At 69.7% G+C, this 40,831-nt stretch carries 41 protein-coding genes and 3 pseudogenes; 24 read left to right on the top strand and 20 right to left on the bottom strand.

The window, feature by feature from the left end:
* Positions 1–281 (top strand): annotated as a pseudogene (locus tag DMB66_RS02670) (4,5-DOPA dioxygenase extradiol); the annotation flags it as partial.
* A 51-nt stretch (positions 282–332) separates the two neighbouring features.
* Here the strand turns inward: DMB66_RS02670 and DMB66_RS02665 are convergent.
* Positions 333–761, bottom strand: a complete 429-nt coding sequence (locus DMB66_RS02665) for a hypothetical protein (RefSeq protein WP_125802385.1) — start codon at positions 759–761, stop codon at positions 333–335.
* Positions 762–802: 41 nt separating this feature from the next.
* On the opposite strand from DMB66_RS02665, the gene DMB66_RS02660 reads away from it, so the two are divergent.
* The 6 genes from DMB66_RS02660 (at position 803) to aceE (ending at position 8,406) form a co-directional block, all read left to right on the top strand.
* A complete protein-coding gene (locus DMB66_RS02660) occupies positions 803–1,390 on the top strand; it encodes a DUF2249 domain-containing protein (protein WP_125802384.1) in 588 nt (195 codons plus the stop codon).
* Positions 1,391–1,419: 29 nt separating this feature from the next.
* A complete protein-coding gene (locus DMB66_RS02655) occupies positions 1,420–2,067 on the top strand; it encodes a metalloregulator ArsR/SmtB family transcription factor (protein ID WP_125802383.1) in 648 nt (215 codons plus the stop codon).
* 1,032 nt (positions 2,068–3,099) lie between these two features.
* A complete protein-coding gene (locus tag DMB66_RS02650) occupies positions 3,100–3,909 on the top strand; it encodes a CBS domain-containing protein (protein WP_158647124.1) in 810 nt (269 codons plus the stop codon).
* 32 nt (positions 3,910–3,941) lie between these two features.
* The gene (locus tag DMB66_RS02645) at positions 3,942–4,121 is read left to right on the top strand and encodes a hypothetical protein (protein ID WP_125802381.1); all 180 of its coding nucleotides are present in this window, start codon (positions 3,942–3,944) and stop codon (positions 4,119–4,121) included.
* A gap of 187 nt (positions 4,122–4,308) precedes the next feature.
* Positions 4,309–5,442 carry a hypothetical protein gene (locus tag DMB66_RS02640; protein ID WP_125802380.1) on the top strand — a complete coding sequence of 378 codons (1,134 nt, stop codon included), beginning with the start codon at positions 4,309–4,311 and terminating at the stop codon, positions 5,440–5,442.
* A 213-nt stretch (positions 5,443–5,655) separates the two neighbouring features.
* Complete coding sequence (aceE, locus tag DMB66_RS02635; RefSeq protein WP_125802379.1) at positions 5,656–8,406, top strand: pyruvate dehydrogenase (acetyl-transferring), homodimeric type; 2,751 nt, start codon at positions 5,656–5,658, stop codon at positions 8,404–8,406.
* Between the two features lie 477 nt (positions 8,407–8,883).
* On the opposite strand, the pseudogene DMB66_RS02630 reads toward aceE, so the two are convergent.
* The 4 genes and pseudogenes from DMB66_RS02630 to DMB66_RS02615 form a co-directional block, all read right to left on the bottom strand.
* Positions 8,884–10,669 (bottom strand): annotated as a pseudogene (locus tag DMB66_RS02630) (glycoside hydrolase family 15 protein).
* Positions 10,670–10,718: 49 nt separating this feature from the next.
* Positions 10,719–11,195 (bottom strand): hypothetical protein, encoded by a 477-nt coding sequence (locus DMB66_RS02625; RefSeq protein WP_125802378.1) that lies wholly within the window; start codon positions 11,193–11,195, stop codon positions 10,719–10,721.
* Position 11,196: 1 nt separating this feature from the next.
* On the bottom strand, positions 11,197–12,303 hold the full coding sequence (tal, locus tag DMB66_RS02620) for a transaldolase (RefSeq protein ID WP_125802377.1): 1,107 nt from the start codon (positions 12,301–12,303) through the stop codon (positions 11,197–11,199).
* 59 nt (positions 12,304–12,362) lie between these two features.
* Positions 12,363–12,806 carry a hypothetical protein gene (locus DMB66_RS02615; protein WP_125802376.1) on the bottom strand — a complete coding sequence of 148 codons (444 nt, stop codon included), beginning with the start codon at positions 12,804–12,806 and terminating at the stop codon, positions 12,363–12,365.
* Positions 12,807–12,903: 97 nt separating this feature from the next.
* On the opposite strand from DMB66_RS02615, the gene DMB66_RS02610 reads away from it, so the two are divergent.
* Entirely contained in the window at positions 12,904–13,578 is a 675-nt protein-coding gene (locus DMB66_RS02610) for a metalloregulator ArsR/SmtB family transcription factor (protein WP_125802375.1), read from the top strand.
* A gap of 137 nt (positions 13,579–13,715) precedes the next feature.
* Here the strand turns inward: DMB66_RS02610 and DMB66_RS02605 are convergent, their stop codons facing one another.
* From DMB66_RS02605 to DMB66_RS02580, 7 genes are all read right to left on the bottom strand, one after another.
* On the bottom strand, positions 13,716–14,132 hold the full coding sequence (locus tag DMB66_RS02605) for a TraR/DksA C4-type zinc finger protein (RefSeq protein WP_233624247.1): 417 nt from the start codon (positions 14,130–14,132) through the stop codon (positions 13,716–13,718).
* Entirely contained in the window at positions 14,129–14,953 is an 825-nt protein-coding gene (locus DMB66_RS02600; protein ID WP_158647123.1) for a rod shape-determining protein, read from the bottom strand. Before DMB66_RS02600 ends, DMB66_RS02605 begins: the two co-directional genes overlap by 4 nt.
* Positions 14,954–14,966: 13 nt before the next feature.
* Complete coding sequence (locus DMB66_RS60980) at positions 14,967–15,446, bottom strand: hypothetical protein (RefSeq protein ID WP_158647122.1); 480 nt, start codon at positions 15,444–15,446, stop codon at positions 14,967–14,969.
* A 247-nt stretch (positions 15,447–15,693) separates the two neighbouring features.
* A complete protein-coding gene (gene folE / locus DMB66_RS02595) occupies positions 15,694–16,293 on the bottom strand; it encodes a GTP cyclohydrolase I FolE (RefSeq protein WP_125802373.1) in 600 nt (199 codons plus the stop codon).
* A gap of 343 nt (positions 16,294–16,636) precedes the next feature.
* Positions 16,637–16,930: a DUF3040 domain-containing protein gene (locus DMB66_RS60975; protein ID WP_158647121.1), complete on the bottom strand. Its 294-nt coding sequence runs from the start codon at positions 16,928–16,930 to the stop codon at positions 16,637–16,639.
* A gap of 291 nt (positions 16,931–17,221) precedes the next feature.
* A complete protein-coding gene (locus tag DMB66_RS02585; RefSeq protein WP_158647120.1) occupies positions 17,222–17,680 on the bottom strand; it encodes a universal stress protein in 459 nt (152 codons plus the stop codon).
* On the bottom strand, positions 17,655–18,095 hold the full coding sequence (locus DMB66_RS02580) for a universal stress protein (protein WP_158647119.1): 441 nt from the start codon (positions 18,093–18,095) through the stop codon (positions 17,655–17,657). The genes DMB66_RS02585 and DMB66_RS02580 overlap by 26 nt, the downstream gene beginning before the upstream one ends.
* A gap of 519 nt (positions 18,096–18,614) precedes the next feature.
* Between DMB66_RS02580 and DMB66_RS02575 the strand changes: the two genes are divergently transcribed.
* The 7 genes from DMB66_RS02575 to DMB66_RS02545 all read left to right on the top strand — a co-directional run bounded on the left by DMB66_RS02575 (position 18,615) and on the right by DMB66_RS02545 (position 24,358).
* Positions 18,615–19,109, top strand: coding sequence for a hypothetical protein (locus DMB66_RS02575; protein WP_125802369.1), 495 nt, complete (start codon positions 18,615–18,617; stop codon positions 19,107–19,109).
* Between the two features lie 123 nt (positions 19,110–19,232).
* On the top strand, positions 19,233–20,234 hold the full coding sequence (gene gap, locus DMB66_RS02570; protein WP_125802368.1) for a type I glyceraldehyde-3-phosphate dehydrogenase: 1,002 nt from the start codon (positions 19,233–19,235) through the stop codon (positions 20,232–20,234).
* A gap of 255 nt (positions 20,235–20,489) precedes the next feature.
* A complete protein-coding gene (locus tag DMB66_RS02565; protein ID WP_125802367.1) occupies positions 20,490–21,413 on the top strand; it encodes a DNA-3-methyladenine glycosylase in 924 nt (307 codons plus the stop codon).
* A 390-nt stretch (positions 21,414–21,803) separates the two neighbouring features.
* Positions 21,804–22,049, top strand: a complete 246-nt coding sequence (locus DMB66_RS02560; RefSeq protein WP_125802366.1) for a hypothetical protein — start codon at positions 21,804–21,806, stop codon at positions 22,047–22,049.
* A 206-nt stretch (positions 22,050–22,255) separates the two neighbouring features.
* The gene (locus DMB66_RS02555) at positions 22,256–22,684 is read left to right on the top strand and encodes an Rrf2 family transcriptional regulator (RefSeq protein WP_125802365.1); all 429 of its coding nucleotides are present in this window, start codon (positions 22,256–22,258) and stop codon (positions 22,682–22,684) included.
* 27 nt (positions 22,685–22,711) lie between these two features.
* Positions 22,712–23,944, top strand: a complete 1,233-nt coding sequence (locus tag DMB66_RS02550; RefSeq protein ID WP_125802364.1) for a globin domain-containing protein — start codon at positions 22,712–22,714, stop codon at positions 23,942–23,944.
* Between the two features lie 189 nt (positions 23,945–24,133).
* A complete protein-coding gene (locus DMB66_RS02545) occupies positions 24,134–24,358 on the top strand; it encodes a hypothetical protein (protein ID WP_233624246.1) in 225 nt (74 codons plus the stop codon).
* A 674-nt stretch (positions 24,359–25,032) separates the two neighbouring features.
* Here DMB66_RS02545 and DMB66_RS02540 read toward each other — a convergent pair.
* The 3 genes from DMB66_RS02540 to DMB66_RS02530 all read right to left on the bottom strand — a co-directional run bounded on the left by DMB66_RS02540 (position 25,033) and on the right by DMB66_RS02530 (position 27,191).
* Entirely contained in the window at positions 25,033–25,560 is a 528-nt protein-coding gene (locus DMB66_RS02540; protein ID WP_125802363.1) for a hypothetical protein, read from the bottom strand.
* Between the two features lie 156 nt (positions 25,561–25,716).
* Positions 25,717–26,730: a nitroreductase gene (locus tag DMB66_RS02535; RefSeq protein WP_125802362.1), complete on the bottom strand. Its 1,014-nt coding sequence runs from the start codon at positions 26,728–26,730 to the stop codon at positions 25,717–25,719.
* Positions 26,727–27,191 carry a DUF488 domain-containing protein gene (locus DMB66_RS02530; protein WP_125802361.1) on the bottom strand — a complete coding sequence of 155 codons (465 nt, stop codon included), beginning with the start codon at positions 27,189–27,191 and terminating at the stop codon, positions 26,727–26,729. Before DMB66_RS02530 ends, DMB66_RS02535 begins: the two co-directional genes overlap by 4 nt.
* 420 nt (positions 27,192–27,611) lie before the next feature.
* Between DMB66_RS02530 and DMB66_RS02525 the strand changes: the two genes are divergently transcribed.
* The 9 genes from DMB66_RS02525 (at position 27,612) to DMB66_RS02485 (ending at position 35,150) form a co-directional block, all read left to right on the top strand.
* Entirely contained in the window at positions 27,612–28,052 is a 441-nt protein-coding gene (locus DMB66_RS02525; RefSeq protein ID WP_125802360.1) for an OsmC family peroxiredoxin, read from the top strand.
* Between the two features lie 601 nt (positions 28,053–28,653).
* Positions 28,654–28,974, top strand: a complete 321-nt coding sequence (locus DMB66_RS02520) for a TraR/DksA C4-type zinc finger protein (protein ID WP_233624245.1) — start codon at positions 28,654–28,656, stop codon at positions 28,972–28,974.
* A gap of 69 nt (positions 28,975–29,043) precedes the next feature.
* Positions 29,044–29,481, top strand: coding sequence for an STAS domain-containing protein (locus DMB66_RS02515; RefSeq protein ID WP_125802359.1), 438 nt, complete (start codon positions 29,044–29,046; stop codon positions 29,479–29,481).
* Between the two features lie 24 nt (positions 29,482–29,505).
* Positions 29,506–29,925: a cupin domain-containing protein gene (locus tag DMB66_RS02510; RefSeq protein ID WP_233624244.1), complete on the top strand. Its 420-nt coding sequence runs from the start codon at positions 29,506–29,508 to the stop codon at positions 29,923–29,925.
* Between the two features lie 46 nt (positions 29,926–29,971).
* Positions 29,972–31,243, top strand: coding sequence for an NAD(P)/FAD-dependent oxidoreductase (locus tag DMB66_RS02505; RefSeq protein WP_125802357.1), 1,272 nt, complete (start codon positions 29,972–29,974; stop codon positions 31,241–31,243).
* On the top strand, positions 31,240–32,256 hold the full coding sequence (locus tag DMB66_RS02500; RefSeq protein WP_125802356.1) for a universal stress protein: 1,017 nt from the start codon (positions 31,240–31,242) through the stop codon (positions 32,254–32,256). The genes DMB66_RS02505 and DMB66_RS02500 overlap by 4 nt, the downstream gene beginning before the upstream one ends.
* Positions 32,257–32,263: 7 nt before the next feature.
* Positions 32,264–32,875, top strand: a complete 612-nt coding sequence (locus DMB66_RS02495) for a hypothetical protein (protein WP_125802355.1) — start codon at positions 32,264–32,266, stop codon at positions 32,873–32,875.
* Positions 32,876–33,084: 209 nt separating this feature from the next.
* The gene (locus DMB66_RS02490; RefSeq protein WP_125802354.1) at positions 33,085–33,957 is read left to right on the top strand and encodes a universal stress protein; all 873 of its coding nucleotides are present in this window, start codon (positions 33,085–33,087) and stop codon (positions 33,955–33,957) included.
* Between the two features lie 323 nt (positions 33,958–34,280).
* Complete coding sequence (locus DMB66_RS02485; RefSeq protein ID WP_370318327.1) at positions 34,281–35,150, top strand: universal stress protein; 870 nt, start codon at positions 34,281–34,283, stop codon at positions 35,148–35,150.
* Here the strand turns inward: DMB66_RS02485 and DMB66_RS02480 are convergent.
* The 5 genes and pseudogenes from DMB66_RS02480 to DMB66_RS02460 all read right to left on the bottom strand — a co-directional run.
* A pseudogene (locus DMB66_RS02480) lies at positions 35,123–37,532 on the bottom strand (glycoside hydrolase family 65 protein). The gene DMB66_RS02485 and the pseudogene DMB66_RS02480 sit on opposite strands and share 28 nt — an antisense overlap.
* Entirely contained in the window at positions 37,529–38,677 is a 1,149-nt protein-coding gene (locus DMB66_RS02475; protein WP_233624248.1) for an HAD-IC family P-type ATPase, read from the bottom strand. The pseudogene DMB66_RS02480 and the gene DMB66_RS02475 overlap by 4 nt, the downstream one beginning before the upstream one ends.
* Complete coding sequence (locus DMB66_RS63430) at positions 38,571–39,332, bottom strand: hypothetical protein (RefSeq protein WP_125802351.1); 762 nt, start codon at positions 39,330–39,332, stop codon at positions 38,571–38,573. Before DMB66_RS63430 ends, DMB66_RS02475 begins: the two co-directional genes overlap by 107 nt.
* On the bottom strand, positions 39,298–40,284 hold the full coding sequence (locus tag DMB66_RS02465) for an HAD-IC family P-type ATPase (protein WP_125802350.1): 987 nt from the start codon (positions 40,282–40,284) through the stop codon (positions 39,298–39,300). The genes DMB66_RS63430 and DMB66_RS02465 overlap by 35 nt, the downstream gene beginning before the upstream one ends.
* A gap of 318 nt (positions 40,285–40,602) precedes the next feature.
* The coding region (locus tag DMB66_RS02460) for a universal stress protein (RefSeq protein ID WP_148112714.1) at positions 40,603–40,831 on the bottom strand (229 nt) is incomplete at its 5' end.

The raw sequence follows: 40,831 nt of genomic DNA, 5'->3' as shown, positions 1-40,831 counted from the left end.
TGCGCATGCTGAGCGACCCGACCGAGTTCGCGACACTCGACGCCCACCGCGACTTCCGCCACGCGGTACCGACACCGGACCACTTCATTCCCGCGCTGTATCTGGCCGGTCTGGCCGCAGCTACCAAGGAGGCGGACTCGTCGGTTCTGGTCGACGACTACGCCTACGGCTCCTTGTCGATGACGGCGTACACCCTCGGCCTGTCCTGCCCGGACGCCGCAGGCGAAGGCGGATCCTCGCAACCGCCCGCCGACCTACCGCCTGACGGTTCCAACATCTGACCCCACGGCCGCCCCGAGCGCGATCGGTGGGTCCTGATCCTCATGCTCGAATCAGCCGGCAAGCAGCAGCACACCGGCGGCGAGCAACGCGGGTGCTTTGACGACTTCCAGTGCCACATACAAGAGGTGAGCGGTGGAACGCTGCTGCGACCGTCCGGCCAGGACCCGCTCGGTACGGCGACGCAGCTGCGGGCGAACGACCGTCAGCTGCACCGTCAACGCCGTCAGCGCCACCACTGACAGGATCTCGGGCGCCCGGCGATGGCCGCCGGAGGTCATCGCGACGACAACCACGAGGCCCAGCACGACCTCGGCGGCGTTCAACGCGCGAAAGACCAGCCGTCCGATGCCCAGGCCGATAGGTACGGTCACGCCCGGGGCGCGGAACTTCAGCGGCGTCTCGAGAAACGAGATGGCCAGCACCATGCCGAACCAGACGAATGTCGCCGCGGCCCAGAGCGCCGCTGTCCAGGAGTCCATGGCTGGAGTTTATACAGGTGATGGATGTATAAACTCAAGACATGACCGAGCACACCGTTGACGTCCGTCCGTTGCGCAAGCCCGACAAGCACCCCGCGGTGTTCACCGCCTTCGACGCCCTGCCGGTCGGCGACGCGGTGATCCTGATCAACAGCCACGATCCGCGTCACCTGCGGGAGGAGTTCGCGCGGGAACGCCCCCGCGGCTTCGAGTGGACATATCTGGAAAGCGGCCCACAAGCCTGGCGGATCCAGATCACCAAGCTCGTCGGCACCCCACTGCCGCGGGTGCTCGGCGACTTCACCGCACTCGATGCGGCACCGGACGCCGCCGGTGCGATCTGGAAGCTGCAGATGAACGACCGCGACCTCGACTCCAACATCATTCAGCTGCCCCCGTACGGGAACATCGAACCGCATATCGGGCCGGATCTCGATGTCCTGGTCGTGGTCCTCGAAGGTTCGGGCGCACTGACGACCGAACTCGACGATTTCGATCTCACCGGCGGTCAGCTCGTCTGGCTGCCCCGGGCCTCCCACAGGAGCATCACCGCGGGCCCGAGGGGTCTGCGATACCTGACTGTGCACCGGCGCCGTCGTGCCCTTGTCATCGGCGCAGTGACGACATGACCGGTGATCCACCGAGTACCTTCACGAAGATGAGCGGGGCCAGGGACGCCAATCCGTCGGCGGGGCGACGCCCTGAGGTGCTGCGCCTGCTCAGGTCCTCGGAACGGGCACTGAGCATCGGCGAACTCGCCCGGCAGCTGGAGGTACACCCGAACACGGTCCGGTTGCACCTCGAGAGTCTCACGGACGCCGGCCTGGTCGAGCGCGTGGAGGCCGAGAGGTCCGGTCCGGGTCGGCCTCCGCTGATGTTCCGGGCGTCCCGACGGATGGATCCGGCCGGTCCCCGCAACTATCGGTTCCTGGTCGAGATGTTGATCGCTGAGCTGAACGCCGCGCGGAATCCCGCGGCACGAGCAGTCGAGATCGGCCGGCGCTGGGCTGTGCACGACGTCGAACCACCTGCCGGCCCGTTGACTGCTGTCGAAGCGACGTCGTGGCTGATCGGGCTACTCGACCGGATCGGCTTCGCGCCTGAGCCCGGAGCCGGAGCCGGGCAGATTGATCTCCGTAATTGTCCTTTCCTCGAGACTGTCCAGCCGCACGATCAGCTGGTGTGCGCCCTGCACCTCGGCTTCATGCAGGGCGCCGTCGATCGGACCGGCGCGGTGTCTGTGGATGAGCTCATCCCGTTCGCCGAACCGGATGTCTGCCGAATCCTGATCAGCCCACGCAGCTGACACCATCAGGGGCGCACAGGCCGTGGCCGTCGATGCAGCGGAAGACCTCCGATGCGCAGTCCGGCCAGGTGAGGAAACGCCGGACCCGGTCGACCGCGGCGGTGATGGTCACACACGCGGGGCACCACCGTCAGATCCGAATATTCGTGGCGGCCCGGTCCGTGCCAAGCCGTTGCGTGGCACCGGAGAGCGCGACCTCAAACGTTGAGAGCCAGGGTGGACCACACCGTCGGTCAGCACCCGCACCATGGCCCGGTTGCCGACGAACGGCAGAATCAGACGGCCATTGCTGTATCTGGTGCGCATGTTCGCGTCATCCATGTCGCGTCATCATGGGGTCAGGCGTCGGACCTGATCGATCGCTAAGTGCAGTACCGGTGAGCACGCCGAGACATCGAACGCCAGGGTGCACATCCGTCGGCCTTTCCCCCGCGAGTCCGGAGGGGGTGCATCGGTGTCAGCGCGTGGTGATGTACCGCCCTCGGCTGTGACGTACCGGTGCGCGAGGCGAGGCCGAACAGGTCCGACGCTCCTCCCGGCCGCGCCCCGTGGGCCATGGCGTCTCTTCGCGGAAGCTGACGCCGTCGGTACTGCCGGTCACCTCTGCCGTGCCTTCCCGCACCGACCATGACACGCCATCGGTGATGGTGCCCGGCTCAGGCCACAACTCGCGGGGCATGGATTCTACCCACGGGCAGGTCGCCTACGCCCCGCGACGCCAACGGTTACGTCAGCCATTGTTGCCGACAGTCGGCAGTCTAGACCCGCCGTGTCTGTGCACCATGGCCCTGCCGAACACAGGTCCGCTGAAGCGACGATGGAAGCCGGACACCGGTCCTGCCGGCCCGCATGCAGGACCTCATGCGTGGTCGTGACGGGTGACCACCACGCACACGCTTGTCCACCTTGACTTGACGACGAACTCGTCAACCCACCACCGACGACACCATCCACGTCACACCAACACATTTGTCACCGATGGGTGCGCTGCCGCGCATCCCGCACGATCGTCGGCGACAGGGGAGGAGCACCATGCCGCATTGGCGAGTACGCGATGTGATGACCACGGACGTGATCACCGCACCCGACGACGCATCGATCGCAGAGATCGTCGCCGTGCTCACCGACCGGAAGATCACCGCCGTGCCGATCGTCGACAGGTTCGATGTGGTACTCGGCGTGGTCTCCTGGACTGACCTGCGCAAGAAGATCGACATCGCCACGCCGCAGGAAAAGCCGCACGTCGGTTGGTGGCGCCGGTGGGCGCCACCGTCGGCGCGGTGGCCCGAGGGGACCGCGGTGGAGGTGATGAGCGGCCCGGCCCTGACCGTCGCCGCCGACGCTCCGCTGCCGGCGGCCGCCCGCACGATGTACCGCAGCGAGGTCGGCCGGCTGCTGGTCGTCGACGGCGACAACCGCCTGCGAGGCATCGTCACCCGGTCGGACCTGCTGAAGGTCCACGCCCGGCTTGACGCCGTCATCCGGGACGAGGTGTCGCACCAAGTCCTGCGCCGCACACTGACAATCCCGCCCGGGGTGGTCCAGGCCACTGTCGACGACGGTGTCGTCACCCTCACCGGACACACCGCACGCAAGACGACCGCCGTCGTCGCCGCCCGACTGACCGAAACGGTCCCGGGCGTCACCGACGTCGTCGACCAGCTCACCTTCGACCTCGACGACACCGTCACAGCCGCTCCCGCACGTCAGTCGGTCGAACATGATCCCCTGCTCGGCTGGCGGATCGGACGTTTCCCCACCTGGTCAGCCGAACCGGCATCCGGGGACCGCGTCACCGACCACGACGTACAGACCGCGACCACAACGGCGGCACCGCGATGATCAGGCAGCCAGCAGTCCCGTCATCAGCGGCGATGCCGTCGCGCCCGCAGGGCGAACGTCCTGGCCCGATCGTCGACCTGCACGACCGGAAACCGGATGTGTCCCAACTGCCGCCGGACACCGACGATGACCTCGGTGGATTCACCGGCGACATCGTCGACGAATGGGGCCGGCAGTCATTTCCAGCCAGCGACCCGCCGGGCAACTGGTGACAACGTCACCGACGCCGAGACCGAGAACGGCGACTGTGCGGATCTAGCAGCCGGCGGGGATCACGCACGCAGGTCCAGCCTGAAACGCCCCCGGCCAACGGCGGTCCAGTAGCGCAGGACGCCGGTATTGCCTCAGACGTGCGATCGGCTCACGGACGCGCCGCGCGATCTTCGACGAGAGGTTTGCATGGACATCATCAACACGCAGGACCTGCTCCGTCTGACCGACCAGCGCGGCGGCACACGGATCTCCCTCTTCCTGCCAACCCACCGCGGCGGCCCTCAAACCGAGCGCAACCGCATCCGGCTGAAGAACCAGCTCCGGTACGCGCACCACGCGCTGCGCACCGACGGCATGCCCGCCGGGCAGATCGACGCGATGCTCGAACCGGGATATCGGCTCCTCAACCTAGTAGGGCTGTGGGAGCAGCCCAGCGATGGCCTGGCCGTGTTCCTCGGGCCGGACGGCCCTTGTCACCTGCGGGTTCCGCTGCGGTTGCCCGAGCTGGTGACCGTCGGCGACAGATTCGTGGTCCGACCGTTGCTGCCGCTGCTGAACGCCGGCGGCCACTTCTACGTCCTGGCCCTCAGCCAGGACGAGATCCGGCTGTTCCACGGCACCCGGATCGGCCTCGACCAGGTCCAGCTCGACGGGCTCCCGCTGGCGGTGTGGCTGACCATGCCACGCAGGCAGCCACAGGTGCACGCGTTCCTCGCCGACCGCGGCGGCACCGGCGGCCGAGCAATGTTCCACGGCGGCGGCACCGACAACGACGCCAAGCCGCTGATACTGCAGCACTTCCGACGAGTCGACCATGCCCTTCGCGAGCTGCTCGCCGGCGACCAAGCCCCAGTAGTCCTCGCCGGCGTGCGCTACCTGCAGGCCATCTACCGCCAGGCCAACGCCCATCCTCAGCTCCTGCCCACCGGCATCGACGGCAGCCCAACATACGCGAGCCCTGATCAACTTCACCGCCGGGCGTGGGCGCTCGTCGAACCCCTACTGCGCGGCCACGAAACCGCAGCCGCCACCAGATACCGCGCACTGCAGGGAACCGGAGCCACCAGCAACACACCAGAGGAGGTCTTCACGGCCGCGCGACAGGGACGGGTCGAGACACTGTTCCTCTGCACCAACACCCCCGAATGGCGCACCCGCGCGGACCGCGAGCCGCTGGTACTGCTCGCGGACGGACCCACCCCGAACGATCAACTCGACCTTGCTGCTGTGGCGACCCTGCGCCACGCCGGCACCGTCTACGCCGTGCCCGCCGCACGCATGCCCGACGCCAACCCACTAGCCGCGATCCTGCGCTACTGACCACAGGCCGAACCCGGCCAGCCGGGCAATGCGTGCCGGACGCTGGAGGCTTCCGCCGCACGGACCACGAGAAAGCGTTGATGACCAATCCCGTGGCAACCAGCTGGGTGCGGTGCGAGTCGACGACCAGTTCGCGCCCGGCGTGCGCGATGCGCTATCCGATCAGGCAATCGATACAACGCCACGCCACCACTGCTGAGAAAGGCCCACGCCATGACCGCAGAAACCCACCGGCACCCGCTGATCAGCGGCGGGCTACCCAGCCAACTGCTCGACCTGGACCCCGCCGAAACCCAGGAATGGCGGGAGTCCCTCGACGCGGTCGTGGAGCACGCCGGCGTGGATCGAGCACGGTATCTGATGCTCAGCATGCTGCAACGAGCCCGCGACCAGCATGTCGGCGTGCCGATCCTGCACAGCAGCGACTACCTCAACACCATCCCGCCGCAGCTGGAACCGCCGTTCCCCGGCAACGAAGACATCGAACGGCGCATCCGCGCGTACATTCGGTGGAACGCCGCGATCATGGTGCACCGGGCGCAGCGACCCGGGATCGGGGTTGGCGGGCACATCTCCACCTACGCCTCGGCTGCGTCGCTGTACGAGGTCGGGTTCAACCACTTCTTCCGCGGCCACGCCGCCGACGGCGGCGGCGACCAGATCTACTTCCAAGGCCACGCCTCCCCGGGCATCTACGCACGGGCCTTCCTCGAAGGCCGCCTGACCGAACACCAGCTCGACGGGTTCCGCCAGGAACTGTCGCATCCCGGCGGCGGCCTGCCGTCCTACCCACACCCCCGGCTGATGCCCGGCTTCTGGCAGTTCCCGACCGTCTCGATGGGCCTCGGCGCGATCAACGCCATCTACCAGGCCCGGTTCAACCGCTACCTACACCACCGCGGAATCACCGACACCAGCCGACAGCGGGTATGGGCCTTCCTCGGCGACGGCGAGATGGACGAGATCGAAGCACTCGGCGCGATCGGCGTGGCCGCCCGCGAGAACCTCGACAACCTCACCTTCGTCATCAACTGCAACCTGCAGCGCCTCGACGGCCCGGTCCGCGGCAACGGCAAGATCATCCAGGAGTTGGAGGCATTCTTCCGCGGCGCCGGCTGGAACGTCATCAAGGTGATCTGGGGCCGGCAATGGGACCCGCTGCTCGCCGCGGACACCGACGGCGCGCTGCTCAACCTCATGAACGTCACCCCGGACGGCGACTACCAGACCTACAAAGCCTCATCCGGAGCCTTCGTGCGGCAACACTTCTTCGGCCGCGACCCCCGCACCGCCGCCATGGTCGCGGACATGTCCGACGACCAGATCTGGGGACTCACCCGCGGCGGCCACGACAACCGCAAGCTGTACGCGGCATACCAGGCCGCCGTGACACACACCGGCCAGCCGACCGTAATCCTGGCCAAGACCATCAAGGGCTGGACACTCGGGTCGCACTTCGAGGGCCGCAACGCCACCCACCAGATGAAGAAACTCACCCTCGACGACCTCAAGGGCTTCCGGGACCGGCTGCACCTCGACATCCCCGACACCGCACTCGACGAGACCCTACCGCCCTACTACCGCCCGTCCGAGGGTTCGCCGGAGCTGGAATACCTGCACGAACGCCGCCATGCCCTGGGCGGCTACCTGCCGGCCCGCCCCACGCCAAGCCTGCGGCTCGCCCTACCCGGCGCCGCGGCGTACGCGGTCGCCGGTCGCGGTTCCGGCCGGCAACAGGTCGCGACCACGATGGCGTTCGTGCGGCTGCTCAAGGACCTGATGAAGGACCCGCACATCGGTCACCGGTTCGTGCCGATCATCCCGGACGAGGCCCGCACCTTCGGCCTGGACGCCCTGTTCCCCTCCAAGAAGATCTACTCCCCACACGGACAGCACTACCTGTCGGTGGACCGGGAACTGATGCTCAGCTACCAGGAGGACACCAAGGGCGTCCTGCTGCACGAGGGCATCACCGAAGCCGGCGCCACCGCGTCCTGGACCGCGGCCGGCACCTCCTACGCCACCCACGCCGAACCGATGATCCCGATCTACATCTTCTACTCCATGTTCGGGTTCCAACGCACCGGCGACGGCCTGTGGGCGGCCGCCGACCAGATGACCCGCGGCTTCCTGCTCGGCGCCACCGCCGGCCGGACCACCCTCAACGGCGAGGGCCTGCAACACGAGGACGGGCACTCGCTGCTGCTGGCCTCCACCAACCCCGCCTGCGTCGCCTACGACGCCGCGTTCGCGTTCGAACTCGGCCACATCGTCCGCGACGGCCTGCGCCGCATGTACGGCGAAACCCGCGACGGCGAGGACCCGAACGTCTTCTACTACCTGACCCTGTACAACGAACCCATCACCCAGCCCGGCCAGCCGGCCGACACCGACGTCGACGGCATCCTCGCCGGCATGCACCTCTACAGCGCCGCCGATCAAGCAGACGGCCCACGGGCGCAGATCCTGGCCTCCGGCATCGCCGTGCAATGGGCGCTTCAGGCACAACGGATGCTCCACGACGACTGGGGCGTCGCCGCCGATGTCTGGTCGGTGACCTCCTGGACCGAACTGCGCCGCGAAGCCCTCGCGGTTGACGCGTGGAACCTCACCCACCCCGGCCAACCACGCAGAATCCCCTATGTCACCCGCCGGCTGACCGCGGCACCAGGCCCGGTCACCGCCGTGTCCGACTGGATGCGAGCCGTCCCCGACCAGATCGCACCGTTCGTGCCCGGCACCTGGTCCTCCCTGGGCACCGACGGCTTCGGGCACTCCGACACCCGCGGGGCACTGCGCCGCCACTTCCACGTCGACGCACCCTCCATCGTCCTGCGGGTACTCACCCAACTCGCCGACCGCGGAGAAGCCGACGAGTCCACGCCCACCAAGGCGATCGAGCTGTACCGGCTGAATGACATCGACGCGGCGGCCCCGGGCAACACCGAAGGCTCCGCCGAGTAGGAGGCAAACCGGGGCGGGCTTGGCCGGCATCGCTCTGGTTGACTAGCACCCGTCTCGGGCGTGTGCGTCAACCGCGCGTGCGAGCAGGAACAGACCCACGCCCGATCACGGTGGCCGTGCGCAGGCGAAGGTCCGGGGGCGGCGATTCGAGCGCTGGTGCGCGGAACCCTGCCGCTACGAAGAACCGGTGCACGGTTGGCGCCGATTTCCGGATGAGAAGTTCGGGGCGACGGCGTTGCCTGCGCTCGACGCGGCCCGTGCTCGTCTGTCGCGTCAAGGCTGAGTCCTCGGACACGGAAATCCCGTGTTTTGGGCGAAGCGCGCCATCGGCTGGGGCGCCCCTTGTTGCTGGGCGTATTCGGGGCGTTCCAGGATCACGATCCGCTCAGCGTGCGCTCGGAGGCCTCGTGGTCGGTGATTCGAGGTCAGGAATCACGGTGCGGCGCGGCGGGTTGCACTGCCGGAGGGCACGGGAATTCAGGGGCGACCGGCGTCTCGGATGGCGAGGGCGGCCTGGATCAGTGTGGCGTGGGTCAGCGTCTGCGGGTAGTTGCCGAGGTGGGCACCGGTCGCGGGGTCCATCTCCTCGGCGTAGAGGCCGAGCGGGCTGGCGTGCTCGAGCAGCGTCTGGAATAGCTGGAGCGCTTCGGGCTGGCGGCCGGTGCGGGCGAGGGCTTGGGCGAGCCAGAACGAGCAGGGCAGGAACGCGCCTTCGGTGCCGGCTAGTCCGTCGCGTCCGGGCGGGTAGCGGTACAGCAGTGGTCCGCCGGCGGACAGCTCGTCGCGGATCGCGTCGATCGTGCCGCGTACCCGGGCAGACTGGGGGTTTGTCGATGCCCAGCAGTGGCAGGACGAGCAGCGCCGCGTCGAGGTCGGTGGAGTCGTAGGCGCGTACGTAGGTGGCCCTGGCCGGGTCGAAGCCGCGGGCGTGGACCTCGGCGGCGATGGCGTCTCGGGCGTGCTTCCACCGCCGGCGTTGCCGGGTGGCGAGCGGGTGGGTGTCGGCGATGCGCAGGGCCCGGTCGAGGGCGAGCCAGCCCATCATTTTGGAGTGCACGTGGTGGGTGGCGTCGCCGCGGATCTCCCAGATGCCGGCGTCGGGTTCCGGCCAGCGGCGGGCGACCAGGTCGGCGAAGCCGCGCACGGCCCGCCAGGTCTCGGCGTACAGGTGATGTCCGGCCTGGACGAGCACCCAGGCGGCGTCGACCACCCAGCCGTAGCCGTCGAGTTGGTGCTGGTCGGCGGCGCCGTTGCCGGTGCGCACCGGCACGCTGCCGGCGTAGCCGGGCCAGCCGGGCAGTTCCCGCTCGCCGGGTGGGTGCCGGCCGTGCAGGGTGAACAGGGCGGGCAGGCGGGGCCGCTGTAGCCGGCTGGCGTGCAGCAGCCAGGCGAGGAAGCCGCGGGCTTCGTCGAGTTTGCCGGCGCCGAGGAACGCGGCGACGCCGATGCTGGCGTCGCGGGGCCAGACGTAGCGGTAGTCCCAGTTGCGCATGCCGCTGGGATCCTCGGGCAGCGAGGTGGTCGGTGCGGCGACCGGTGCCCCGGACGGTGAGTAGGTCAGCAGGCGCAGGGTCAGCAGGCTGCGCACGACGGGCTCGCGGAAGGGCAGCGTCGGGTCGATGGCGGCGGTCCAGGCCCGCCAGCGGGTCTCGTCGCCGGCGAGCAGGTCCCAGGCTGCCGCCGGCGGCACGTGGATCAGCGGTTCGCGGTGGGCCACGGACAGCACGAGGGTGAGCGGGTGGCCCGGTTCTACGGTGACCGTAGTGGTCCGGCCGGGTGCGACGGTGAGCTCGGGTGCACAGGTCAGGGAAACCGCGAGCGACCCCCAGGTGCAGACGACGACCGTACGGTCGTGGCGGACCTTGGGTGGACGATGGTCCGCGCCGAGGCGCGGGTCGAACTCGATGACCGCGTCGACCGGCTGGTTCTCGGCCGACAGGCGCCGCACCAGCAGCGTCGCGGGCAGCAGCTGGCCGGCGACCTCGGCCACCATCGCCTCGGTGAGAGTGAGCCGGCCACCGCCGGCCTGCCAGGTCGTCTCCAGGGTGGCCGTGTGCTGCCGGTAGCGCCGTTCGGCCATCGTGGCGGGGCCGGCCGGGCCGGCCCGGAACGTTCCGGCTGCCGGGCCGCCGACGAGGCGACCGAACAGTGGCTCGCCGTCGAAGCGGGGCACGCAGAGCCAGTCGATCGCGCCGTCGTCGGAGACCAACGCCGCGGTGCGGGTGTCGCTCAGCAACCCATAGTCGCCGATCGGCACGGGCATCTGGGAGCGCGCATCGTCCGGACCGTCAGTCATCGGTGGCCGGCGCATGTCAGCGCGCCTGCAGCAGGAGCCCGAGCACGACGCCGTAGGCCAGGTGGGCGACGACCGCGACGGCGGGGGTTTGGACGCCGTAGTTGAGGGCGAACAGGCCGGGCGGCTCCAGCACGGCCGTGCTGGCCGGGCCGGCCCGGTGCGACGCCATCCGCGGATGGGCGCCCGGCAACAGCGGCAGCAGCACGGTGAGGGCGACCGCGACGTGCAGTGCGCCGAGCATGCCCCCGAGCCACCAGGTGGCGCGGTGCAGCAGGGCGAAGGTGGTGGCGTAGCCGAGGGCGAAGACCTGGCCGGCGGCGAGGTGGAGGAAGAACCCGGCGACCCGGGCCCGGTCCGGGTCAGCGGTGACGAGCGTGCCCAGCACCAGGGGAAGGTCGAGGCGGGTCAGCCCAGCCATCTGGGCGGCGATCAGCACCGCGGTCAGCACCGTGGTGGCGACCAGCCCGAACAGCGCCCAACCTGCCCAGTCCATGTCAGCGACGGCTGAGCTGATCGGTCTTTGCCGCGAGCGCGGCGAGCACCTGCTGGTACGAGGCGCGGAAACCGGCGACCCCCTGCTCCTCCAGCGCCGACCCGACATCGTCCATGTCGACGCCGACCGTGGCGAGCCTGCGCATCACCTCAGCGGCGTCATCCACTTCGCTGTCGATGGTGCGGGCCAGGGTGCCGTGGTCGGTGAACGCGGCGATGGTGACCTCGGGCAGCGTGTTGACCGTATCCGGGCCGATGAGATCGTCGACGTAGCGGGTGTCGGGATAGGCCGGATTCTTGGTCGAGGTCGAGGCCCACAGCGGCCGTTGCGGACGCGCCCCCAGCGCGGCCAGGCGCTGCCACCGCTCGCCGGCGAAGCGCTCCCGGAACAGCCGGTAGGCGAGCTTCGCCTGGGCGATCGCCGCCCGGCCGCGCAACGCCAACGCCTCGGGGGTGCCGACCGCATCAAGGCGCCGATCGACCTCGGTGTCGACCCGGCTGACGAAGAACGAGGCGACGCTGCGCACCCGCGCCAGGTCGCCGCCGCGTGCGGCGACGGCTTCGAGCCCGGACAGGTACGCCTCGATGACCTGCTCGTAGCGGGCGAGGGAGAAGATCAGCGTGATGTTGACGCTGCGGCCCTCGGCGATCATCGTCCGGATCGCGGGGACGCCCTCCGCGGTCGCCGGGATCTTCACGAACAGGTTCGGCGCGGCGATCCGCTTGTGCAGCGCGCGGGCGGCCACCAGCGTGGCCTGGGCGTCGTGGGCCAAGTCGGGGGCGACCTCGATGGAGACGAACCCGTCGGTGCCGCCGCTGGCGTCGAAGGTCGGGCGCAGCACGGCCAGCGCGGCGGTCATGTCATCGACGACCAGCTGCCAGTACGCGTCCTCGAGAGACCATCCGGCCGCGGTCAGCTCCGCGAACTGCTCGCCGTAGTCGGTCGAGCCGACGATGGCCTTGGTGAAGATGGTCGGGTTGGCGGTCACCCCGCGGATCCCGTCGGCGACCATCCGCGCCAGGGTGCCGTCGCGCAGGTAGCCGCGGGTGAGGTTGTCGAGCCACGGACTCTGGCCGCACTCGGTGTAGAGACGCTCCAGGGGTGTCATCGGTTCACCTTTCAGGTCGGACGGGGTGGTGGATGGCGTCGGTCGAGGGACTCGGCGCGCTACCGGCGGGACACGGACGACTCCGCCGCTCGGCGGCTGGCCAGCCGCCACAACGCGACAGCGGCGACGAGCAGGCCGAAGTCGCGCAGTGCCACGTCGTAGAAGTCGCCCAGGATCAGCAGGTTGACGATGATCCCGGCGAGCCAGGCGGCCACCACGACGGCGCCGTACCTCGGCCGGACCGCCACCAGGAGGCCGGCCAGGATCTCGATCACGCCGACGGCGTACATCGCCTGCTGCGCGGTGCCCGGGACGAGCCGGTCGATGAACGGCGCCAGGTAGCCGGGCCAGTCGGTTAACAGGTTGGCGAACTTGTCTAGGCCGAACGCGATCGGCGCCACCGTGAAGACGGTGCGTAGCAGCAGGAACGCCTGCTGAGCCGGATCCCCGGCTCGCCCGGTCAGCCGGGAGATCATCGTCGAATCCGGTGCGTTGGTGCTCATGACATGCTCCCATCTTCTAAATACACAATTTCCGTGCTTTAGAAGCTAGGCTCCGTTTGCTTCTAAAGTCAAGATGTTCGTGTTTTACACTCGGGTCATGGCCACTCGCCCGCTGCCCGACCGCGTCGCCGCTCTGGCCGTCCTGGACGATCCGACCCGCCGGGCCGTGTTCGACCTCGTCGCCCGTGCGGGCAGGGCGATCAGCCGCGACCAGGCGGCGCAAGCCCTCGGGGTCAGCCGCCGGGTCGCCGCCGTGCACCTTGACCGCCTCGCCGATCAGGGGCTGCTCGCCGTCGAGTACCGCCGGCCGCCGGGGCGTGGCGGTCCCGGCGCCGGCCGTCCCGCGAAGCTGTACCGGCGGACCGAGGGCGAGGTGGCGGTGTCGGTCCCCGAACGGCACTACGACGTGGTCGGCGGGCTGCTCGCCGCGGCCGTGACCGAGTCGATCGACACCGGCGGCGATGTGCGTGAGGTGCTGCACCGCACCGCCTACGACGCCGGCAAGACCATCGGTACGGCGGCTGGCAACCTGCTCGCGGCGCTGGAGGACGCTGGGTACGAACCACGGCGACAGGATTCTGACAGCGGCGCGGTCGTGCTGGGCAACTGCCCGTTCCACCGCCTCGCCCGCCAGTACACGGCGTTGGTGTGTGGGGTGAACCTGCAGCTGCTGCGCGGCGTCGCCGACGGTGCCGGTGACTCCACCTGTCACGCGGAGCTCGACCCCGGCCCCGGCCGCTGCTGCGTACGGCTGCGCCCGGCAGCATCGTGACGTTGCAGCTGACGGCCGTCGGGCGGGAGCCAGTCGGTGGCGGCACGCGGCGGAGCCGTTCCGCCGTGTCCCCTGACCCCGGTGAACGCGTTCATGGGCAACGCGCCGACTCTGTTCCGCGGAGGTTGACATGTGTCTCACCACGGCGGTGCGGTAGGCAGCGGTGCGGACCAACGTTGGGCGGCACGACGTTGACACCGGACGCAGAACCGGGCGTGCGGCAGGTTCCGTAGCCGGCCCAGGGGAATGTCCTTTCCGCACGCTTCGCAGATGCCATAGGTTCCCTGCTGCATGCGGTGCAGGGCCTGCGTGGTGTCCGCGACACCGTGCCGGGCCGCGGCGACGAACGCCTCAACGGTGGCACTGTCGTCGCCGGTGACGTCGGGCGACTCATCACAGATCACAAGGTGGGCGAGCCAGACGGTGTCGGTTCGTCGTCGCTCCTCGAGCATGCAGCGCAACAGTCCCGGGGCGCGGTGCACGGTCGTGGCAACCGGCGGATCCTCTCGCGCCGCCGGCTGCTGGGCGCAGGCGTCGCTGCGCCGGCCGGTCATCGGATCGCCGGGTGACGGGCCACGGACATGGCGGCGAGTCCGGCGCCGTTGAGCGCGGCGGTCCATGGTGCGACCGCAGACCGCACCGGGATGCGCAGGTTCGCGGCGATCTTCACCATCAGGCTGGGAGTCATGGCGCCGTCGCCCACCACCATGAGGCCGCGGGTCAACGCGGCGGGGACCAGCGTCTCGACGGCCGGGTCCTGGCGCAGCTCGTCGATCATCCGGGTGGTGGAGTGGGCGAGGACGTCGGTGGGGGCACCGCGTTTGAGGTCACGGGTGCCGATGTCCGTGCGACGCGCCGCCAGGACTCTGCCGTGCCGCAGCGCCGCGACCTCGATGATTTCGGCGCCGATGTCGGCGATGATGAGGCTGCCCGCGCCGGCGCCGGCGCCGATGGCTGCCGCGCGTATGGTGTCGATGAACACCACCCGCGAAGGGGCGAACACCGCCGCGGCGACCTGCCGCAGGACGTCCTGCTCCGTCGCGGTGGCCAGCACGGGCCGGCAGACGACCACGACCGGGCCGGCCGGGATCGGGTCGCGGTACCGGCGGATCAGCCCTGCCAGTACATCGATACAGCCGGATCTGTCGGCGACGCGTCCCCGGCGTACCGGTGCGTGGGAGGTCCCGACGGTGTCGCCGCTCGGGCAGCTCAGGCCGCCGTGGCCAGCCACCCACACATGGGTTTGGCCGCTGCCGAGGCTGACGGCTATCGCGGTGGGCGATGTCTCGGCACTCCCCCGGGTATCGGCGGGCGCCGCGCCCGCCGGGCCAATGGAGGGTTGCTGGCCGGAGACCACCGTGGTGGATACGGACATGCCGACCTCACTTCTACGGACGCTCGGACGAGACGGTCTCGCCACGCCCGGCAGGGTGCGCGAGACCGGGGGTCTGTTCCACCTGGCAGGCGGCACACCAGCGGGCGGTGGGTGAACCCTGCAGACGATCAGCGGTGATCCTGCAGCCGCACTGTTGGCATCTGCCGTAGGTGCCGTGGGCCATGCGACTGAGCGCGGCTTGGATGTCGTCGACGGCATATCGCGCTGCGGCGAGCCGAGTCCGCGCCAGCTCCTGCGACATGGCGTCGTCTTGCGGCTCGGTCGACGGCGCGGCCACACACCGCCCGAACGCCTGATGCAGCTGATGGATCGTCAGGTCCCAGGTCAGGGCGACGGCATCGCGGCGCCGGTCGGCGAACACTCGTGGCGTCGGGTCCGGCCGTCCGCGGCGCAGCGGCGTGCCCGCGCGGCCACGCCGGGGGAATCTGGCATCGACGGTGGGGCTGGAGGTCACCGCTCTCGTCGTCATCATGTGTCTCCTCACCTGCGGAACTGCTGTGTGTCAAGCGTGCGGGACTGGTCGGGTAAGCGCAGGAGCCGTCACGGGCAGAACAACCGGCGGTAACCCTTCCGGTGCCCGGCAACCTGAGAAACCGGCTGCGACCGGCCCGGTGCGGACGACCATGCGCCGTGTGAGGCCGCTACGGCGTCAGCACGCCGGCGCCGACGATCAGGATTGCGCTGATCGGTCACCCGGGGTGTCCCGATGCGGTGTGCGATCAGTGGGAGCCGACGCCGGCCATGGTCAGGAACTCCTCGCGGGCGCGGGCGTCGTCGCGCAGACGTCCGAGGAACGTGGAGGTGCTGGTGCGGGCGCCGGCGGCCTGTACGCCCCGCATGGTCATGCACAGGTGTTCGGCTTCGATGACGACCCCGACGGCGCCGGGCCGCAGGTTGGTGTCGAGACAGACGGCGATCTGTCGGGTGAGGCGCTCCTGCAGCTGGGGGCCGTGGGCGAACAGTTGCACCACCCTGGCGAGTTTCGACAGGCCGACGATGCGGTCGCCGGGCAGGTAGCCAACGTGGGCGACGCCGACGAACGGCAGCAGGTGGTGTTCGCACACCGACCGGATCGGGATGTCGCGGGTGACGACGAGTTCGTCGTATCCCTCGTCGTTGGCGAACGTGGTGAAGGCGAACTCGCGTGGACTGAGCAGTTCGGCGTAGGCGCGCGCCATCCGAGCGGGTGTCTGAGCAAGCCCTCCGGATGCCAGGTCGACACCGAGGGCGGTGAGAAACGTGGCGGCGGCGAGTTCCGCGGCGACCAGATCCTGATCCGGTTGCCGTTGACCGACACGCAACGCAGCGGTCGTGGTCATGGTGCTCCCTTCGTGCGCCGCCGTGCGCCGACGCGACTGTCACTGACCGAACGGGTATGGCACGTGTGCGGCGCCGCCGGCGGACGCGGCACGCCCCGGATGCGGGGACAGCAGTGTTGCTCTACCTGCGCACAACCGCATCGCCGATCATCGTGTCGGTCACGATGAGCCGGGTTCGGTCGATGGGCGTGGCTCATCGTGACCGGTGGGCAGGCCTCTTGCCGGATGCCGGTGGTCGAGCGGCGCCCGGCATTCACCATGCAGAACCGCACTGACGCCCGGCCTCTTGTTTGCGTCGTCCGCGGGCGCGGACACCGGTCGGTCTGTGGGCGGGGCCGTCGGGCTATGGTTGTGGTGGCCGCCGATTATCGGTCCAGCGGGTGTGGTCGGTGATCCAGATGGCCGCGCTCACGCCGGCCACAGCGACCGCGATCAGCGCGACTCCGAGGCTGGTCATCAACACCGCCAAGCCCATGATCAGCACGGCGGCGATCAGCCATGTGCGTGGGGTCATGCCGCGCCACTTGTGCGGGCGGCTCTGCATGGCATGGCCGAATCGATCGGCGAACTCGGGGTCTTCTGAGCGCAGTCCGCGTTCGATCTCCGTCAACCTGCGCTGTTCTGCGTCGCTGAGCATGCCTGCTCCTTTCCGACTGGCGACCGTCCGCAACGACCTACTGTGGGGCCCGCCTCGTGGCGTTTCCGTTTGAGGCGACCGGTGCAGGCAGCGGACATGAGCCGCCACCTGCCGATCCGTCGTTTGTGCACTGACAGCATCCGGCTTGACCGGATCCCATCGACAGGGTCGACAACAGCAAACTGCGAAAGTCGGACCTGCCGAAGCACGGCAACCGTCAGTCATTGCTCATACCCGGTCGGTGGACGGTGGGCCCGGGCCGGGCCGACACCTCGACATGATGGCACGCCGTCAGTCCAGGTCGTGGATCGCCGGAACCACCATCACCGGGCACGGGGCGTGCTCGATCAGGTTCCGCGACGTCGAGCCCATCACCAGGCCACGGAATCCCCCGTGTCCCCGCGAGCCGACGACCAGCAGACCGGCCGACGTGCGGCGAATGATGGCGATCAACGCCGCGGCGACGGAATCGCCCGGCACGACCTCGGTACGGTACTTGACGTCCGGATAGCGCGCGCCGACGCCGAGCGCGCTTGTCGCAGAGTCGCCCACCGTGGCCCAGAATCCGGGATCGCCCGGCGCGATCGCACCCGCGGAGCTTCTGCGCGCCGGCTGATGATGGGCCAGGATTAGCTCGACGTCGCGCAGTTGCGCTTGCGCGAAGGCGACCTCGGCCGCCCTGTTGGCCCCGGGTGAACCGTCGGTGCCGAGCACGACCGGCGCGTCATCGCGGGGGGTGTCGCCGCGCACGACCACGACCGGGCAGCGCGCATGCGCTGAGGCCTGGGCAGCCACCGAGCCCGCCAAAAAGCCCCACGAACCCGCCCAGGCCGCGATGACCAACGACGAGCAGCTTAGCGTCGCGTGAGACCTCGACCAGCACCCCGCCAGGAGAACCGTCGATCAGACGAGTGGTCACCGACAGCGAAGGATGATCGGCGCGGGCCTGCTGTGCCGTCTGCGACAACAGGTCCAGCATCGCCGCCCGCGGCCCTTGATCGTGCTGATCGTACGGCGCATGGAAGGGCGGCCCGATCACCGGCCAGCCGAAGGCATGCACGATGCGCAGGCCGCCGCCGCGCCGCACGGCCTCCCGCGCGCCGTAGTGAACTGCGGACCGGGCTGTCGCCGAACCGTCGAAGCCGACTACCACGAGCCTGCTCATCGCAAGACCTCCATCACTGCGTTGGTGCCGAGCGAACGTCCGCGCGGCAGGGAGCACCACACGAAGTTCAAGTCGACTCTTGCGGCGGCGGCGGTGGGCTGGCGGGCCGGGCCGACGTCGCCGCCCGTCGCGGGACATGCGACTGGGTGGTTCGCCGCGGCGGCTCGCGGCGATGCCGGTCGATGCAGGTAGAGGTGCATGACGATCCCCTTTTCTGGGCGTGTCGAAGACGGTCGGGTTCGTCTTCGTTCCTCGCGCCGGCGCGGTGTCTCCGCAAAGCCCGCCAGAGCCTGTTCGGTGGCTGCACCGCAGCTCGGCGCGACCGGCAAGGACTCGGATGGACGGCGCCGACGGTGGACTCTCGTCCCGGCCTGGCTCTGCCGAACCCGTCCCGCGATCAAAGACGCGCAGCTTCTGGTGCCGGTCCCACCGCGCAGCCGCTTCCCTCAACGGTGGATCCGTTTGCGCGGTGCGGACAGGGTCGGCGACGGACACGTTGGTGGCCCCACGTTGCCGGTCATGAGCAAGCGTCGCCACCGCAGCAGCGAAAGACGCCCGGTTCAGGTGCGCTCGGGTCCTGTCTGGCTGGGCGACACCGGGCGGATTGCCGTCCGTCGGCAACCAAGCGGGGTCCAGTTTGGCGCGGCGCCCACCTGCCCTGTCGGCGCAGGCGCGACGAACATGGTGCCCAGATCACACCGGGCGTGGCCCGCCGGCGGAACTCCCGATCAGATCATTGCCGGTACCCACGTCGTCGGCAGACGCAGCCTCGAGTATCACCTGTCGCTGCCACAAGGGATGGAGGAACGGATGGGCCTCAAGTACCAGCTACCCGCGCTCACCCTCGCCATCGCCCTCATCACGATCGCTGTCGCATTGCTGAACGCCGACAAGATCGGCTTAGGGCTGGTGCTGGGCGTTGTCGCGTTGATCTCTGTCCGCTATTGCGCGCGTCGCTGCGCCGACAAGTACCTGAGCGACCTGCATGTGGAGCACGGCGACCGAATGGACTAGCTGGCACCCCCTGGTGCCAGATGATCACCACGCGCCCCGACCGTCGCCGGCGCTGCCCAACATCCTTCACCGGCAGGTACGCGCTGCCGAAAACCCAACGAACCTAGAAGAAGGTGGTCTGAGATGACGAACGTGGCGATCAACGGGCTGGGCCGCATCGGCCGTGCGGCGTTGAAGATCCTGCTGGACGACGACGGGTTGAACCTCGTCGCGGTCAACGACGTCGCCGACGTCGACAACCTGGCCTACCTGCTCAAGTACGACACCGTCTACGGCCGCTACCACCGCCGGGTCAGCACCGAAGACGGGGCGCTGCTCGTCGACGGTCGACGGATCGCGACGTTCACCGAACGTGACCCGGCGAAGCTGCCGTGGGCCGACCTCGTCGTCGACCTGGTCCTGGAATGCACCGGCGTCTTCAAAACCGAGGACGACCTGAAGAAGCACCTGCAGGCCGGCGCCTCCTTCGTGATCCTGTCCGCCCCGACATCGTCGGAGGCGGTACCCACCGTGGTGCACGGCGTGAACCGTCCCGACGGCGCACCACAGATCGTCTCCTGCGCCAGCTGTACCACCAACTGCATCACCCCGGTCATCGAAGTCGCTCACCGCCACATCGGTGTCCAACGGGCGGTGATGACGACCATCCACGCCTACACCGCCGGCCAACAGCTGGTCGACGGTCCCGCCAAGAGCTTCCGGCGCGGTCGGGCCGGGGCCGCCAACCTGGTGCCGACCTCGACCGGGGCGGCCCGGGCGACCACCCGCGCGGTGCCTGAGCTGGCCGGCAGGTTCGACGGCATCGCGGTACGCGCGCCGATCCCGGTCGGGTCGATCGCCGACATCGTGTTCGTCGCGAACCGGCCGACCACCGTCGAGGAAGTCAACGCCGCGTTCCGGCAAGAGGCCACCGATGAGCGCTACCGCGGCATCCTCGGTGTCTCGCAGGATCCGCTGGTCTCCGCCGACATCGTCGGCGACTCACGCGCCGCCGTCATCGACCTGGACCTGACCCGCGTCGTGGACGGCACGCTGGTCAAGGTCATGGCCTGGTACGACAACGAATGGGGCTTCACCCACCAGATGATCCGCGAGGCCCGCCGCACACTCGGCGTAACCGCATGACGCTCGCCGACCGGACGAGCACGCCGCCGTCTTCCCGAACGTCGCCGCACTGACCTGATCCCCTGGGCACGGGACCGACCGTCAGCCGGACAGGACGCCGTCGGTGTTCCGCGACGCATTCCCTCCCGGAACACTCCCGGACGATCTTTGCGGCGCGGGTCGCCGACGGCCGGTTCCGGCTCGCCGCAGCCGTCCCCGGGCCGTCACCAGAAGCGGGTAAACCGCAGCCCGCCGCTACAGTATTCGAGACCCGATATGGCTCAAGCCACGATTGTTCTGCCTGCGCCCCATCCATTTCGGCTGGACCTGACGGCCTGGGCGTTGCGACGACGCCGGAAGAACACCGTCGACCGGTGGGACGACGGCCAGTACAGCCGCGTCATCATCGCCGACGGACACCCCGCACGGCTGACAGCCGTTCAGGCGACGACCGGAGTCGAACCGACGCTGACCGTCACCGTGGAATCGGCAACACCCATCGGCGAGCGGTCCTTGAACGAGGCCGGCCTGCTCGTCCAGAAGATGTTCGGGCTATCGGTCGATCTTCGGCCCTTCTACGAGCTGGCCGACGACGACCCTGTCATCGGTCCGCTGGTGCAGCGGTTCCGCGGGCTGCGCCCGCCTCGCTTCCCGACCGTCTTCGAGGGACTGGTCAATGCGATCGCCTGCCAGCAAGTGACCCTGGATCTGGGGATCATCGTGCTGAACCGGTTGTCGCAGCGATTCGGGCCGCACCTCGTTGATCACGATCGTCTGCTACACGCGTTCCCTGCAGCGGCCGACCTGGCCGACGTGGGCGAGGAAACGATCCGCGAGCTCGGATTCAGCCGCCAGAAGGCGCGAGCGATCCAGCAGCTCGCCGCCCATGTCGTCGACACGAGTGTGGACCTGGAGCGGCTCGAGGGCTTGAACAACGACCAGGCTGTCGCCGCGCTGTCGCGCATACACGGCATCGGCCGGTGGTCCGCGGAGTATGTACTGCTGCGAGGACTCGGACGGCTGGACACCTTCCCGGGCGACGACGTCGGCGCACAGAACAACCTGCAACGCTTGTTCCACCTCGCCGGAAAGCCGACCTACGAATCTATCCGCCAGTTGACAACCCCGTGGCATCCCTACGAGGGCCTCGTCTACTTCCACCTGCTACTGGACAAACTGCGCGCCAACGGCACGCTATGACCTCTGCAGCCACGCAGACGACCAGCCAGCAAGCACGACTGGTCGGAAGCGACAACGGCCACGTCAGCCAATGCGGGTCGGCCCGTTCACGCGCAGCAGGGCCACCTGGTCCTCGGACAGGGCCTGCTGGGCGTCGGGGCCGGATCGCATGACCGCCCCGCTCGTTGGCGTCGCTGAGGCTGCCGCCGACTCGGCTGCCGACATCTCCGGCCGTCTCGTCAGTGCCGCGACCGGGCTGGCCGACGATGAGGCGGCCCGTCGCCGGGCGCAGGTCGCTCTGAAAGCTGGGTGCACCCATCGGGGTGTCGGCGTTCGTGGTGCTGATCCGGCAACGGCGTTCGGCTCTGCTGGGGCTGCTGATTGCCGCGGCCGTCGTGTCGTACTTCGTCGGTGAGCACACCGACGCTCGTGGTCATCGCGGTTATCCTCGCGATCAGTGTGGGGCAGCGGTGGGCCGACGAGTACCGCGCCGAGCGGGCCGGGGCAGCGTTGCGCGACAACGTCCGGCACCGGGCGGTGGCGGTTCGCAGCGGGATCGCCGGCAGCGTCGACGTGGTACAGGACGAGAATCCCTACACGATCGCGGTTGCCGGGGCGGGGGCAACAGCGCCGCCCCGGCCAGGTTTCCAGGTTTGAGGCTGGCGGTCGGCGCATTCGTCGGGAGCATCGATGCGGGGCGAGACCAAAGCCATCCGACGATGATCACCTCACGCAGTCCATCCACCGCCGGGCGGGGTCCCGGCGACGGCACATCCCAGCGACCGTCGGGCCTTCGGGTCCCATCACCGTGACGCCGCTCATAAAGAGGATTCTAAGAGTCCTGTTATCGGTAAGGTCGTGTCGTGCGGCTCAACAGATCCACGGACATCAGTCTTCGCATCCTCATGCTCTGTGCGGTGCGCGACGACCGGCTCACCATCGACGAGCTGGCCGAGTCGCTCGCGGTGCCCCGGCACCACCTGGCCAAGGTGGTGCAGCGGCTGCAGCATCTGGGGCTGCTGGAGACCGTTCGGGGTCGCAGCGGCGGGGTTCGCCTCGTCGCTGCCGCGCGCACCGCCTCGATCGGCGGCCTCGTCCGGACCTTGGAGGGCGAGACCGAGGTCGTCGACTGCGAGGGCGAGCCGCCCTGCCCGCTGCGTCAGGCCTGCCTGCTGCGCGCAGCGCTGCGCCGCGCCCAGGAGGCGTTCTACGCCACCCTCGACCCGATCACCGTCGGCGAGCTGAGCGCCCCGCCCACCCGGCAGGTGCTGCTCAGCCTCGGCCGGCCCTGACCGACCCACTGTCACCAGGAGAAACCGATGCTCTCTGCCACCAGCACCCCGGTCATCGAGGCCACCCTGCCGGTCGTCGGCAGGCACCTCGACCAGATCTCCGGCACCTTCTACGACACGATGCTCGGCGAGAATCCGGAGCTGCTCGACCTGTTCAGCCGCAGCGCGCAGGCCACCGGCGAGCAGCGCAGCGCCCTGGCCGGCGCGGTCGCCGCCTTCGCCGCGCACCTGGTCGGCGCGGGCCCGGAGGCCGCGGTCTTCGACCACATCGTGGAACGCATCGCCCAGCGACACTGCGCCCTGGGCATCCGCCCGGAGCAGTACACAATGGTCGGACGCTACCTGATGAGGGCGGTGACCGCGACGCTCGGCGACGCGGTCACCCCCGCGGTCGCCGCCGCCTGGGACGAGGTCTACTGGCTCTTCGCCGCCCGGCTGATCGGCCGCGAGGCGCGGCTCTATGCCGAGGCCGGGGTGGACGGCGCCGACCCGTGGCGCGATTACCTGGTGGCGAAGAAGATCGCCGAGGCGCACGACACGATGTCGTTCATCCTGACCCCGGTCGACGGCCTTCCGGCCCCCGCCTTCCTGCCAGGCCAGTATGTGACCGTCGCGGCCGACCTGCCTGACGGCAGCCGCCAGCTCCGGCAGTACTCGCTCTCCCAGGCGGCCACCGGCGGCACCCTGCGGATCACCGTACGGCGGGTACGCGGCAGCGACGGCGCCCCGGACGGCGTGGTCTCGGGCTACCTGCACGACCGGGTCGGCGCCGGCGACCGGCTGCGGCTGAGCCAGCCGTACGGCGACCTCACCCTGCGCAACAGCGCGGCGCCGCTCGTGCTGGTCAGCGCCGGAGTGGGCGTCACCCCGATGGCCGCGATCCTCGACCACGTGGCCCGCACCCAGCCCACCCGCCAGGTCACGATCGTGCACGCCGACCGCCACCCCGATCGCCACCCGCTGCGGCTGGACATGGCCGGCTACGGCTCGCGGCTGACGTCCTGCACCACCTTCGTCTGGTACGAGCAGACGAGCGACGCCCCGGGCGCGTACCAGGGTTTCGTCGACACCGACATCATCCCGCTGCACCCCGACGCCGAGGTCTACCTGTGCGGCCCGGTGCCGTTCATGCAGACCGTCCGAGCCGGGCTGCACCGCCGCGGGATCAGCGACGACCAGATCCGCTACGAGGTCTTCGGCTCCGAACAGTGGCGCGCCACGCCGAAGCGCCCGACCGCCGAATTGGCTACCACGGTCTGAACGCACGTCACGAGGGATCAGACCTTTTGGAATCTGCGACGAACCTTGCCGAAACCCGGCAAGGTCCGACTCCGTCTATCGCCGCCGTCAGCCCTATCCGCCGTTACCGTGCAAGCCCAATACTGTAGGTGGAGTTAGCGCGCCGAGAAACCTCTCAAGGCTTGCGGCGCGTCAAGGAGGCTGATAGTCATGCTGAAGAACAAGGACGGCCGGAAGCTGAGCCGGTTCCTGCGCTGGTTCCACCGGACCTTCGATGACTGGTCCTTCCGGTATCTGCTCGGGCCTGCCCAGGTCAGCAAGGCAGTCGATGGCACCGAACCAGCTGCGCGCGAGGGATGGAAGCACGATCTGGAACGCCGTAAGCGCTACAGCCGGGAGCAGCGCGAACGCAGGCACCGTGCCCATGTACCGTAAGCGGCAACTGACCACGCCCCTCGTCCGTCCAGCACCAGCGGCACCCGATGACCGCCCTACCTGACTCCGTCGTGTTTTCACAGAGGGCGGTCGCTCGCCCGCGTTTCCTCGCTACGCGTCTCCCCACGATCCCTCGACGCTGGGAAGGAGCCGGCGCCGCCGACGCGTCGGGCAATGCCTTCGCCGTCTGGAGGGCACGACGGCGTCCCGGCAAGGACCGACGCGAGCCAGCCGGTCACTGATCGGCTGCCGGCGGACACTGAGGACGCCCATAGTCAACGCTCCATGCGACGACCAGCGGCGCCGAGGTCAACCCCCGGCCCGTCCGGTCGCAGTACGCTGCAGCAACACGGCTCGAGATGCTCGCCCGCGCAAACCAAGGCGGTCGGTGCGGCCGACGCCGGCCAGCCAGCCGGCCTGTCGCGCGTGGCGGCACCGGCGATGACGCTGGACTCACCAAATAAGAAGGCCGGGTCGGCAGACATCGCGCGGGTGCCCGTTGCCGGCGACCTGGGGCGACACCGTTGATGGATGCCACCGACGCGCCCGTACCACGGTGGTCGCGTCCGTACCTCCTGGATGAGCGCACCTCACCGCTGCTGTCATTGTCTGTCCCGCAGAACTCACCGGTGGAGTCCGCTCGGCGGCGTAGTCGCAGTTTCGGTTTGCTCGGACTACGCGATGGCCGACAGCGCAGCCCAGCTGGCAAAGCCGAGTAGGGCCAGCCCGGCCCCCGCACCCGTGATGGCACTCGTGGCGACGGCGGTAGTTCGGGAGACGAGGACGGCTACGACCGCGACACCAGTCAACAGCGCCCCCAGTGCTATCAGGGACGGGCTTTTCAGGACCGGTGCCATCGGCCAGAAGTGAACGCCTACCACCAGGCAGACCCACGCGGCGATGTACTCGCCGCCTCCGCAGAGGGCGATCACGGCGGCGCCTACCGCGGCGATGGCGAACTCGACGCCGACGATGATGCCGTACCGGCGCATGGCGCCCGGTTCACCCAGCGCCGAACCACCTGACCAATTCCGCCACGCGTACACCGCACCGACCACGGCGACGATCAGACTCAGCACCGCGCCCACGATCAGCAGCGACCGCCACACCGGCGGGGGCTTCTCCTGCGCCCATCCGAACCAGCAGGACGCGAAGAAACCAAGGATCAGAGCGGACATCGCGCCGTCGCGTGCGTACTGCATCGAAGGATCTCCCATCGGTCGCCTTCGTAACGGTTGAGCGGGACGGCGGACTCGAGCTACCGCTGAACCCGGCTACGCACGTACGCACCTCGGGCGAAACGCGTCGAGGCCAAGAGATCTGGTGTCGATGAGTGGCGACTCCCGGTGCGCGTGGGATCAGAGCTGGTCCGCCGGTACCGCTGAGGTGTCGATCACCTGCGTGACAGCAAGCCGCGGTGTTCGCGGTGGCGGCCCGTGCTGTTCCGGATCGGCGATCCCCAGCCGCAGGGCGAGGTACGGATGGCCGAGGCCGGCGAGCAGGTGCCGCAGGATGTGCCAGCTGGCGGCGACCTCGACGACACCGCTGAGCGGCACCACCGACACGCCGATGGTGGTCGCGGTCAGCCAGGCCGCGGACAGCGCCTCTCCGGCACGCAACCAGTCCTGCGGTCCGTCACCGTCGCCGAACAGCAGCGCGTAGACCGCGGCCCGGTCGTGCCCGGCGCCGACCGGCAGTGTCCCGTGCCGACCGAAGTCGCGGCTGGGCACGGTGGTCTGCGTGGGGTGCTCGGGCAGCACACTGGCGGGGAGGCCGGCGCCCGACAGCCGGGCACGGCCGGCCCAGTACGTCAGCTCCGCGGCGATCTGCGGGTCGCCGGCTTCCACCGCCGCGGCCCGGCCTGCCGCGGAACCCAGGTCCGCCACGTTGTCGGAGGAGAGGATGTGCAGGCTGCCTTCCACGCAGGCCGCGGCCGCGACGGCCCGCAACCCCACCTCGGGTATGGACCGCTCGCTCACTGGCCGCCGGTCGGTGTGCCGGATGCGCATCGCGTGCGCCAGGCGCAGCGCCTCCATCGTCACCGGAGTCCGGCCGTGCACCACGAGCGTGGCCAGCAGGTCCGGATTGCTTGCTTGCGGGAACCGGGTAACGTGCGCCGACCAGCCGTCAGCAGCGAGTGCGATCCGGGCGTGGTGCAGGGCGGCCCCGCAGCTGAGCATCAGCTGCCGGCCCTGAGGGTCTCCGGCCGTCAGCTGGCGGCTGCGGGCGGCGAACAGGTCCAGTCGTTCCGGGTGTACCCGCCACAGCCACGGTTGGGTGTTGAGAATCGACGGCGCGTTCCCGGCCGCGGTAGCGGCGTCGGTGAACGCGACACAGGGCAGCCGGTCGACCGCCGTCGTCTCGTGTCTCATGCTCGGGCCTCCTGAGCGTCCGTATGCGGCGGACCGCCGACGTTCACCCGGCGGCGGCGTGAGGTCGAAGCAAGCGCCTCCGGCGCCGGGTCACGGGCTGTTCGGGCGGCGCGCAGAAGGTCACTGAGGACGGCTGCCTGGCTGCGCTCGACGTCTCGGGTGGCCGTCAGCAGCGTGACGGTCCTCGTGCGGGCCAGTTCCCGGAGCCGGTCGAGGGCGGCTGCTGGTCGGGCGTCGCGGAGTTCGACCAGGTAGCGGTCCCGGAACTCGGTGAACCGTTCCGGTCGGTGTCCGTACCAGCGGCGCAGCGGCGTGGACGGCGCGATGTCCTTCACCCACTCGTCGAGATGGACCGCAGCCTTGGTCAGACCGCGTGGCCACACCCGGTCGACCAGCACCCGGGCGCCGTCATCGGACGAGGGATCATCGTAGACCCGGCGAAGCCTTACCTGCCTTTCCATGGGTCCTCCTCGATGTGGATCGCTCGCGGTCACCACAACGACCGCAGTGCGAGGTGTCATCGCCAATGCTCGCGCCATGCCCTCCTCGCGGGACAGGTCTGTGGCCAGCACCTACCGCGGTGACAGATTGCCGGGTCTCGGCAACGCCGGACGACATGGTTGCCTCACCCCGGCATCAGCTCGACCTGGTGGCGTCTCACCGGAAGGGGTCAGGCGGAGGCCGATCACCACGGCGAGCGGATCGGTCCGGCGGCTCCGCACGAAACGCGAGCCATGATCGGGTGCGGGTTTCCGTGTGCCGGCCACGTCCACGGGGTCGCCGGCAGACCCGACGAGGGCTGAGCAGTCAAACCTGACGGGATTGGTGGTGTAGGCGACCGTCCGATCCGCTGGCCCGCATCGATACTCGAGGAGTCGCAGATGAGTATTGCCCAACGAACCGCAGAAACGACCTGGGAAGGCTCGTTGACCGCCGGCGGCGGAGTGATCCGCTCGGGGAGCGGCGCACTCGACGGGCTGGACGTGACCTGGGCGGCGCGCACGGAACCCGGCGGCAAGACCAGTCCCGAGGAATTGGTTGGCGCCGCTCACTCGTCCTGCTTCGCGATGGCGCTCGCGCTGCTGCTCGGCAAGGCCCACACGCCACCGGACCGCCTCAACGTCGCGGCAACGGTAACCCTGGACGACGTCGATGGCGTACCGACCATCGTCTCCTCCACGCTGCGCGTGGACGGCTGGGTGCCCCAGCTCGACGCGGCAGGCTTCCAAAAGGTCGTGGACGAGGCGGCCGCATTATGCCCCGTCTCACGGCTGTTCACCGGTGCTCGGATCAGCGTCGAAGCCACCCTGCAGCCGAGCTGACTCACGCCAGTCACCCAGTCGGGCGGCGAACCACCTCAGCACGATAGGCCGTGCGGGCGGCGGACCTGGGCAGGCCGTACCCGTTGTCCGGGGTCGCAGCCCGGGCGGCGGCACTCAGGGCCCGGGTGGCTGAGGGTCCCGTGCTTGCTGACGGTCGGCAACCACGCGCCTTGGTGTTGGCCGGTGCGGCCCGCTGCCATCGCGTTCCGCGGGGCACAGGCTGGACAGACGGGTGGTTGTTCTGGAACGAGCCAGGAGGCCGACGGTGACAAGTCACATGCTGACCCTGGCAGCGGGCCGCGTCCGCCCGCCCCCGGGAACGGTATTCGACCGCCCGGGTGCCCCGAGACGCGCCGGTCGCATCCGACACCGACCGCCGATCATGACAGGGGCGGGACTCGACTGTGGAACGTCGAGCACGGTGTCCACGCCGCGCCACGCGCGGTCTAAGCGCTGAGCCGGCAGCCCGCCATCGCGGGCGGAAGCCGCCGTACATGACCAACGCCCGCACCGTGGCAGTGCCACACCCACCCAGCCGGACTTGCGTGCGGGGTTGGTTGGCATCCGCACCCGTTACCGGAACTGTGAAAGGACCATTGAGGTGACCAGCACCGTGCAGGACCCGATCGACCTGCTCCGCACCAGGTTGGAGGAGCAGTTCCAGCGGAGCACCGACCAGCTCGCCGAGCTCACCGTGCGCAGCCGGCAGCCGGGCCGCGGCGGCTACGACCACGACACGCTCGCCGCGCTCATCGCGTCGGCCCGCCAGGCGGTGTCCGACACCGCTCAGGCGCTGCGTCGCATGGGCGAGGGCAGCTACGGCACCTGCGAACGCTGCACGGCCGACATTGCGCTGCAACGACTGGAGATCCTTCCGCACGCCCGGTTCTGCGTGCCGTGTCAGCGCAGCCAGAACGGCTGACACCGGCGACGAACGCCACCGCACGACGATGCACGCGACAGGACATCGGCACACCGCCTGGAGGCCTTCATGCGTTTCTCGTTGACCCGACATCACCGTGACGACGGGCTGGTCACGCTGGCCCCTGCCGGCGACGTGGACATGGACGCCGTCGACGCGCTGGGATCAGCCCTTCAGGACACCCTGCACACATCGGACCGCATCGCCGTGGTCGTCGACCTGGCCCGGGTGACGTTCCTGGACTGCGCCGGCATCGGCGCACTGGTAGTCGGCTGCAACACCGCCGTCAGCCGGGGATGCGACTTCACGGTGGTCAACCCGCAGCGCCAGGTCCGCCTGGTCCTGGAACTCACCGGCGTCTTCACCGCCCTCACCGGGCGCCACCCGCAGCCGGCACCGGTGACCGGCCGAGCAGCGCGGTCACACCGTTCCCGGCGCCACCGCGACGACCGGTGGGTTGCGGCGACACCGTCGAGCGCCGGTGTCTACGCCTCGCCACACGGATAGGAGTTGGTGATGGAGAAGTGGTCGTTGACGGCGCTCGCCGATGGACTGCTGAGCCACGCGCTCAGCGCGTCGAGCCGCCGTGATATGCGCACCATTGATGGCGGGCGTCCGCACCTGCTCTACCAGAGCGTGATCGCCTTGGCCCGCGGCCAACGGATCGAGGAACACGACAACCCGGGTGAGGCGACCGTGCTGGTGCTACGCGGCCGGGTGCGGGTCACGGCCGGCGACGACACCACCGACGTATCGACCGGTCAGTTAGTCATCGTGCCCGGCGTCCGGCACTCGGTGACAGCCCTGGAGGACGCGGTCCTGCTGCTCACCATCGCCAAACGAACGACACCGACTTCGGCTGACCGGGTGAACCCCGACCTGGCCGATTCCTACCACCGTCAACGCCAGCGCGGGCACCGCCGCTGGCCCGTGAACGCACCGCTGCCTTAGCCACCGACGACCGAGCCACGACGACGCATCGCAAGGAGAGAAGCCGATGAGAGATCCACAAGTGTTCGTGATCGTCGGGGCCGGGTTGGCCGGGGCGAAGGCCGTGCAGACGCTGCGGAAGTCCGGCTTCGGCGGCGAGATCGTGCTGCTCGGTGAGGAACCCGAACGGCCCTATGAGCGGCCGCCGCTGTCCAAGGGTCTGCTGCTCGGTACGGCCGAGCGTGAGTCGGTGTTCGTGCACGAGCCCGGCTGGTACGCCGCGCATGATGTGGACCTGCGCACCGCTACCCAGGTATCCGCGGTCGACCGCGGATCCCGGCAGGTCGAACTGGGCGGCGGTCAGCGCATCGGCTACGACGCGCTGCTGCTGGCCACCGGTGCGACACCCCGCCGCTTGGACGTCCCCGGCGCCGACCTCGACGGGGTGCTGCCGTTGCGGACCCTGGCCGACAGCGACCGGATCGCGGCCGCGCTCGTCGGCGGCGGCCACCTGGTGGTTGTCGGTGCCGGCTGGATCGGGTTGGAGGTCGCCGCCGCCGCTCGCCAGCGCGGCGCCACCGTGACCGTCGTGGAACACTCCGAACTGCCGTTGCTGCGGGTGCTCGGGCTGGGCATCGCCCGGGTCTTCGCCGACCTGCACCGCGACCACGGGGTCACCTTCCGCTTCGGCGCCGCCGTGCAGGCCTTCCGCGGCCAGGGCCGGGTATCCGCGGTCGTGCTGGGCGACGGTACCGAACTGCCAGCCGACGCGGTCGTCGTCGGCGTCGGGGTCCGACCCAACGTCGCGCTCGCCGAGCAGGCAGGACTGACCGTCGACAACGGCGTCGTCGTCGACCAGGCGCTCCGCAGCAGCGACCTGCGCGTCTACGCCGCCGGGGATATCGCCAACGCCTACCACCCTGTGTACCGCACGCATCTGCGGGTCGAGCACTGGGCCACGGCGCTGCACTCGGGTCCGGCCGCCGCCCGGTCCATGCTGGGCGCCGAGGTCGTCTACGACCGGCTGCCCTACTTCTACACCGACCAGTACGACCTGGGCATGGAGTACACCGGCTACGCCCCGCCCGGCGGATACGACACCGTCGTGGTGCGCGGGGACCTCGCTAAGCGGGAGTTCATCGCGTTCTGGACCGCCGGCGGGCGGGTGATGGCCGGCATGAACGTCAACGTCTGGGACGTCACACCCCACATCGAGGACCTGATCCGTAGCAGGAAGCCGGTCGATCTTGCCCGGCTCGCCGACCCCGGCATCGCCCTGGACGACATCACACCGGTGGACACACAGCCGCTTGCCTCCGGAAGGAGCAACAGATCATGACCAGTGAACCGGCCGCAGCGATCGTGGTGGGCATCGACGGCTCCCCACCCAGCCTGCACGCCCTGGACTGGGCCGTCCGCGAGGCCGTCACCCGGCGACGGCCGCTGCGGATCGTGCACGCGTTCCAGTGGCCGCTGACCAACGAACTGATGGGACCACCGGCGGTAGGCCCGCCCGACGCCGGACTCCAGCACGCCGCCGAACAGGTCCTGTCGGCCGCAGCCGATCGGGCCCAAGCCGCCGCACCTACCCTACGAATCAGCACCGACCTGCCGGCGGACGTTCCCGCATCGGCACTGATCGACGCCTCGCACAACGCGGACCTTGTGGTCGTCGGCCACCGCGGCCTCGGCGGATTCACCGGCCTGCTCGTCGGATCCGTCGGCGTGCAGACCGCCGCCCACGCCGCGTGCCCCGTCGTCGTCATCCGCGACAACGACACCGGTCATGGCCGCACCGGACCCGGTGCCGGCCAGGTGGTGGTGGGCGTCGACGACTCGGACCCGTCGGGCCTGGCCGTCGACTTCGCCTTCACCCACGCCGCCCGGCACGGAATAGGGGTGGTAGCGATCCACGCCCACCGCACCGCAGCCGCCGCACCCGACGCATCGCGGGTCGCCGCGTCCGACGCTCGACACGAAGGCCCTGCCCATATGCTCACCGAGGTCCTGGCCGGATACCGCGCCAAGTACCCGGACGTGCCGGTGCAGGGGAAACTGGTTCGCGGCCGCCCGGCCGCCGTCCTGGTCGCCGAATCGGCCGGTGCGGCGCTGACGGTCGTCGGGTCCCGTGGCCGCGGCGGGTTCACTGGCCTGCTGCTCGGTTCCACCAGCCAGGGAGTCCTGCACCACGCGTCCAGTCCCGTCGCGATCGTCCGCGCCCGGCAGTCCCACCGTCGCGGCGCCACCACCCGAGCCCGGCGCAACGCGCCGGACACCGGCGACCTGACCGCGGTGACCGCACCGACCGGAGAACCGGCAGAAGCCGGCACCGGTCCGCCGCCCTCATCGTGAGGCCTACATGGCCGACTCCCCGGCAGCCAAGGCGCTCCGCGACAGCCGCATCTTCCCCATCTTCGAAGGCTCCAACGACGTGCTGCGCTCCTTCGTCGCCCTCGCCGGGCTGAAAACCGTCGCCGACGAGGTCGCAGACCTGAGAGGCCTCAACCTGGCCGACCCGATCGACGGCATCGGCGTGCTCGCCGACTACGTCGGCCACCGCGTCCGACGTCGGCTAAGACCCGACCGGCTCGACACCGCCCACCCCACCCTCACCCGCCACAGCGACCGGGTCACCGAGCAGGTAGGCCAGTTGCGTGCCACGGCCGAGAAGCTGCTGCGCATCCACGGCAGCGACATCCAGAACCAGCAACGCCAGCAGAAACGGCTCACCCACGCGGCCATCGACATCTACGCGCAGATCGCCACCATCTCCCGCACCACCGCCCTGTTCAACGACCAAGGCGTCGAAGCGTCCGGGCAGGAACGCTCCATCGCCACCTCCTTCTGCGGCTGCGCGGCCACCCGCGTCGCCGAACAGTTCAACCGCGTCGACGACAACGACGACACCCAAACCCACGCCGTCGCCCGGCTGACCTACAACCGCGGCGGCTACACCCCACGGCTGCCCTGACACCGTGGCCACGTAGCACCCGTCGGTTCGGCAGCCAACCGGTTGCGGTACCGATCGCGCCGGACGGCACGACACAAGCCGCGACTCCCCGCGCCAGGAGAGTCATCCAAACAACCAGCGGTTCAGCTCACCGAGCCACCGCAACCAACCTCGAGCATCGTTCGCCGCGCAACTGACCAACGGAACCGTTTTCCGATCTGGAGGCACAGATGAGACACCCCGCCATCGTCGTCGGCATCGACGGCTCCGAGCAGAGCCGGACCGCGGTGCGATGGGCCGCCTCCGAGGCCCGACTACACGACATCCCACTGAAGATCCTCACCGCGTACACATGGAACGGGCCGCCAGAGGCGTTCGGGGGTGTGGGAGAACTGCCGGACGTCATCACGCAACAGTTCGACCAGCTGGCAGCCGGCGCCGTCGCCGAGGCGCGGGCATGGGAGCCGGGCATCGAGGTCTCCGGTGCTGCCGTGACCGGCGACCCGGCCTCGGTCCTGCTGGACGCCGGCCGGACCGCAGCCTTGCTGGTGGTGGGCAACCGTGGGCGCGGCGGCTTCGCCAGCCTGCTGCTCGGCTCGGTCAGCCAGCAGGTCGCCACCCACGCGACCGGCCCTGTTGTCGTCGTCCGCGGCCAACGTGAAACCCCCTCCGGCCCGGTCATGGTCGGCGTCGACGGTTCGGCCTCGGCGCAGCGCGCCCTGGCGCTCGGATTCGACGAGGCGCAGCGGCGCGGCCGCGGGCTGCTCGCGGTTCGCAGCTACCCGGTGCCGATGCCACCGTACGGAATGGACATGCCACCGCTGCCCTACGACCAGGACGCGGCCTCGCGAGACGCGGCCCGCGACCTCGACGCGACGCTGACGCCGTGGCGGGACAAATACCCCGCAGTGCGGGTGCAGACCCTCATCGAGCCGGGCAGTCCGGCGAGGAACCTGGTCGACGCGTCCCGCGAGGCGACTCTGCTGATCGTCGGCAGCCGCGGCCACGGCGCGCTGGTCGGCAGCCTGCTCGGCTCCGTCGGCCAACAACTCCTGCACCACGCCGACTGCCCAGTGATGATCGTCCACCCTGAACAACCGTGACCAGCGGCGTCCCGGGGACCGGCTCGAAGCAAACAAGGGCCGCCGTCCCCGACCCGATCGCCACGCCGACATCCGCTTCTCAACCGACAGGCAGCGACACCCCTGGTCCACGGTCGCCCGCGCACGCACACGTAAGGCAGTCCAGCGCCGGCTCCGCAACGTCGTGGCCGGCCCGGACGGGCAGAACAGGACAGGACGAAGAGTCCCTGGTGTTCCTGCTCCGCGTCGAGCAGGTCCCCGGCAGAGGCATACCTGACCTATCTGCCTACCACTAGTGAGGAGTCCGGCACATGACCAGCACCGCACAACCGAGCTCAGGGCCGCTGACCGAGACGCCGGCCCGGGTCCTCGTCGGCTACGACGGATCGCTATCTGCCGGCGCGGCGATCGAGGTTGGCGCGTCCCTGATCCCCGAGGCGCAGGCCTGGATCGGCCACCTCTGGACACCGCCGTTCGCGAGCGAGGCGCTGCGGCGACGGTTGTGGAAGGGCACCGCCGCGGTCAACGAGTTCGTCGACGCCATCGAGCGGGAGGGAGCAGCAGAGGCGAATCGGCTGGCCGCGATGGGTGTCACCCTCGCCGTCGGCGCCGGCTGGCAGGCTGAGGCGCTGGTCGAGCGCACCTACGGCGGCGAGGGCCTGCAGTTCACCCAGCTCGCCGAGAAGCTCGACCCGGACCTGGTACTGGTCGGATCTCGCGGGCTCGGCGGCGCCAAAGCTGTCCTGGGCAGCGTCTCCGACATGGTCGTGCACTACGCGTCCCGGCCGGTGCTCGTCGTCGCTCACCCGCTACTGATGGCGGAGCGGGCGGCACTGATCGACGGGCCGGTGATCATCGGATGGGACGGCTCCGTCGGTGCGCAGGCTGCACTCGCGGTGGCGACACGGCTGTTCCCCACGCGAACCTTGGAGCTGGCCGGCGTCGACCAGGGCGACCGGAACCCGCCGCCTGCCGGTGGCCATGACGTGACCTCGCTGACGGCGGATAGGCGGCATGTCACCGTTGCACGGACTGTGGCCGAGACGCTGGCGGGCCACGCGCGTCAGCGTCAGGCGGCGCTGGTGGTCGTGGGCTCGCGGGGGAGGTCCGCGGTACGCGAGATCCTGCTCGGCAGTGTGGCGGCGGCGACCTTGCACCATGCCCACCGGCCGGTCATGGTCGTGCCTCACGACGCCTCATCAGACGCTTCCTGACGCGGCGACGCCGGGTCGGGAGCGCGGCCGGCGGGTTGGCGAGGCGCGGGCAGCAGCGGCTCGAGCGGTACGACGGCGCGCACCACCGGTTCGTCGGGGCCGACCTCGACCCGTTCGCCGTAGAGCAGGACCGGCAAGCGGGCATCGGATCGGTCGCGCAGCCGGAGCTGGACCTTCTCGTGGTCGGCGTCGACGAACAGGCGCAGTCCGCTGTGCCGGAGCCGGAAGGCCAGCCGGGTAATGCCGGTGGGTAACCGCGGCGCCAAGGCCAACAGGCCGTGGTGCTGGCGCAGCCCGCCGAAACCCTCGACGATGGCCGACCACGCCCCGGCGAGCGACGCGATGTGCAAACCGTGGCGGGTGTTGGCGTGCAGGTCTCGCAGGTCGATCAGGGCCGCTTCCCGGGCGTAGTCGTGTGCCAGTTCCAGGTGGCCGACCTCGGCGCACATCACGGACTGGGTACACGCGGACAGCGAGGAGTCCGGACGGTGATCCGCTCGTAGTAGTCGACGTTGCGGGCCTTCTGCTCGGCGGTGAACGCGCCCGGGCACCAGTGCATCGCCAGGACCAGGTCGGCTTGTTTGACGACTTGGCGGCGGTACAGCAGGAAGTACGGGGCATGCAGCATCAGCGGCCGCTGGTCGCGGGAGGCGGTGAAATCCCACGGTGCGTAGCGGGTGAATCCCTCGGCCTGAGGGTGCACGCCGAGCCGGTCGTCGTAGGGCACGTATACGGCGTCGGCGGCCGTCTGCCAGCTGGTCAGTTCGTCCGGGCCGACACCGAGCCGGTCGGCGTCGTCGGGGTGGCGGATGCAGGCGTCGGCGGCGGCGCGCAGGTTCCGGGCGGCCATCAGGTTCGTGAAGGTGTTGTCGTCGGCGACCGCGCTGTACTCGTCCGGTCCGGTGACCCCGTCGACGTGCCAGCTCCCGTCGTGGGTGTGGTGGCCGTGCGACGCCCACAGCCGGGCGGTTTCGACGAGGATCTCGAGTCCGCAGTCGCGTTCCAGGTCGGTGTCGCCGGTGACCTGCCGGTAGAGGTCGACCGCGCGGGCGATGACGGCGTTGAGGTGTAGCGCCGCGGTGCCGGCCGGCCAGTACGCTGAGCATTCCTCGCCGTGGATGGTCCGCCAGGGGAACGCCGCCCCGGACAGGCCGAGCGTGCGGGCCCGCCTCCGCGCCAGGTCGAGGATGGTGTGCCGCCAGCGCAGCGTGTCGGCGGCAGCGTGCGGCAGGGTGTAGGTCAACAGCGGCAGGACGAAGCCTTCGGTGTCCCAGAAGGCATGTCCGTCGTATCCGGGACCGGTCAGGCCTTTGGCGGCGATGGCCCGCCGCTCGGCGCGGGCGCCGGCCTGCAGTACGTGGAACAGGCCGAACCGGATCGCCTGCTGTGGAACAGGCCGAACCGGATCGCCTGCTGCAGCACCGGGTCCCCGTCGATCTCGACGTCCGCGGCGTCCCAGAACTGGTCCAGGTAGCTGCCCTGTTCAGCGGTCAGGCCCGGCCAGCCGGTGTATCGGGCGCCGGTCAGGGCCGCCGCGGCCTGATCGCGGAGCGCCTGCGGTGAGCGGGTCGCGCTCCAGCCGTACCCGAGATACTTGACGACACGCAGTCGCTGGCCGGGACGCAGGACGGTGACCACGGTGGTGCGGGCCCAGTCGTCGCGGACGTCGGTCTCCTCGTCGTAGTCGCCCGGTGCGGTGATCTCGTGGTCCATGCCGGCCGCGATCAGCAGGCCGCTGACCCTGGTGCGGTGCAGCAGCACCGCGCCGTGCTGCTCGGTGTCCTGTTCCACGGCCGCGAGGGGTCGGTCCAGGGCGGCGGCGACCCGGGGATCGCCGGGGGTCTGCGGCTGTGCTTCGTTGGCGACCAGGCCCGACTGCACGGTGATCCGCAGATCCGAGTCGACGGCCTCGACGGTGTAGTCGATCGCGGCGACCGCCCGCTGGGTGAAGGACACCAGCCGGGTGCTGCCGATCCGCACCCGACGGCCCGCCGGCGACACCCAGTCGACCTGGCGGCGCAGTACGCCGGCGCGCAGGTCGAGCACCCGTTCGTGGGCCAGCAGCCGGCCGTGACCCACATGGAACGGTTCGTCATCCACGACCAATCGGATGAGTTTGCCGTTGGTGACGTTGACGATGGTCTGTCCCTGTTCGGGGTAGCCGTAGCCGCCCTCGGGGTAGGGCAGCGGGCGCTGCTCGTAGACGCCGTTGAGATAGCTGCCGGGGATGACGTGCGGTTCGCCCTCGTCGAGGTTGCCGCGCAGCCCGAGATGGCCGTTGGAGAGGGCGAACACCGACTCCGTCTGGGCCAGCAGATCCGGGTTCCATGTCGGCTCGCGCACCAGCCACGGCCCTACCGGGAAGAGCGGGTCGCTGCTCATGCGGGGACCTCCGTGGTCTGCCGGCGTGTCTGCCGGGTCTGGCGGCGCAGGACGCCCTTGACCAGTTCGCCGGCGATCAGGATGCTGGTGCCGACCGCGGCGCAGGTCAGCCATTGCCCGGATGTCAGGTCGGTGGTGGTGAACAGGCCGTGCAGGACGTCCATCTCGACGAGCAGGACCAGAAGGGTGACCACGACGGCGGTGGCGGCGAACGCCGACCGGTTCTCAAGCGTCTCGCGGCGGAACACGCTGCGGGTGTCGTGTCGGACGTTGAGCAGGTTGAACGCCTGGAAGAACACGAACGTCACGAACGCCATGGTGCCGGCGACGCTGGCCTGGCCGGGGGTGGGCGCGGGTCCGGGGCCCCACACCAGTACGGCGAGGGTGCCGGTGGCCATCACCGTGCTGGCGAGCCCGATGCGTAGCAGCCGCTGCCGGTTGAGGATCCGTTCGTGGCGGGGTCGCGGCGGCCGGCTCATGGCGTCCGCGCTGACCGGTTCGACACCGAGCGACATCGCGGGTGGTCCGTCCATGACCAGATTGACGAACAGGATCTGCAGCGCGGTGAACGGGGCGCCGCCGGCGATGCCGGTCAGCGACGCGATCAGGAACGTCGCGACGAATCCCAGCGCGGTGGAGACCTGGAAGCGGGTGAAGCTGACGATGTTCGCGTACACGCCGCGGCCCTCGCGGACAGCGGCGACGATGGTGGCGAAGTTGTCATCGGTCAGCACCATCGTCGCGGCTTCCTTGGTCACCTCCGTGCCGGTCATTCCCATGGCGACACCGATGTCGGCCTTGCGCAGCGCGGGGGCGTCGTTGACGCCGTCGCCGGTCATCGCGACCACGTCGCCGCGGTCCTGCAGCACCCGCACGATCCGGATCTTGTGGCTCGGGGAGACCCGTGCCACCACCCCGATGTCGTCCAGCCGGCGGGCCAGAACGGCGTCGTCGTCGATCGCGTCCAGGTCGGCCCCGGTCACAGCCTGCCCGGGGATGCCCAGTTCCCCGGCGATGGCGGCAGCCGTGACGGCGTGGTCACCGGTGATCATCCGCACCCGGATACCGGCGTCGCGACACTCGGCGATGGCCTGGCGCGCTTCGGGACGCGGCGGGTCGACGATACCGACGAGGGCGACGAGCACCAGCCGGTCGAGCATGTCCTTCGGATCTCGGGCCGGGTCGAATCCGACGGCCGGGAAGTCCTCCACGCCGACAGCCATCACCCGCATGCCCTGCGCGGCCAGCCCCCCCGTTGGCCTGCTCATACCTGGTCTGCGCGGCGGCGTCGAACGCCACGACGGCGGACTCGCCCAGATAACGGTCGGCTCGCGCGGACAGCACGTCCGGGGCACCCTTGACGAAGCACCGCACCACCTCCTCGTGCTGGTCGTCGGTCCAGCGGTGGAAGGTCGCCATGAACTTGTAGTCGGAGTCGAACGGGATCTCCAGGATCCGGGGACGTTCGGCACGCAACGCCGCGACGTCGATGCCGCCCTTCTCCGCGAGGACCACCAGGGCGCCTTCCGTCGGGTCGCCCACCACATCGCCGTCGCGCAACACCGCGTCGCTGCACAACGCCATCGCGAGCAGCGCATGGTTGAGGGTGCCCGGCAGCGGCGACCCGTCGGTCGTGCGGATCCGCCCGTCCGTCTGGTAGCCCTCACCGGATGCTGTGAAGCGGCGGCCCGCGAGCAGCATCTCGCGGGCGGTCATCTGGTTGAGTGTCAGCGTGCCGGTCTTGTCCGTACAGATCTGCGAGGTGCTACCCAGCGTCTCCACCGACGCCAGCCGCTTCACGATGGCACCCCGCCTGGCCAGCCTGCCCGTACCCCATGGCCAGCGTGAACGCGACCACCGCCGGCAGGCCTTCCGGGATCGCCGCGACGGCGAGCGAAACCGCAGTGACGAACAGGACGCTGAACTGTTGCCCACGCATCAGCCCGAGGATGAACACCACGGCGATGACGACCGCGGCGATGATCGCGAGCGTGCGGCTCAACGTGTTGATCTGACGCTGCAACGGGCTCTGCCCGGCCGTGGCGCCGTGCAGCATGTGCGCGATACGGCCCATCTCAGTCCGCATGCCCGTCGCGGTGACCAGCACCTCACCACGGCCCCGGGTGACCGCCGTGTTCATGTAGACGGTGTTCACCCGATCCCCGAGGGCTGCATCCTGGTCGACCTCGACCGACGCCGACTTGGCCACCGGCTGCGCCTCGCCGGTGAGCATCGACTCCTGCACCTCCAGGGATGTCGCCTGAAACAGCCGGCCGTCCGCGGGCACCCGGTCGCCGGGCTCGACCACGACCACGTCGCCGGGTACCAGGTCGTCGGCGTCCAACCTCATGATCCGCCCGTCGCGCCGCACGGTGGCCGTGGTGACGCTCATCCGCCGCAACGCGTCCAGCGACGCCTGTGCGCGGGACTCCTGCGCGAAGCCGATCACCGCGTTCAACAACACGACGAACCCGATCGCCGCCGGGGTCTCCCACTCCCGGCTCACCAGCAACGACACCACCGCCGCGACCAGCAGGATCACGATCAACAGATCCTGAAACTGTCGCAGGAACGCCCGCCACCACGGCGTCCTCGAAGCCTCGGCGAGCCGGTTCGGACCGTACCGCTCCAGCCGGCGCCCAGCATCCACGGCCGAGATCCCTGTATTCAGGTCGGTCCCGAAATGGTGGGCCGCGTCGCTGGCCGGATTTGTGTGCCACGGCGTCGGGTCGATCGATCGGGGATCGCTCATCCCTTGTCCTTCACGAGAATGCCTCCCACCTGCCTGCGCTCCGCTAGAGCTGTTCGCCGTGGCGCGAGGCGGTTGGAGCTCATGTGCGCCCGGCTGGTCTACATCTGATCACCATTTCGTCCACGCTGCCTCACACGACAATGAGGCGACCGGTCACACGGTGGACGGCCCTGGCGGGCTCCGCTGCCGATTCGTGTTCGCCCAGTACCGGCGGTCTGCGCCCGTACCTGGCGAAAGCTCCGCACGCCGCCACGAGACGTCACAGGGCCGATCGCTTCGGTGATCCGGTCTCGGATCCGGCGACGTAGGCTGCCCTGGCTAAAACCTGGACCGCGTTGAAACCGCCGCGACATCGGCGTCGGTGAGCGGCGTTGCCGCCGTCGACCGTGACGGCACCGTGATGATCGGCAACGACGTGACCTGGAGCAGACGAGCGGCGACACTGCCGAGCATGAGGTTGATCAGTGATCCATGCCCGCGGTTGCCGATGACGAGCACGTCAGCGGCAGCGGCTTCGGCAAGCTCCAGAATTGTGCGCGGAACGTCG

This window comes from Actinoplanes sp. ATCC 53533 (genome assembly GCF_003947245.1).
Note: the sequence above shows the minus strand (reverse complement) of the source record. Positions and strands in the feature narration are given on the sequence as shown.

Bases quoted from the DNA above. Each gene is read 5' to 3' on its own strand.
- DMB66_RS02665 (WP_125802385.1), bottom strand. From the start codon at position 761: ATGGACTCCTGGACAGCGGCGCTCTGGGCCGCGGCGACATTCGTCTGG.
- DMB66_RS02660 (WP_125802384.1), top strand. From the start codon at position 803: ATGACCGAGCACACCGTTGACGTCCGTCCGTTGCGCAAGCCCGACAAG.
- DMB66_RS02655 (WP_125802383.1), top strand. From the start codon at position 1,420: ATGAGCGGGGCCAGGGACGCCAATCCGTCGGCGGGGCGACGCCCTGAG.
- DMB66_RS02650 (WP_158647124.1), top strand. From the start codon at position 3,100: ATGCCGCATTGGCGAGTACGCGATGTGATGACCACGGACGTGATCACC.
- DMB66_RS02645 (WP_125802381.1), top strand. From the start codon at position 3,942: ATGCCGTCGCGCCCGCAGGGCGAACGTCCTGGCCCGATCGTCGACCTG.
- DMB66_RS02640 (WP_125802380.1), top strand. From the start codon at position 4,309: ATGGACATCATCAACACGCAGGACCTGCTCCGTCTGACCGACCAGCGC.
- aceE (WP_125802379.1), top strand. From the start codon at position 5,656: ATGACCGCAGAAACCCACCGGCACCCGCTGATCAGCGGCGGGCTACCC.
- DMB66_RS02625 (WP_125802378.1), bottom strand. From the start codon at position 11,195: ATGGACTGGGCAGGTTGGGCGCTGTTCGGGCTGGTCGCCACCACGGTG.
- tal (WP_125802377.1), bottom strand. From the start codon at position 12,303: ATGACACCCCTGGAGCGTCTCTACACCGAGTGCGGCCAGAGTCCGTGG.
- DMB66_RS02615 (WP_125802376.1), bottom strand. From the start codon at position 12,806: ATGAGCACCAACGCACCGGATTCGACGATGATCTCCCGGCTGACCGGG.
- DMB66_RS02610 (WP_125802375.1), top strand. From the start codon at position 12,904: ATGGCCACTCGCCCGCTGCCCGACCGCGTCGCCGCTCTGGCCGTCCTG.
- DMB66_RS02605 (WP_233624247.1), bottom strand. From the start codon at position 14,132: ATGACCGGCCGGCGCAGCGACGCCTGCGCCCAGCAGCCGGCGGCGCGA.
- DMB66_RS02600 (WP_158647123.1), bottom strand. From the start codon at position 14,953: ATGTCCGTATCCACCACGGTGGTCTCCGGCCAGCAACCCTCCATTGGC.
- DMB66_RS60980 (WP_158647122.1), bottom strand. From the start codon at position 15,446: ATGATGACGACGAGAGCGGTGACCTCCAGCCCCACCGTCGATGCCAGA.
- folE (WP_125802373.1), bottom strand. From the start codon at position 16,293: ATGACCACGACCGCTGCGTTGCGTGTCGGTCAACGGCAACCGGATCAG.
- DMB66_RS60975 (WP_158647121.1), bottom strand. From the start codon at position 16,930: ATGCTCAGCGACGCAGAACAGCGCAGGTTGACGGAGATCGAACGCGGA.
- DMB66_RS02580 (WP_158647119.1), bottom strand. From the start codon at position 18,095: ATGAGCAGGCTCGTGGTAGTCGGCTTCGACGGTTCGGCGACAGCCCGG.
- DMB66_RS02575 (WP_125802369.1), top strand. From the start codon at position 18,615: ATGAGCAAGCGTCGCCACCGCAGCAGCGAAAGACGCCCGGTTCAGGTG.
- gap (WP_125802368.1), top strand. From the start codon at position 19,233: ATGACGAACGTGGCGATCAACGGGCTGGGCCGCATCGGCCGTGCGGCG.
- DMB66_RS02565 (WP_125802367.1), top strand. From the start codon at position 20,490: ATGGCTCAAGCCACGATTGTTCTGCCTGCGCCCCATCCATTTCGGCTG.
- DMB66_RS02550 (WP_125802364.1), top strand. From the start codon at position 22,712: ATGCTCTCTGCCACCAGCACCCCGGTCATCGAGGCCACCCTGCCGGTC.
- DMB66_RS02545 (WP_233624246.1), top strand. From the start codon at position 24,134: ATGCTGAAGAACAAGGACGGCCGGAAGCTGAGCCGGTTCCTGCGCTGG.
- DMB66_RS02540 (WP_125802363.1), bottom strand. From the start codon at position 25,560: ATGCAGTACGCACGCGACGGCGCGATGTCCGCTCTGATCCTTGGTTTC.
- DMB66_RS02535 (WP_125802362.1), bottom strand. From the start codon at position 26,730: ATGAGACACGAGACGACGGCGGTCGACCGGCTGCCCTGTGTCGCGTTC.
- DMB66_RS02530 (WP_125802361.1), bottom strand. From the start codon at position 27,191: ATGGAAAGGCAGGTAAGGCTTCGCCGGGTCTACGATGATCCCTCGTCC.
- DMB66_RS02525 (WP_125802360.1), top strand. From the start codon at position 27,612: ATGAGTATTGCCCAACGAACCGCAGAAACGACCTGGGAAGGCTCGTTG.
- DMB66_RS02515 (WP_125802359.1), top strand. From the start codon at position 29,044: ATGCGTTTCTCGTTGACCCGACATCACCGTGACGACGGGCTGGTCACG.
- DMB66_RS02505 (WP_125802357.1), top strand. From the start codon at position 29,972: ATGAGAGATCCACAAGTGTTCGTGATCGTCGGGGCCGGGTTGGCCGGG.
- DMB66_RS02500 (WP_125802356.1), top strand. From the start codon at position 31,240: ATGACCAGTGAACCGGCCGCAGCGATCGTGGTGGGCATCGACGGCTCC.
- DMB66_RS02495 (WP_125802355.1), top strand. From the start codon at position 32,264: ATGGCCGACTCCCCGGCAGCCAAGGCGCTCCGCGACAGCCGCATCTTC.
- DMB66_RS02490 (WP_125802354.1), top strand. From the start codon at position 33,085: ATGAGACACCCCGCCATCGTCGTCGGCATCGACGGCTCCGAGCAGAGC.
- DMB66_RS02465 (WP_125802350.1), bottom strand. From the start codon at position 40,284: ATGAGCGATCCCCGATCGATCGACCCGACGCCGTGGCACACAAATCCG.